General features: G+C 53.2%; 45 protein-coding genes (1 of these 45 only partly in view). 29 read left to right on the top strand and 16 right to left on the bottom strand.

Annotation, left to right across the window (positions count from 1 at the left end; translation table 11 throughout):
- Nucleotides 1-54: 54 nt before the first annotated feature.
- Complete coding sequence (locus tag NST84_RS03895; protein ID WP_342564331.1) at nucleotides 55-1,005, top strand: WYL domain-containing protein; 951 nt, start codon at nucleotides 55-57, stop codon at nucleotides 1,003-1,005.
- A 79-nt stretch (nucleotides 1,006-1,084) separates the two neighbouring features.
- Here the strand turns inward: NST84_RS03895 and katA are convergent, their stop codons facing one another.
- Nucleotides 1,085-2,554 (bottom strand): catalase KatA, encoded by a 1,470-nt coding sequence (gene katA / locus NST84_RS03900; protein ID WP_342564332.1) that lies wholly within the window; start codon nucleotides 2,552-2,554, stop codon nucleotides 1,085-1,087.
- A gap of 658 nt (nucleotides 2,555-3,212) precedes the next feature.
- Nucleotides 3,213-4,829: an alpha-glucan family phosphorylase gene (gene glgP / locus NST84_RS03905; protein ID WP_342564333.1), complete on the bottom strand. Its 1,617-nt coding sequence runs from the start codon at nucleotides 4,827-4,829 to the stop codon at nucleotides 3,213-3,215.
- A gap of 382 nt (nucleotides 4,830-5,211) precedes the next feature.
- Between glgP and rbsK the strand changes: the two genes are divergently transcribed.
- The 6 genes from rbsK to NST84_RS03935 all read left to right on the top strand — a co-directional run bounded on the left by rbsK (nucleotide 5,212) and on the right by NST84_RS03935 (nucleotide 10,510).
- Nucleotides 5,212-6,135, top strand: coding sequence for a ribokinase (gene rbsK / locus NST84_RS03910; RefSeq protein ID WP_342564334.1), 924 nt, complete (start codon nucleotides 5,212-5,214; stop codon nucleotides 6,133-6,135).
- A 41-nt stretch (nucleotides 6,136-6,176) separates the two neighbouring features.
- Nucleotides 6,177-6,941 (top strand): type I 3-dehydroquinate dehydratase, encoded by a 765-nt coding sequence (gene aroD / locus NST84_RS03915; protein WP_342564335.1) that lies wholly within the window; start codon nucleotides 6,177-6,179, stop codon nucleotides 6,939-6,941.
- A 196-nt stretch (nucleotides 6,942-7,137) separates the two neighbouring features.
- Entirely contained in the window at nucleotides 7,138-7,842 is a 705-nt protein-coding gene (locus NST84_RS03920; protein WP_342564336.1) for a response regulator transcription factor, read from the top strand.
- Entirely contained in the window at nucleotides 7,839-9,203 is a 1,365-nt protein-coding gene (locus tag NST84_RS03925; RefSeq protein WP_342564337.1) for a HAMP domain-containing sensor histidine kinase, read from the top strand. The genes NST84_RS03920 and NST84_RS03925 overlap by 4 nt, the downstream gene beginning before the upstream one ends.
- On the top strand, nucleotides 9,200-9,805 hold the full coding sequence (locus NST84_RS03930) for a PepSY domain-containing protein (RefSeq protein WP_342564338.1): 606 nt from the start codon (nucleotides 9,200-9,202) through the stop codon (nucleotides 9,803-9,805). The genes NST84_RS03925 and NST84_RS03930 overlap by 4 nt, the downstream gene beginning before the upstream one ends.
- Nucleotides 9,806-9,913: 108 nt before the next feature.
- Nucleotides 9,914-10,510: a PepSY domain-containing protein gene (locus NST84_RS03935; protein ID WP_342564339.1), complete on the top strand. Its 597-nt coding sequence runs from the start codon at nucleotides 9,914-9,916 to the stop codon at nucleotides 10,508-10,510.
- A 52-nt stretch (nucleotides 10,511-10,562) separates the two neighbouring features.
- On the opposite strand, the gene NST84_RS03940 is transcribed toward NST84_RS03935, so the two are convergent.
- Both NST84_RS03940 and NST84_RS03945 read right to left on the bottom strand, forming a co-directional pair.
- Nucleotides 10,563-11,327, bottom strand: a complete 765-nt coding sequence (locus NST84_RS03940; protein WP_342564340.1) for a MerR family transcriptional regulator — start codon at nucleotides 11,325-11,327, stop codon at nucleotides 10,563-10,565.
- A 191-nt stretch (nucleotides 11,328-11,518) separates the two neighbouring features.
- Nucleotides 11,519-12,271, bottom strand: coding sequence for a 3'-5' exonuclease (locus NST84_RS03945; RefSeq protein ID WP_342564341.1), 753 nt, complete (start codon nucleotides 12,269-12,271; stop codon nucleotides 11,519-11,521).
- Nucleotides 12,272-12,638: 367 nt separating this feature from the next.
- On the opposite strand from NST84_RS03945, the gene NST84_RS03950 reads away from it, so the two are divergent.
- Together NST84_RS03950 and NST84_RS03955 are read left to right on the top strand one after the other, a co-directional pair.
- A complete protein-coding gene (locus tag NST84_RS03950; protein ID WP_342564342.1) occupies nucleotides 12,639-13,058 on the top strand; it encodes a hypothetical protein in 420 nt (139 codons plus the stop codon).
- A 16-nt stretch (nucleotides 13,059-13,074) separates the two neighbouring features.
- Nucleotides 13,075-18,069, top strand: coding sequence for a DUF4132 domain-containing protein (locus NST84_RS03955; RefSeq protein WP_342564343.1), 4,995 nt, complete (start codon nucleotides 13,075-13,077; stop codon nucleotides 18,067-18,069).
- Between the two features lie 79 nt (nucleotides 18,070-18,148).
- On the opposite strand, the gene NST84_RS03960 is transcribed toward NST84_RS03955, so the two are convergent.
- From NST84_RS03960 to NST84_RS04005, 10 genes are all read right to left on the bottom strand, one after another.
- Nucleotides 18,149-18,496, bottom strand: coding sequence for a hypothetical protein (locus tag NST84_RS03960; protein WP_342564344.1), 348 nt, complete (start codon nucleotides 18,494-18,496; stop codon nucleotides 18,149-18,151).
- A gap of 25 nt (nucleotides 18,497-18,521) precedes the next feature.
- A complete protein-coding gene (locus tag NST84_RS03965) occupies nucleotides 18,522-19,379 on the bottom strand; it encodes an IS3 family transposase (protein WP_342566341.1) in 858 nt (285 codons plus the stop codon).
- Nucleotides 19,380-19,390: 11 nt separating this feature from the next.
- Nucleotides 19,391-19,687, bottom strand: a complete 297-nt coding sequence (locus NST84_RS03970) for a transposase (RefSeq protein ID WP_342564345.1) — start codon at nucleotides 19,685-19,687, stop codon at nucleotides 19,391-19,393.
- Between the two features lie 31 nt (nucleotides 19,688-19,718).
- Nucleotides 19,719-20,015 carry a hypothetical protein gene (locus NST84_RS03975; protein ID WP_342564346.1) on the bottom strand — a complete coding sequence of 99 codons (297 nt, stop codon included), beginning with the start codon at nucleotides 20,013-20,015 and terminating at the stop codon, nucleotides 19,719-19,721.
- Between the two features lie 27 nt (nucleotides 20,016-20,042).
- On the bottom strand, nucleotides 20,043-20,768 hold the full coding sequence (locus NST84_RS03980; RefSeq protein WP_342564347.1) for a fused MFS/spermidine synthase: 726 nt from the start codon (nucleotides 20,766-20,768) through the stop codon (nucleotides 20,043-20,045).
- Nucleotides 20,769-20,779: 11 nt separating this feature from the next.
- Nucleotides 20,780-22,279 carry a response regulator gene (locus NST84_RS03985; protein WP_342564348.1) on the bottom strand — a complete coding sequence of 500 codons (1,500 nt, stop codon included), beginning with the start codon at nucleotides 22,277-22,279 and terminating at the stop codon, nucleotides 20,780-20,782.
- Between the two features lie 81 nt (nucleotides 22,280-22,360).
- Nucleotides 22,361-24,184 (bottom strand): sensor histidine kinase, encoded by a 1,824-nt coding sequence (locus NST84_RS03990; RefSeq protein WP_342564349.1) that lies wholly within the window; start codon nucleotides 24,182-24,184, stop codon nucleotides 22,361-22,363.
- Between the two features lie 24 nt (nucleotides 24,185-24,208).
- Nucleotides 24,209-25,042, bottom strand: a complete 834-nt coding sequence (locus NST84_RS03995; RefSeq protein WP_068721885.1) for a carbohydrate ABC transporter permease — start codon at nucleotides 25,040-25,042, stop codon at nucleotides 24,209-24,211.
- A gap of 1 nt (nucleotide 25,043) precedes the next feature.
- Nucleotides 25,044-25,937 (bottom strand): sugar ABC transporter permease, encoded by an 894-nt coding sequence (locus NST84_RS04000; protein ID WP_342564350.1) that lies wholly within the window; start codon nucleotides 25,935-25,937, stop codon nucleotides 25,044-25,046.
- A 124-nt stretch (nucleotides 25,938-26,061) separates the two neighbouring features.
- A complete protein-coding gene (locus tag NST84_RS04005; RefSeq protein WP_342564351.1) occupies nucleotides 26,062-27,408 on the bottom strand; it encodes an extracellular solute-binding protein in 1,347 nt (448 codons plus the stop codon).
- Between the two features lie 440 nt (nucleotides 27,409-27,848).
- On the opposite strand from NST84_RS04005, the gene NST84_RS04010 reads away from it, so the two are divergent.
- A complete protein-coding gene (locus NST84_RS04010) occupies nucleotides 27,849-30,467 on the top strand; it encodes a glycoside hydrolase family 2 protein (protein ID WP_342564352.1) in 2,619 nt (872 codons plus the stop codon).
- A gap of 572 nt (nucleotides 30,468-31,039) precedes the next feature.
- Nucleotides 31,040-33,196 (top strand): alpha-galactosidase, encoded by a 2,157-nt coding sequence (locus tag NST84_RS04015; RefSeq protein WP_342564353.1) that lies wholly within the window; start codon nucleotides 31,040-31,042, stop codon nucleotides 33,194-33,196.
- A gap of 74 nt (nucleotides 33,197-33,270) precedes the next feature.
- Here the strand turns inward: NST84_RS04015 and NST84_RS04020 are convergent, their stop codons facing one another.
- Nucleotides 33,271-33,657: a hypothetical protein gene (locus NST84_RS04020; RefSeq protein ID WP_342564354.1), complete on the bottom strand. Its 387-nt coding sequence runs from the start codon at nucleotides 33,655-33,657 to the stop codon at nucleotides 33,271-33,273.
- Between the two features lie 368 nt (nucleotides 33,658-34,025).
- Here NST84_RS04020 and NST84_RS04025 point away from each other — a divergent pair, with 368 nt between their 5' ends.
- From NST84_RS04025 to NST84_RS04075, 11 genes are all read left to right on the top strand, one after another.
- On the top strand, nucleotides 34,026-34,370 hold the full coding sequence (locus NST84_RS04025) for a hypothetical protein (RefSeq protein WP_042172970.1): 345 nt from the start codon (nucleotides 34,026-34,028) through the stop codon (nucleotides 34,368-34,370).
- 183 nt (nucleotides 34,371-34,553) lie between these two features.
- A complete protein-coding gene (locus NST84_RS04030; protein WP_342564355.1) occupies nucleotides 34,554-35,639 on the top strand; it encodes an ABC transporter substrate-binding protein in 1,086 nt (361 codons plus the stop codon).
- Nucleotides 35,640-35,641: 2 nt separating this feature from the next.
- Nucleotides 35,642-36,604 (top strand): nucleoside hydrolase, encoded by a 963-nt coding sequence (locus tag NST84_RS04035; protein WP_342564356.1) that lies wholly within the window; start codon nucleotides 35,642-35,644, stop codon nucleotides 36,602-36,604.
- 25 nt (nucleotides 36,605-36,629) lie between these two features.
- Nucleotides 36,630-37,448 (top strand): ABC transporter permease, encoded by an 819-nt coding sequence (locus NST84_RS04040; protein WP_342564357.1) that lies wholly within the window; start codon nucleotides 36,630-36,632, stop codon nucleotides 37,446-37,448.
- Nucleotides 37,449-37,452: 4 nt separating this feature from the next.
- The gene (locus NST84_RS04045) at nucleotides 37,453-38,241 is read left to right on the top strand and encodes an ABC transporter permease (RefSeq protein ID WP_342564358.1); all 789 of its coding nucleotides are present in this window, start codon (nucleotides 37,453-37,455) and stop codon (nucleotides 38,239-38,241) included.
- Nucleotides 38,242-38,271: 30 nt separating this feature from the next.
- Nucleotides 38,272-39,336 carry an ABC transporter ATP-binding protein gene (locus NST84_RS04050; RefSeq protein WP_342564359.1) on the top strand — a complete coding sequence of 355 codons (1,065 nt, stop codon included), beginning with the start codon at nucleotides 38,272-38,274 and terminating at the stop codon, nucleotides 39,334-39,336.
- Nucleotides 39,337-39,358: 22 nt separating this feature from the next.
- The gene (locus tag NST84_RS04055) at nucleotides 39,359-41,080 is read left to right on the top strand and encodes an adenine deaminase C-terminal domain-containing protein (RefSeq protein ID WP_342564360.1); all 1,722 of its coding nucleotides are present in this window, start codon (nucleotides 39,359-39,361) and stop codon (nucleotides 41,078-41,080) included.
- 1,135 nt (nucleotides 41,081-42,215) lie between these two features.
- Nucleotides 42,216-42,710: a CYTH domain-containing protein gene (locus NST84_RS04060; protein WP_342564361.1), complete on the top strand. Its 495-nt coding sequence runs from the start codon at nucleotides 42,216-42,218 to the stop codon at nucleotides 42,708-42,710.
- Nucleotides 42,711-42,939: 229 nt separating this feature from the next.
- Entirely contained in the window at nucleotides 42,940-44,328 is a 1,389-nt protein-coding gene (thrC, locus tag NST84_RS04065; protein WP_342564362.1) for a threonine synthase, read from the top strand.
- Nucleotides 44,329-44,619: 291 nt separating this feature from the next.
- Nucleotides 44,620-45,606, top strand: a complete 987-nt coding sequence (locus NST84_RS04070; RefSeq protein ID WP_342564363.1) for a Gfo/Idh/MocA family oxidoreductase — start codon at nucleotides 44,620-44,622, stop codon at nucleotides 45,604-45,606.
- A gap of 24 nt (nucleotides 45,607-45,630) precedes the next feature.
- Nucleotides 45,631-46,506 carry a radical SAM/SPASM domain-containing protein gene (locus NST84_RS04075; protein WP_342564364.1) on the top strand — a complete coding sequence of 292 codons (876 nt, stop codon included), beginning with the start codon at nucleotides 45,631-45,633 and terminating at the stop codon, nucleotides 46,504-46,506.
- 112 nt (nucleotides 46,507-46,618) lie between these two features.
- Here NST84_RS04075 and NST84_RS04080 read toward each other — a convergent pair whose 3' ends face one another.
- On the bottom strand, nucleotides 46,619-47,623 hold the full coding sequence (locus NST84_RS04080) for a LacI family DNA-binding transcriptional regulator (RefSeq protein WP_342564365.1): 1,005 nt from the start codon (nucleotides 47,621-47,623) through the stop codon (nucleotides 46,619-46,621).
- A 449-nt stretch (nucleotides 47,624-48,072) separates the two neighbouring features.
- Here NST84_RS04080 and NST84_RS04085 point away from each other — a divergent pair, with 449 nt between their 5' ends.
- The 7 genes from NST84_RS04085 to NST84_RS04115 form a co-directional block, all read left to right on the top strand.
- The gene (locus NST84_RS04085; RefSeq protein ID WP_342564366.1) at nucleotides 48,073-49,434 is read left to right on the top strand and encodes an extracellular solute-binding protein; all 1,362 of its coding nucleotides are present in this window, start codon (nucleotides 48,073-48,075) and stop codon (nucleotides 49,432-49,434) included.
- 137 nt (nucleotides 49,435-49,571) lie between these two features.
- A complete protein-coding gene (locus NST84_RS04090; protein ID WP_342564367.1) occupies nucleotides 49,572-52,532 on the top strand; it encodes an extracellular solute-binding protein in 2,961 nt (986 codons plus the stop codon).
- 22 nt (nucleotides 52,533-52,554) lie between these two features.
- The gene (locus tag NST84_RS04095; RefSeq protein WP_342564368.1) at nucleotides 52,555-53,460 is read left to right on the top strand and encodes a sugar ABC transporter permease; all 906 of its coding nucleotides are present in this window, start codon (nucleotides 52,555-52,557) and stop codon (nucleotides 53,458-53,460) included.
- A 2-nt stretch (nucleotides 53,461-53,462) separates the two neighbouring features.
- Nucleotides 53,463-54,365, top strand: a complete 903-nt coding sequence (locus tag NST84_RS04100) for a carbohydrate ABC transporter permease (protein ID WP_342564369.1) — start codon at nucleotides 53,463-53,465, stop codon at nucleotides 54,363-54,365.
- A gap of 12 nt (nucleotides 54,366-54,377) precedes the next feature.
- Nucleotides 54,378-55,886, top strand: coding sequence for an NHL repeat-containing protein (locus NST84_RS04105; protein ID WP_342564370.1), 1,509 nt, complete (start codon nucleotides 54,378-54,380; stop codon nucleotides 55,884-55,886).
- Nucleotides 55,867-56,487, top strand: a complete 621-nt coding sequence (locus NST84_RS04110) for a YIP1 family protein (protein WP_342564371.1) — start codon at nucleotides 55,867-55,869, stop codon at nucleotides 56,485-56,487. The genes NST84_RS04105 and NST84_RS04110 overlap by 20 nt, the downstream gene beginning before the upstream one ends.
- Nucleotides 56,488-56,501: 14 nt before the next feature.
- Nucleotides 56,502-57,671, top strand: the 5' portion of a protein-coding gene (locus tag NST84_RS04115) for a DUF5696 domain-containing protein (RefSeq protein WP_342564372.1). It continues 1,410 nt past the right edge of the window; the window shows 1,170 of its 2,580 coding nt (coding positions 1-1,170); its start codon is at nucleotides 56,502-56,504; its stop codon lies off the right edge, out of view.

Raw genomic sequence — 57,671 nt, forward strand, 5'->3', positions numbered from 1 at the left:
TACTTACATCATTATCCTTTACATCATTATCCTCACTAATCAAGGAGCACAGCAATGACGGACAAAGTCATACGGATTTTCAAAATCATTAACGCCATTCAGTCTAACCCCGGGATCACAGCAGCAGACTTGGCATTCAGATGTGATGTGAACATCAGGACAATTTACAGGGATCTGGATGTGATCAGCCATTTTGCGCCGGTTGCGAATGAGGGGAGAGGGACCGGGTACAGGTTCCTGGGGAATTTTTTTCAATATCCGCTTGATTTCTCGGAACAGGAAGCACTGGCCTTTTCACTGCTGCCGTCGGTGCTGCATGAGGACAAAATCCCTCCGGGCTTTCACACCGCCTACGACAAAGTAATGGGGACGCATCTGAAGGAGAAGTCGAAACTAAATGGAGTGCTTGAGAACATTGCCGGTATTATTCAAATGGGCACGCCGGCGTACCGGAAAGAGAGCCCTAATTTTCTGCAGCCGATTATAGGAGCGATTCTGGAGCAGCAGAGCATCCGGGCGATTTATCATTCACAGGGGCGCAATGCTATAACGGAACGTGAGATCGATCCGTATTATCTGGTTCCGCGTGACCAGCGCTTTTATCTGATCGGGTACTGTCATCTCAAGCAGGATATCCGTACCTTCCGGATCAGCCGGTTTCAGCAGGTGGAGGCTACGGGGGGCGCTTTTACCAAAAACGGGTTCAACATCAAGCATTATCTTAAAAATACATGGTCCATCGACCGCGGCAGTAAAAATATCAGGTTTAAGGTACGCTTTTCCCCGGAAGTGGCACGATATATTAAGGAGGAGGAGCTGTTCGTGCATCCGCGGATGAGCGATGAGCCGGGCGGCAGCCTGCTGTTTGAAGTGACCGTCAATAACGCCAAGGAATTTATGAAATGGATTCTGCAGTACGGTCCGGATGCGGAAATTCTGGAGCCGGCGTCCGCCAGACTGGAGATGAAGCAGAAGCTGGAGCGGTGGATCAAAATGTATCAGTAGAAAAAAAGCACAACTGCCCGAATCAGATAGCATCAGGGAGTTGTGCCTTATAAGCTAATTTACATATTTGAGAAAATAATTATTCGGCCTGCGCAGCATCAGCTGGAGCAGGCAATCCGAGGCCGGCGGCAATACGCTGACCGAATTCAGGATCTGCTTTGTAGAAGTGCCCGATCTGGCGGATTTTGATCTCGTTGTATTCTACCGGTGTCATAGCACCAACGATGTTCTCCACAAGACGGGCGCGCTCCTCCTCACTCAGCAGACGGTACAGATCACCGGCTTGGGTGTAGTGATCATTATGATCGTAAGCAACACTGTCAGCCTGGCCGGAAACATGGAACGGAGCCGGCTTATCCTGTGGTGACTCTTTGGCTCCGCCAAAGCTGTTAGGCTCATAGTACACAGAACCGCCGCCATTGCGGGTAGCGTTCATTGCGCCGTCACGCTGGTTATTGTTCACTTCGGCAACCGGACGGTTAATTGGCAGCTGATTGTGGTTAGCTCCTACCCGGTAGCGGTGGGCGTCGGCGTAAGCGAACAGACGGCCCTGGAGCATTTTGTCGGGGGAAGCTTCAATGCCGGGTACGAACGAACCTGGAGAGAAGGTAGCCTGCTCAACCTCGGCAAAATAGTTCTCCGGGTTACGGTCCAGCACCATGCGGCCGACTTCGATCAGCGGGTAATCTTTTTGTGACCAGACCTTCGTTACATCGAACGGGTCGAACCGGTACGTATCGGCATCCTCTTCTGGCATTATCTGCACACAAAGTTTCCAGGCCGGGAAATCTCCTTTATCGATCGCATTAAACAAATCCTCTGTATGGTAATCCGGGTTCTCTCCGGCCAGCTGTGCCGCCAGTTTGACATCCAGATTTTTAACGCCCTGTTCTGTTTTAAAATGATATTTCACCCACACAGCTTTACCCTCAGCATTAACCCACTTGAAAGTATGGCTTCCGAACCCGTGCATATGACGGAGAGTTGCCGGTATGCCGCGGTCGGACATCAGGATCGTAACCTGGTGCAGCGATTCAGGCGATAAAGACCAGAAATCCCAAACCGCGTTCGGGTTCTTCAGGTGAGTCTGCGGATGGCGCTTCTGCGTATGAATGAAGTCCGGAAACTTAATGGCATCGCGGATGAAGAAGACCGGAGTGTTATTGCCGACCAGATCATAATTGCCTTCCTCTGTATAAAATTTAACGGCAAAACCGCGCGGATCACGCACAGTATCGGCAGAACCAAGCTCACCTGCTACAGTCGAGAAACGGATGAACATTGGGGTGCGCTTGCCTACCTCAGATAAAAAGGCTGCTTTGGTATATTGGGACAAATCCTGTGTAACCTCAAAATATCCATGAGCTCCAGCTCCCTTGGCATGAACAACCCGTTCAGGAACACGTTCTCTGTTAAAATGGGCCAGCTTCTCCAGCAGATGAACATCCTGCAGCAAAGTAGGTCCGCGTGAGCCTGCTGTCATTGAATTCTGGTTGTCGCCGACGGGTGCGCCCCAGCTTGTGGTTAGTTTATTATTGCTCTGACTCATGAATACAATCACCTCGGTATAGGATTTGATTTTAGATTTAGTATAAGTTCTATATTAACAAAAATTTTAGAGAAATCAATCTTTTTTTATAATAATTATAATTAACAATATGCGGAAAGAGCGTTGAATATGAGCTGAGCCAGGCTGCTGGTGAAAGACAGGGGCGGGGTGATGTTGGCTAAAGAAAAGGGTAAACGGGAGGAGTCGGCGAGAGGCGGATTGAGCGAATTGAAGTGAATTGAAGTGAATTGGAGTGAATTGAAGTGAATTGGAGTGAATTGAAGTGTATTGAAATGTGCTGAAGTGAATTAGTGAATTGTATGTATTGATTGTTCTGATTAAATGTTCTGATTAGATGAAGGGGAGGGGAATTATGGTATAACTGCACTCTGTACAACTAAAATGGCTGTTTTTCTTCGTGAAAACCATTTAACTGCAGTTCGTGCAGTTAAAATCCCGGAAATAGGCTGGTTTACGCATATCTGCTCATTATAGCTGCACAAAGTACACTTATATCGCTATTGATCGTTCCCAGACTGGTTTTAGTTGTATAAAGTGCAGTTATGTTGATCTGTCCTTCATAAAAAAAGCCCCCGTCCGCGGGAAGCAGACAGGAGCTTAATAATGTTACACCATAATGCAGGGAGAGCCTGACAGGCTACTCCCTAATATACATTCTGCTGTAATACTCATCCAGCATCCGTTTGGTGGCGAACTCGGTGCGGGTGGTCTCGATGCTCTTGCGCATCATTTCAACCCACTTTGCGTGGTCATCATAGAAGGTAGGCAGCACACGGTTCAGCAGTGTATCATACAGCGCGTCACTGTCATGCTTATCAAGCACGGCAAAGTCAGTAGTCTCGAAGCCTTCCCCAATCTGCCAGCCGTTCTCCCCGTCAATGCAGGCTTCCGGCCACCAGCCGTCGAGGATGGAGCAGTTCAGCACGCCGTTCATCGCAGCTTTCATACCGGAGGTGCCGCTCGCTTCCAGCGGACGGCGTGGGTTGTTCAGCCAGATGTCGGAGCCGCGGGTCAGCTGTGCGCCGATGGTCATATCGTAGTTTTCCAGGAAAACTACGCTCTTCGGATATTTTTTCATCATGGCGACGAGATTACTAACGATCATTTTGCCGTTGTCATCCAGCGGATGGGCTTTGCCGGAGAAGACGATCTGGATTTTGCCGTCCTTCAGGTAAGGCTCAATGATCTCCGGCTGGGAAAAAATCAGGTCACTGCGCTTGTATGGAGCCGCGCGGCGGGAGAAGCCAATTAGCAGATTGTCGGGATTCAACGCGATGCCGGAACGCTCCTCGATAAAGCCGATCAGCTCATTCTTGATCTCCTTATGTGTTGTCCACAGGTCGCCGTCTTCCTCAAAAGCACGCGTAATCCGCTCGTCCACCCAGGTTGGGGTATGAATCGCATTGGTAATGCCGATGATCTGCGATCTGCCGGCAACTTCCTTCCACATTTTATTGGCAGTATCGGCATGCAGCTGGGCCACGCCGTTGGAAATCCGGGACAGGCGCAGACCTGCTACAGTCATGTTGAACGGCTCGCCGCCGATCCGCTCCATCTGCGCACGGGTCAGGCCGTTAAAGGCACCCATGTACTCCAGACGGTCGAGCGGATGGGTTTCATTGCCTTCTTTTATCGGAGTATGGGTGGTAAATACCACTTCTTCGCGCGTAGCCTTCCAGGCCTCTTCAAAGGTGCTGCCGCCGGACATCTTTTCGCGGATCAGCTCAACGGCTGCCAGGGCCGCATGGCCTTCATTGAAATGGTAGACGTCGATTGGAATCTCCAGCGCACGCATTGCTTTTACCCCGCCGATTCCAAGCACGATCTCCTGGGCAATCCGTTCTTCACCGAACCAGCCGTACAGCTGGCCGGTAATCCAGGCATCACTATTCTCCGGAATGTCCGTATCGAGCAGGTAGAGGGGGTTATTGCCGAATTTATCTGTTTTCCATACTTTGCAGACCACATCGGTTTTTCTAACTTTTACAGTTACCTTAACGCCTGTATCTTCAAGGAAATCGTAAACATAGTTGTGGTATGAGTCATAAGGGTTGCCGTTGTTATCGATCTTTTGATCCGTATAGCCCTGCTTCCATTTCAGCCCGATGGGGATGATGGGGGCACCGATGTCCTTTGCACCTTTGATGTAATCTCCAGCAAGAATGCCTAAGCCGCCGGCGTACATTTTGAAGTCGGAATGCAGGCCATACTCCATGCTGAAATAAGCGACAGACGGTAATTTGTTCTGGTTCACTTGATAAGCCTCCTAAATACGAATTGGATTAAAATCAGGTGCTGCTGCAGGCTACATCTAAGGTGCAAACGTTTGCTCAAAAAGGCAAAAACTTCTCTGGAAGCGATTGCACACTTATTCTAGCACATTTACCTGTAAAAAGCACAACGAAGATTTCGTGAAGGATTCACGGGATAAACCATTAAAGTCATGAATGAAAATAGGCTCGGTAATGAGGAATGTGCATAAGCATGCAGAATAGTTTGATTAACATGGCTTAAGGCCATAAGATATAGAGAAGATCAATTTTGCATTGAGGGTGAAGCATTACGCTTAGAGGGCCAAGCTGTACCCGGAACTGGAACGTAAAGCAGTATAAAAAAATTAGTGGTGGTGTCAAAGCTTGAGTATAGTTGTGATTGGAAGCTTGAATATGGATATGGTTGTGCGGACAAAACGTGCGCCGGAGGCTGGAGAAACGTTGTTTGGACAGGATTTTGCCTTATCTCCCGGCGGAAAAGGGGCCAATCAGGCAGTAGCGGCAGCGCGGCTTGGGGCTGAGGTAGTGATGATCGGCAGCGTCGGGCAGGACGGGTTCGGCAATGAGCTGCTGGAGATTATGCGCGGGGAAGGCATTGATACGGAGCATCTTGCACAAAGTGCGAATCGGGGCACAGGAGTTGCTTCAATCGTCGTTGACGGTGAGGGCGAAAACCGGATTATCGTGGTGCCGGGCGCTAATCTTGAGCTTGGTGTGGAGGATATTCAAGCACTGGAGACCGTTATTGCCGGTGCGGATATAATTGTTATGCAGCTCGAGACAGATCTGGCGATGTGTGCAGAGGCAGCGCGGATCGCCGGCCGCCATCAGATCCCGGTGATTCTCAATCCGGCGCCTGCGCGTGAGCTGAGCAATGAAATGCTGAGTCATGTCACTTACCTCACTCCAAATGAGACTGAGGCGGGTGTTCTCTCCGGCGTTGAAGTAAGCAGCACAGAGTCGGCAGAGCAGGCGGCACGTATTTTGCTGCAAAAGGGTGTGCAAAACGTCGTCATTACCCTCGGCTCAAAAGGGGCGCTGATTGTAAATGAAACCGGCAGCATGCATGTTCCAGGGTTTCCGGTGAAGGCTGTGGATACGGTGGCTGCGGGGGATTCTTTTAACGGGGCGCTGGCTTATCAGCTGACTTCCGGGAAGACGACGGCGGAAGCCGTCCGGTTCGCCAATGCGGTTGGTGCGCTGGCAGTCGGCAGACAGGGGGCTATACCTTCTTTGCCGAAGCTGGCAGAGGTGGAGCAGTTCCTTAAGGAAGCCGCAGAAGCTTAATGAGATTAAGCAAATCCAGATACATAGGGGGTTGAAGATAGATGAGCGGCACAGTAACCGTAAAAAATGTAACATTAGGCGAAGGCATGCCCAAAATATGCGTACCTCTGGTCAGTACAACGCTGCTGGAGCTTGAGGCAGAGGCAGAGGCGCTGAAGGGGCTGGCGCCGGATGTGGTGGAGTGGCGCAGTGATTTTTTTGAAGGAGTCGAAGATATTGCTGCGGTTCAGGCTGCACTGGAAGTGATTCAGGGCATTCTGCCGGATATTCCGCTGATCTTTACATTCCGCAGTGCCAGAGAGGGCGGAGAAAAGGAGATCTCTGCGGAGTATTACGTACAGCTCAATAAGGCTGCCGCCGAGAGCGGGTGGGTTGATATTATTGATGTGGAGCTGTCGGGTGAGGAGCCGAAGGTCCGGGAATTGATCGCAGCGGCGCATGCCTGCGGCGTGTTCGTTATTGTGTCCAACCACGATTTCGCGGGAACGCCATCCGAAGAGGAAATTGTATCCCGGCTGCGCAGAGCGCAGGAGCTGGGCGGCGACCTGCCGAAGATCGCGGTTATGCCGGGCAGTCCGGGCGATGTGCTGACCCTGCTGGCGGCTACTAACAAAATGCAGGAGCTGTACGCAGACCGTCCGATTATTACGATGTCGATGGGCGGGGAGGGCGTGGTCAGCCGGCTGGCCGGGGAGATTTTTGGATCGGCGCTGACCTTCGGTGCGGCACATAAGCCGTCGGCCCCGGGGCAGGTGGCGGCTGCTGAGCTGCGCAAGGTGCTGGAGCTGCTGCATAAGAGCTTGTAGGCAGTATAAGTATAGGTACTTTCTAGAGAGGCGTTCCGGACAATGTCGGGGGCGCTTTTTATGTTGAAAAAGCTAATCTAAAGGGAATAGTGGCTGATTGAAGATTCGGTGGAATGCTATTTTGACCGGACGGTTTGAATCTGTACCTGCAGATATCCTACAATGTAGGCAGACATACATGAAAGGAAGGAACCCCGTGACGGAATCCATTCTGGTCGTTGAGGATGAGGAAAAAATCGCCCGCCTGCTGCAAATTGAGCTGGAGTGCGAAGGATATCGTGTAGCTATCGCCGGCAGCGGCCCGCGCGGGCTCGAATTGTATCAGGAAGAGCAGCCCCAGCTGCTGCTGCTGGATGTGATGCTGCCCGGCTTCAGCGGAATTGAGCTGCTGCGGCGTATCCGTGTGAGCGATGCCTATACTCCTGTTTTGCTGCTGACCGCCAAAAGCTCAGTCGAGGATAAGGTGTCCGGCCTTGACCTGGGCGCAAATGATTATATTACAAAGCCTTTTCAGATTGAGGAGGTGCTGGCGCGTGTACGCGCTGCACTGAGACTTGCGGACAGCCGCCGGACAGCTGAAGCAGATACAAAGACGGACGCCTGGCTGCGGGCAGAGGATCTGGAGCTGAACGAAACCACCCGGGAGGTGATTCGCGCAGGCCGGAGCATTGAGCTGACTCCCCGGGAGTTCGACCTGCTCGTCTACCTGCTGAAGAATAAGCGCCAGGTACTGAACAGGGAGCAGATGATGTCAGCCGTATGGGGCTATGATTATTACGGTGATACCAATGTGGTGGATGTCTATATCCGCTATGTCCGAAAAAAGATTACTCTGGAGAACGAGAACGAACTGATTCATACGGTACGGGGCATCGGTTACGTATTGAAGGATACCCCATGAAGCTGCGCACCAAAATCTACCTCTACTCGAGCGTGCTATTCGCCGTGCTTCTCGTAATCATCAACCTGTTCATCTACGCGGTGTTCAGCCGGCTGCTGACCGACAATGAACTGGATCAGGCAGCGGCCGAGACAGCTAAAATCGCCGCCGATATGCGCAGAACGGCCGGCGAGGTTCAGCCGGCCGAGCTTCTCCGGGCTTATGTCCCGGTTGAGGGGATGCTGCGGCTGGTGGCCGAGGGCGGGAGCGGCCCTGCTCCTGTAACCTCGGCGTCGGAGCAGGAGCTTAGCCGGCTGAAGCCGGAATATCATCAGGAGCGGCAGACCAGCCTGATCAAGTCAGCCGGGCATTCTTACGCTTTTGTAACCGTTCCGGTAATCTGGACCGACGGAACGGTAATGAGTGTGCAGATGACAAAAAGCCTGGAGAGCACGATGAGTACACTTAGGGTGCTGCGGATTGTACTTGCCGGAGCTACTGCTGTGGCCCTGATTCCGCTGCTCCTCTCCAGCCGGCTGCTGTCCGGGCTAATTATGCGCCCGATTGTCCAAATGACCGCCACGATGCGGGAGATAAAGGACAGCGGGAAATTCCGCCGGCTGACGCTGCAGGACGAGGCCAAGGATGAACTGGTGGAGATGGGGCATACCTTCAACGGGATGATTGACCTCCTGGAAAGCAATTATCTCAAGCAGGAAAAGTTTGTGTCCGATGCCTCACATGAGCTGCGTACGCCGCTTACCGTTATAGAGAGTTATGCAAGTCTGCTGAAGCGCAGGGGATTGGCTCACCCGGAGCTGTTTCATGAATCGGTTGAGGCCATTCACTCCGAAGCCATCCGGATGAAGGAGCTGACGGAGCAGCTGCTGCTGCTGGCGAAGCATCAGGAGCAGTGGGTACTCTCCATGAAGCCAATGGATCTGGGGGAGCTGGTGCAGGCATCGGCCAAAGCCTTTTACAATGCGTATGGCAGGGACGTGCTGGTCCGCTCACAGGGAACTGTCCAAGGGTACACGGATGAAGCCAAGCTGCGGCAGCTGCTGTTTATTTTCCTGGATAATGCCCGTAAATACAGCGATGAAGCCATTACAATCAGTCTTGAAGCTGCCGGCCGGGAGAGCACTATAGTGATTACGGACCGGGGGATCGGGATTCCGCCGGAGGAGCTGCCCAAAATATTTGACCGCTTTTACCGGGTGGATACGGCAAGAAGCCGTCAGGGCGGCGGGGCAGGCCTGGGTCTGTCGCTTGCTGCCGAGATAGCCGGGGCCATCGGTGCGGAGCTGTCCATGGACAGTGCTCCCGGCCGGGGAACCTCGGTTACTATCCGGATTGCCGCTGAGAGCAGGAGAAAACCATGAGCAGACAACAAATGAACAAACGCAGGCTGTACAGGACAAGCCTTATAGTGATTGCTGTACTGCTGCTGGCAGCTGCCTGCTGGCAGCTTTTCAGGGGCGATTCCGGGCAGCTGCTTGGCAGGGAGGCGGCAGAACAGAAACTGCTGCAGGAGTATCCCGGAACGATACAGAAGCTAAACCAGGAAGCGGGCGGCTATGTCGCCGAGCTGCAAACCGCGCAGGGACTGTATGAGCTGAAGCTGGACGGGATTACAGGTGAGATCATCTCCATAAAACAGCTGCAGGCTGTTTCTACACCAGAGCCGCAGCCTACTCCAGCGGTGTCAGCAGTTCCATCGGCAGGAGCTGCTTCAGCTTCTCCCGCTGCACCGTCGCCATCTCCGCCGCAGCGTGTAGTGTCCGAAGCGGAGGCTATAAGACTGGCGCTGCAGGAGGTGCCGGGGGTGGCAGATGATGTGGACACCGGCATCAACGAGTCTGGAGCCTTTTATCTGGTGGAGGTTAATACCCCTGACGACCGTGAGGCTGTAGTACAGGTTGATGCGATATCGGGAAATATCCGCTCTGTGACCTGGGAAGAGCCGGATGATGATAACGGATGATAAGAAATATTTCTCATCGAATTCTAATCTTGCTGCCGCGGTTCTCTCATGTTGAAGCCTTATATTAAATACATGAGCAGGACAGATTGAACTTAGGAGGCGGCAATGATGAAAAAACAGTTACTAAGCAGTGTAGCAGCGGCGGCGATTATTCTCGGAGGTGCCTACGGCATCAGCGAGTTCCGGAGCGGAACCGCGGACGCAGCAGCAACGGTGCAGCAGAGTCAGAGCAAGACGCTGATCGGTGTGGCCAAAGCCGAAGAGATTGCCCTGAAATCAGCACCGGGTCAGGTGGAGAGCATTGAGCTGGAGAAGAAGCTGAGCAGCACTTATTACGACATCGATATTCAACAGAAAAACCAGGAGGTCGATGTCCGGGTCGATGCTTATACCGGTAAGGTTGTGAGTGTGCGGAAAGAAGCCGACAACGATGATGACGACTATAGCTACACATCAGCCGGAGCAGCATCGGACGCCAAGCTGATTACCGCAGCCAAGGCAGCAGCAGCGGCAAATGCGGCAATAAAGGGTAAAGTAACCGATGTAGACCTTGACCGGGATGACGGAACGGCTGTCTATGAGGTGGAGATCAGAAACGGACGGATTTCAACTGAAGTCGGCGTTGATGCCTACACAGGCAAGGTGCTGTACACGGATGTGGATTCCGGTGACGATGATGACGATAACGATGGATATGATAATTAAATTAGCATAAGAGAGGCAGCCGGAAACCGGCTGCCTCTCTTATGCGTGTATCCTACTGCTTCGCCCCTGTATAGACATGGACTGCATCCCGCAGGAAGGCGGCCAGACCGGGACGGCGCTTGTCATAATAGGCGGTGAAGCGCTCATCATCCACATACATTTGCGCGACTCCGGCATGGGCTTCTTTGGTATAGGTATCCCAGTAGAAGCTGAGCCACTGACGGTGCAGATCGGCAGCTTTTTGCGCAAGCGTACTGGCAGAATCACCTTCCTCCATCGCCTGCTCAAGTGCGGCGAACATGTCGGCCTCCAGCTGCTGAAGGGCGGCATACTGCTCCTCCGTCAACTTATTGACCATACGGTTCGACTTCTCCACTGCCTTCTCGCCGTATTTCTCACGAATCTCCTGTCCGTATTTCTGCTCGTTATCCTCAATCAGCTTCTGCTTAAAGCCCGTGAATTTCTGTTCATTGCTCATTGTGATTCTCCCTTCGGACTCAGCCAGTGTGTGTTCGACGTTTGCGATCAGCTCATCCAGCTGTTTGCGGCGCTGAAGCAGCTTCTCATGGTGTTCGCGCAGCGCATGGGCGCTATCAAAGGATGGGGAGGTCACGATGTCGCGGATTGCTTCCAGTGTCAGACCGAGCTCGCGGTAAAAGAGAATCTGCTGCAGCAGATCAACCTCAGCCTGGCTGTAAATGCGGTATCCCGAGGAATTGATTCTCGCCGGCTTCAGAAGACCAAACTCATCGTAATAACGCAGCGTCCGCGTGCTGATTCCCGCCATCGCCCCCAGCTTCTGCACGGTATATTCCATGTAAGCCACCTCCATGATCGTTCTTTCGGATGCCTGTGCATTCCTGCTTACAAAACCAACTGTACACCTTGACGTAACGGCAATGTCAAACGCTATTTTTATTGTATCCTGCTGCATTAAAAAGAAACAAAAAAGCGGCAATCTCCCACAGGAAGCCCTATGGAAAATTGCCGAAGCCGGTGACAGCCTTATTATTTTTTGCCGAGCTGGGCTTCAAAATAAGCCTGCAGCTCCGCTGCCTTACGCGGATCAGCTAAAGCACCCTCGCTTTTGAAGTAATGCTCGGCTACCAGCTCCCAGGTAGGCACGATTTTTTGCGAGGTCATCGCTTTGATGGCGATTTTGACCGTTTTACGTTCTCTGGCATTGGAGAAGGTGTCCACGAAATGCTGGGACCGCGAAAAGTCCAGCTCCTCAAAGACTGCACAGAAAATCTCCGCCGTCATCCGCGCATCATCAAGCGCCCGGTGGGCTGAGCCGGAAGGCTCAAGTCCAAGGAGCGCCATCGCGCCTTCCACGCTGATATCGTTGGTGAGACCGCGGGCGCGCAGCAGCCCTTTCAGCAGATCGAAGTAAGTGGCTTCCATCCAGTAGGACTCGTCCATTTTGTGCATGCGCACGTCCTGGATGATACGCTTCATATCCTCGCCGCCCCAGGTCAGCAGCAGCACGCCGTCAGGGCTCTGGTCAAGCCAGCTCCGGAAGGCGGTAATGACTTTGGGAAAACGGGCGGCAACGTCGATATCCTCTTGCGGGATACCGGTTTTTTTCTTAATGAATGAATTGAGGGTAGAGAAATATATAGGTTTGATTAAGGCCGTGAACTCATCCTTAAACTGCAGCGAAGCGTCTAACCGGACGGCTCCGATTTCAATGACCTCCATAGGATGCTCGCTGGCAAATTTGCGGCCGTTGAATTCGATGTCCAGAATAATATAATCCACAGGTAATGCCTCCGTTTTCGTTGACTGGCGCTTATAAGGTGAAGAATGCGCCGACCTTTCTATTTTAACAAAAAATGCAGATAAAAGGGAGAATGCCGCAGAACTCCGCCGTGGAGCAGGAGCGGGCAGGCAAACCGGGTCATTTGGGTCATACCGGCCGGACAATTCCAACCGCAGCACTATGGCAAGCGGCCACAGATTAAGGTATTCTGCAGAGGATGGATAAACCGGAACAAGTGTTCCGGAAATGAACAGGACAGCCGTTTAGTTGCCTGAGCTTTTCTGGGTAGGACTGGTGTAATTTGGGTAATGAATTGAAATGCTCTGCTTAGCGGAGCTGCTGCTTACGAACAGGGGAGAGATGCGTATGCTGCTGTATGTCACAGTGAAAAGCGTGGGAAAACGTAAGCCGGTGCTGGGACGCCGTGAATGGGTCCTTGAGCAGACCCCGGGCAATCTGGAGGAGCTGATCACTGCCGTTGTGGCTTTACAGGTGAAGGAGCTTACTGATAAGCAGGGGCGCGGCGAGCTGATTCCTTTTTTGACGGGGAATGCCATTAACAACCAGAGAGTCAGCGGTAAAATCGGCTTCGGAACGGTTTATAACGACAATCTGCCTGACCTGGACAAAGCGGTGGAGGCTGCGCTGCTGGCGTTTGAGGACGGGCTGTATAAGGTATTTTTGCATGAGGAAGCATGTGAGCGGCTGCAGGAGCCGCTGGTGCTGAATGAGGGGGATGAGCTCGTATTCATCCGGTTCACCATGCTGGCGGGAAGTCTATGGTAAAAAAGGAGGCGGAATCATGGGAATGTTGAACGCGGAAGAGCGGGAGAAGCAGTGGTATGCCGAGCTGCAGGCGAAGGCGCAGAAAATGGATGCTGAAACATCCGGGCTGGCTTCGCTCATTATCAGGATAAGCAAAATACAGTACATAGGCGGGGAAGAAGAGGAGTGCCGGGAATGCTTGAATGTGCTTAAAAAGCTTGCCGGTGACGCACAGCAGTCATTATTTGAGCCGCTGGTTAGAGCGGTCCGGAAATTGTTCAGTCCATACACGGCTGATGTTATGCAATATATCGTAGAACACTGTACGGAGTATCCCTACAGCAAAGGTTATGCCCGCAGGCCGTTCCGGTCGGGTAATCCTGAGCTTCACGTAACCACAATTCTCAGCAAAATGGGCTCACTCATTCTGATGGACCGGGAAGGGCTGCCGCTCAGCTCATATATGCAGAATGTTGAGGTTCTGGGTGCAGATTATAGCCGGAAGCACCGGATTTCCCTAGTGCTGAGCGATGCCATCGCGTATGAGCTGGACCGCCCGGACGGCGATATGCTGGAGATCATCCGGGACATCGTCTACGGGGATAATCAGGGGGCTCTGCTGAGCTACGAGATTATCAAGGGCGTATTCATGAGTCACCGGCAGGAGGCAGCAGCCATGATGGGTGAGCTGCTGATTGCCGCCCGTCTGCAGGAAGGCCTGCGCCAGTCCCTGGTTGAACGGATGGATGAAGGGACACTGGCGAACAATCTGTACATGCTGCAGGTTATTATTGAGAATGATTTTATCCGCTACAGCTCTGTAGTACGGGCACTTGGCGTCTGGACGGGCATGGGGCTTGAGGCGCAGAACCAGCGGGTGGCCAAAGGCTTGATCGAAGATGCTTATCAGGCCTTGCAGGATGAAAAGCTGCGGGAGCAGTGGCTGTCAGAGGCTAACGCAAACCGTGTGTATATCAGTCTGTGGGCAACAGCGGTGCATGAGGAAGCAGGGCTGTACGAAAGAATTAAGGAACTGATGGCAACCGGCCAGATATACCAGAAGATTATCGCCCAGTACCTGCTGGCTAACAGCCAGGAGAAGGAGCTGCGGCTGCAGCTTGCCAGGGAAAACCTGCAGGAGCAGGACAATGAGCTGCAATTCTGGGTTCTGCTAAATTACTGCTACGGCTATAACCGGCTGTGGAGGCCGGAAAAGAATGAACCCAAAATCAGCCTTGACCGCAGTCCGCAGCTGGAGGACAAGGAGGAGCGCAGACGGGATTTTGCTCTGCTTAAGGCAATGCTCCTGAACCCGTCCCGCCGTGAAATAGCAGGGCCGTCCAAGGTACTGGAGTTCATCCAGGTGAACTACACCTCTGACCTTCCTGTCCGCAAAATGCTCTATCTGATTGCTTATGATATGGACAAGGATTGGATTAACGAAGTCATTGAGCTGAAGGATCAGCTAAGCAGTGATCTGCGCAGCGAGCTGCTATCCTGCTTCCTGGAGCATCCGTTAAGGGAAGCCCAGCGGGAGTTCCTGTTCGCTAGCCTCTCTGATAAGAGCATGAAGAACCGGGAGCTGGCGCTGAGCGAAGCAATGGAATTAACGCTCACTCCGCAGGAGCTGCTGCTGGCAGAGGGATTACTGAAGCTGAAGACCGGCTCACTGCGCCAGAGCGTAACACTGCTGCTGCTCAGCCAGCCGGATTCCTCGCTGCAGGAATCTGTTGCACGGCTGCTGCAGGAGAAGAACAGCCTGCAGCGGCTGGCCGGGCTGGAGATGGCTACCGTGCTGTTCGAGGATGAGCAGCGCAATGCCATTGTAGAGCAGGTGAAGCCGCTGATTGAGGCGATGGACAGCCCGTCGGCTAAGGAACGGGAGCTGCTGGCCAAGCTGGAACGCCGGAATGAATATACGGCAGCGAACGGGTTCAGCTTGTTTAATCCTGCTGAAACCGAAGAATGGCTGACTCAAGGGCCGCAGCCGGGTGATTTTACGTGGGATGAAGTATTCGGCAGCAGCCTTGAGGAGATAGAAGCTTTTCTGCAGGGGCTGGATCAGCTGATTCATGAGCATAGAGATACGGAATACGAGCATGAGGATTATTCGGACCGGAAGGAAACGCTGCTGCTCGGAACTGTACTGCAGCCGTTGAAATGGAACAGCCTGTGGGAGCAGGAAGAGAACGCATCGCAGCTGGAGCAGTATCCGCTGCATGAGGTCTGGTCTGCTTATTTAAAGGAACAGGGCTGGGATGCCATGCGTCTGCTGGAGCTCCACTTCTATCTGCAGCTGGAGGATCTGAACAAGACGCTGAATGATTATCACGGGTTTTACAGCAATAATATGGATTACAACGAGTTAAGGAAGCATAAGCTGCTGGACGGCTGGAGAGGTGAATTTGCCGCCTCCGTTTATCCGCTGCAGCGGATCAGTGAAGTGGACCGGCTGCTGAAGAAACTGAAATACGGCCAGCATGTGGACACGCTGATTCGTGCCTTTTTTGCCGACAGTGCCAAGAAAGAGGTCTTCAGGATCGTTGACCGGGCACTGAATGCGCTGCTGGCTGCGATGCCGGAGGAAAGAATGGCAAGCGAAGCTCCGCTGCTGAATGTCCTGGCCGAGCCCTGGCTGCTGATGATCAGGGGCAGAGTGGCGGATCAGGAGGATTTTAAGGAAATGTTCCGCACCCTGTATACATTCGACAAGATAACGCCGCCGGCGCAGAACTGGTGGAACGGCAAGTTGTCGCTTGATGATTATCTGCGGGCGTTTGAAGCAGACTGGATCGGCGAGAACGAGCTTTACAAGGAGCTGCTTACCGGCCAGAGTAATGTGCAGCATATGCAGAATCTGACGTCCACCCACCGGAATACGGCCTGGATCGAGGACAGTGTTAAAATTACGGCGCTCCGCAGCCGGCTGATTGACCGACTGATGGAGATTGAGCTGGCCCGCGGTGACCTGCCGACTGAAGTGACACCGCTCGTAATGGGATTGCAGCGCATAGAAGGCATGGAGTATTTTATCCGGATTCTGGATGGGCTCGACAAGGAAACCTTTGTCCGCGGTTATATTTACGGCTACGGGCGGAGTATCACCAAGAAGGAAACCTTCAGCCATTTACTGAAAAATTGCCATCCGCGTGAAGGTGAAGATACGGCGATGCTGGGCAAGATGCTGAAAGAGGGCGATATTTCGGAAAAAAGGCTGCTGGAAGCGGCGATGTATGCCCCGCAGTGGCTTGAGCTTGTGGCTGAGCATCTCGGCTGGGAGGGGCTGCGCAGTGCTGCCTGGTACTTCCATGCTCATATTAATGAAAGCTTCTCGGCTGAAAAGGAAACGGTGGTCGCCCATTATTCGCCAATTACGCCGCAGGACTTTAATGATGGGGCTTTTGACGGAAACTGGTTCCTGTCGGCTTATAACACACTTGGGGAAAGGCGCTTTGCGCTGCTCTACGATTGCGCCAAATATATCTCAGCCGGCTCCAATCACCGCCGGTCCCAGCTGTTCGCCGATGCCGCACTCGGCAAGCTGAAGCTCACGGATATGAAGACGTCGGTTACCGAAAAGCGGAATAAGGATCACCTGCTGAGCTATAGCCTGATTCCGCTCGGCGAAGACCGGGATCAGGATGTCCGGGAGCGGTATGAGCTGATTCAGCGCTTCCTGGCCGAGAGTAAAGCATTCGGTGCACAGCGCCGGGCCAGCGAAGGGCTGGCTGCCCGGATTGCCCTCGGCAATCTGGCCCGTACGGCAGGATATGCGGATGTGACCCGGCTGATGTGGGATATTGAAGCCCGCAAGCTGGATGAGCTGGGCGCCTATTTCGAGCGTCATATGCTGGATGAAGACACCTCCGTCCGGCTGGTCATCGACGATCAGGGGCAAAGCGAGCTGGAAGTCATAAGTAAAGGCAAGCAGCTGAAGTCCGTGCCAACCCGGTTCAAGAAGCATGAGTATATCGAAGCGCTGAGGGAAACGCGCAGCGAGCTGACCGGCCAGTACCGGCGTGCCCGGGTGGAGCTGGAGCGGTCGATGGAAGCCGGCAGCAGCTTCACACTGCAGGAGATCAGCTCGCTAAGCTGTAATCCGGTGCTGGCACCGCTGCTGCGGACACTGGTCCTGCGCAGCGGGACGGCGCTTGGCTACTTTAAGCCGGATGCGGGTACGCTTGCTGCTCCTTCAGGAGAAGAAGCGGTGATTGCTCCCGATGCGGAGCTGTATATTGCGCATCCGCTGGATCTTTATAACAGCGGGCAGTGGAGCGCGTACCAGAAGGATCTGTTCGACCGGCAGATCAGACAGCCGTTCAAACAGGTATTCCGTGAGCTGTACCTGCCGAACGCGGATGAGCTGGCCAGTGCGACAGTGTCTCAGCGTTATGCCGGCCATCAGGTGCAGCCGCGCAAGACTGTTGCGCTGCTCCGCGAACGCCAGTGGACAGTCAGCTACGAAGAAGGGCTGCAGAAGGTTTATTATGCCGCCAATCTAATCGTGCGGCTGTACGCTATGGCGGACTGGTTCTCACCGGCGGATACCGAAGCGCCGGCGCTGGAAAGTGTGGAATTCATCGACCGCAAGACGTATAAAAATGTCCCGCTGGACCAGGTGCCGCCGCTGATCTTCTCCGAAGTAATGCGCGATGTAGATCTGGTGGTCAGCGTTGCCCATGTTGGCGGAGTAGATCCGGAAGCCAGCCTGACCACAGTGGAAATGCGCCGCGTCATTGTCAATGAGTCGCTGCGTCTCCTGAAGATCGGGAATGTGCGTCTTGACGGGAATTACGCGCGGATTGACGGTAAGCTGGGCGAATATGCCGTTCATCTGGGCAGCGGCCAGGTCTACAAGCAGGCTAGCGGCGCGCTGCATATCATTCCGGTGCATTCCCAGCACCGCGGCCGGCTATTCCTGCCGTTCCTGGACGAGGACCCGCGGACCGCGGAAATTCTGTCCAAGGTAATGCTGCTGGCGGAAGACACGAAGATCAAGGATCCGTCGATTCTGTCGCAGCTGCGGGGATAGTGCGAGGTAAGGAGAGTTAGTTTAGGGATTGGTTTTAGAGCTTAGGATTAAGGTTATGAGGATAGGATTAAAGTTAGAGTTAGAAGATTGGATTTGGAATGACTCCCGGATGGCCGGGAGTCATTTTTCTGGTTTCGGCGTGGGTGAAGGTGCAACTGGAGGAAAGGGCGCGCGGCAGCAGGGTGAAGGAGTGGAAAGAGTAAAGTAAAGTGCCTCCGATTCCGCCGATGGCGGGCGGAATGGGCGAATCAAGGGCAAAAGTGCCTCTGATTCCGCCGAAAGTGGGCAGAATGGGCAAATCAAGGGCAAAAGTGCCTCTGATTCCGCCGAAAGTGGGCAGAATGGGCAAATTAAGGGCAAAAGTGCCTCTGATTCCGCCGAAAGTGGGCAAAATGGGCAAATCAAGGGCAAAATGGACCTCCGTCAAGAAAGTAGACGTAACTTTAAAAGAATTAAGCTGCCTTCTGCTTAAATTTCGCTGCAAATTGAACCGGCGAAAGATAGCCTAGTGCACCATGGATTCGTTTGCGGTTATAAAAAAACTCAATGTACTGGTAGATCGCGTCATAGGCTTGTTTCTTCGTTTTGAATCGGGTGCAGTACACAAACTCTTTCTTAAGTAAGCTGTGGAAAGATTCAATACAGGCATTGTCATAACAGTTACCTTTACGACTCATACTGGCTTTCATACGGTACTTCTTCAAACGCTCACGGTACTCCTTGGAGGCGTATTGTGAGCCACGATCGGAATGGTGGATTAGGCCTTTCTTCGGGCGTTTCGCCTTGTGAGCGTCGTCCAGGGCATCTAAGACGAGGTCGGTAGTCATTCGATCGCCAAGCCTCCAGCCTACGATTTCTCGGGTGCAAAGGTCGAGCACGCTGGCCAGGTACAGCCGTCCCTCACGGCAGGGGATGTAGGTAATGTCTGCAACCCAGGTCTTGTTGGGTTTTTTTGTCTTAAATTGCTGATTTAGCAGGTTCGGTGCAATGGGTAACTCGTGATTAGAATCGGTCGTATGCACACGAAACTTCTTGGCGACACAGGAGCGCAGGCCGAGTTCTCTCATGTATTTTCCAACGGTACGTTCGCTGACCTTTTGCCCTTCACGCTGCAGGAGGATAGTGATTTTAGGGCTGCCATAGCGACCATGGGTATCGTGAAAATGATAAGTAATCCGCTGGCATAGCAACGCTTTTCGGGCTGCTTGCGGACCTGGCTTGGCCGTTCTCCACTTGTAATAGCCGCTCCTTGACACCTGTAGTACGCTGCACATCCTCTCCACACAGAACCGGGAGCGATGATCTTCGATAAACTGGAATCTTAGTTCTTTGGATTGCTGAAGATGTGCACTGCTTTTTTTAGGATTTCCATCTCTTCTGCCATTCTAGCGATGGTTTGATCTTTTTCCTCCAGTTGCCGTTTGAACTCACTCGTTTGCTCTGGGCTGGAAACGGGTTCGTTCTGGAACTGCCGGTATTTCCCTAACCATTGATGTATGGTTTTTGCAGGGATATCCAGCTCCTGGGCTAACTCCGCCACCGTCTTGGTCTGCTCCTGGATATACTTTACCGTCTGTCGTTTAAATTCCTCGTTGTAGCTTTTTCGTGTTCCACTCATGTGGACACCTCCTCGTTAATTGTATTTTCTCTCATTCTCTTAACGAGTGTCCACTATTTATACTAACAGCAAAAGTGCCTCTGATTCTGCCGAAAGTGGGCAGAATGGGCAAATCAAGGGCAAAAGTGCCTCTGATTCCGCCGAAAGTGGGCAGAATGGGCAAATCAAGGGCAAAAGTGCCTCTGATTCTGCCGAAAGTGAGCAGAATGGGCAAATCAAAGGCAAAAGTGCCTCTGATTCCGCCGAAAGTGAGCGGGAGGAACAAATGAAAGGCAAACGTTCCGCTAGTCTGGGACTCCCCAACGAGGCCAGCCGGCAGATCTGGCACCTGAACGTTCCTCCTGCAGCCCGCCCCTCAGTCCCAAATCACATGCCCCTGGCCAAGGGTGACCGGGATGAAGCCGGCCAGGTGGCGGGCCTGATAGGTGATCGGGCGGCCGCTGCCCATCATGATGATGTTGCGGACATCCGCAGCGCCCTCTGCGGGCAGGGCGAAGGCTTCAACATAGGGGTAATGTTCGCTGAGCGTGGTGTGGATGGCGTTCATCAGGCGGTCGTTTTCGCTTTTGCCCATCAGGTTCATGAGGATGGAGCCGCCGGAATGGAGCTTGGAGCGGGTCAGCCGGAAAAACTCATGGGAGATCAGATGCTGCGGCGTACCGGAGGCGGTAAAGGCGTCCAGCAGAATGTAATCGTACTGGCCGTCCCGTTCCGACTCCAGCAGGCTGCGGCCGTCGCCGGTCATGACGTTGTCCTGCGTGTAGCCGAAATGGGACCGGCTGTAACGGACGACCTCCGCATTCACCTCGGCCACCTTGAAGTGTTTATCCGCAAAATAACCGGCGATCGTGCCTATCCCGTGCCCGATCAGGAAGACATCCTGAAATAGCGGCCGGTTATACTCCATCAAGTGAATCATCGCCCGCGGGTATTCAAACACAATCCGCTTCGGCTGCTCCAGATCAAGCGCTCCCTGGATAGCATCTCCGGAAAACTGGAGGACGCGGAAGCGTCCTTTTTCCCCATATAACTCTGTAGTTTCATACACCAGGATTTCATCATTGTTATTCTGTGGCTGCAAATCAAGGACTCCTATACGTGGGAAATTCGTTTGTATTCATTCGGCGTGACGCCGACGATTTTTTTGAACAGCTTGTTGAAGTAGGCAGGATCAGGATAGCCGACCTCGGTGCCGATTTCGTGTACCTTCAGATCCGGGCTGCTCTTCAGCAGCTGCTTGGCTGTCCGGATGCGGATTTCAATGACATAATCGGTCAGGGTCAGTCCCGTCTCCTGCTTGAACAGCTTGCTTAAATAGCTTGGCGTCAAAAAAACCATTCCGGCCAGCATATTCAGATCCGCATGCTGCTTATAGTGGGCAGATACCCAGCGCTTCACCGTTTCGACCGCCGTACCGGACATCTCCAGCCGGTGGGTGCGAATATCATCCAGCACAGCAATTAGAATGGAAGTGAACAGTTCTTCAATCTCGCCGAGGCTCATGCAGGACCGGATGCTCTCTTCCAGTCTCGGACGGTTCTCCTGCCAGTGGGCCGCCTCAAATTCCTTGAGCTCATTACGTACCGTTTCCTCCACCTGCTGCAGGCAGCGGATAATAAGCTCCGGATCGGCCTGTTGTGCCTCGAAGGTGCAGAACAGCCTGTGAATCCATTCCCGGACTCCGGGTATGTTGAGAATCTGCAGCTCATGAATGAGCTGCTCCCGAAGCGGAAGGAAGGGATCGGCAGCGGTTTCGTGACCGGCAGGCCTCAATTCCTCAATAGTAGCATAATGCAGCGGCTGCGGGTTATAGATTCCCGCATCGCAGGCTAGCTTGGCTTCGAGATAGGCGGTCCGCAGCTGTGCCGGATCGTCATAAGAGCGGCTGACCCCGAGGTGGAGCCGCTGCTGCGGGCAAGCCATCCCGACTTCACTGGCTGGCTCCCGCCGCTCGGCAAGGGTAAGCGGCTCCCGGGAATAGCGGACCCAGGCCAGCAGCCCTTTATAAACCTCAAGCAGATCAGAGATAATCCTCTGATCTTCCCGGAGGCGGTCTGCATAGGCTATGGCTCCTTCCAGACGTCCGCCTTTCACAACAGTGACTGTGAAACAGGGAAGGGGCAGGAGAATGCCGCTGATCAGCGCAGCCGAGGGCTCTGCGATCTGCAGCAGCGAGAGCAGCAGGCCGGAGCGCTGGCGTTCTTCCTTGTCCCGCTGCAGCTTCCGCTCCTGCTCAAGCGAATGGAGCACCTCAAAGAGCTGCTCCTTGTTAATCGGCTTCAACAGGTAGTCCACAGCAGAGCTGCGGATCGCCTCCCTGGCATAATTAAATTCGGTGAACCCGCTCATCAGCAGTGTCCGGATCTGCGGATACCCGGCCTTTAGCCGTTTGATCAGCTCCAGTCCGTCGATCTGCGGCATGCGGATATCGGTAATGACAACATCTACCTGCAGGGCGGGCAGCTCATCCAGCAGCTGCTTGCCGTCCGGATAGGTGCCAATGACACAAAAGGTGCTGCTCTCTTTGCTGATCATCCGGGCCAGGCCTTCGCGGATCAGTACCTCATCATCTACAATTACTATGCGCAGCAATGCCGGTTCCCCCTTTCCTGGATCTCTTTCTCCCACCGCAGCTTTCGCCTTCTTGCAGCACTCCAGTTCAGCCAAGCAGTCTTATTCTTCGTCCGGTGCATCTCCGAGATCGTCGATCCGCAGAATGACACGGGTGCCGCGGCCAGGCTCGCTGAACACCTGCAGCCCGCAGGAGCTGCCGTAGTGCAGCCGCAGCCGCTCATTGACATTGCGCAGCCCGATGCCAAACATTTCGCTGTCGGTGCTGTTCAGCAGGTTGCTGTTCAGCAGGCGCAGCGTGCTCCCGTCCATGCCGACACCGTCATCGGCAACACAAAATACGGTTTTGCCATCCTCACTCCACGCGGTGATGCTGAGGGTACCCGGGCCCTCTTTTGGCTCCAGACCGTGGAATACAGCGTTCTCGACAACCGGCTGGAATACCAGCTTAAGTACCGGCAGCGGGAGGAATTGTTCAGGCACATTAATATCCAGCCTGAATTTATCCGGGAAGCGGATCTGCAGCAGGTTGAGATAGTTGCGCACATGATCCAGCTCATGGCGGATTGTTACCATTTCCTCGCTGCGGACAATGCCGTAGCGCATCTGCAGCCCAAGCAGGTAGGTCAGCTCCGCTACACGCGGATCATCACTGCCCTCCGCCAGCATACGGATGGATTCCAGCGTATTGTAAATGAAATGCGGGTTGATTTGGTTCTGCAAAGCCCGCATATCGGCCTTCTGCTTGCGTTTTTCGGTCAGCGCCACTTCCTGGAGCAGGTCCTTGACCCGGATGATCATCCGGTTGAAGTGGCTGCCGATCATTCCAATCTCATCATTATATTTGGGGGAGAGCCACACATCCAGATTGCCGTGCTGCACCTGCTTCATCAGCCGGACCAGTGATTTGAGCGGCTTGGTCAGCGCATAGGACATAAAGGTGGCTACCACCAAAGCAATGGCGACAATCGCCAGTGTTGTCAAAATCAGCGTGTTGCGGGTTTTCTGCACCGGGGTAAGGATACGTTCCAGCGGGATTGTAACCATTGTCGTCCAGCCGGTTTTCTGCGATACGGTGTATACGGCCAGATAGTCCTGATCTTCCAGCCTGATCTGAAAATGTCCTTCAGGGCCCGTCGTCTGCTGCAGCAGCAGAGCCAGAGCGTTATCTTGTTTATCGGTATCCACGCCCTGCGAATCTTTAGCCTCACCGCCATAAACCAGCCCGCCATGCTCATCCGCTATGATCGTATTACCTTGGGTGACGGCGTTTACAGGATCGGCGATGCCTTTGAACAGCTTGATGTCGATGTCGAATACGATCATCCCGATCGGCTTCAGCATGCTGACGGAAGAGACTGTCCGCATCACGCTGAACACCTCGCGGTGCTGAGTGGCGTTCACCCGGATGGTGTGCCGGCCCTGCACAACGGGAGCTACCCCGGCCTCTTCCGTCAGATCCCGCCACTGCGTTATCCGTTCTGCCGGGAACAGCTCATTAATCCCGGGAGACCGGTCATAGAACACGTAACCGTATTTATCCACTAAGTATACGGCAGTCATCTCTTCTTTGGTATGGATCAAATAGCTCAGGAACATCGACATGCCGGTGTTCTTTTCCCAGTCGGCGTTCTGCTGCTCCAGATAGGATTGTACATCAGTGTTGTATAGCGGCAATGCGGTGTATCTTTTCAGGTCGGCGATATATCTGTCGATGGTATCCGAGGCATTGCCCGCCATCTGCCCGGCACTCTTCGTGGAGCTCTGCAGCACCGAATTGAAGGTAGAGCGCGAGGACAGGTAGCTGACATAGGTGATCGGCAGGGAGAGCACAAAGACGAATACGACAATCAGCTTGCGCTCCATGGGCAGGTTGGCCAGGAACAGCCAGAGTCTGCGCGGAATGCTCAGGATATAGGAAACCACTAAGTTGTTCCTTTCCGTACACCCCTATTTTACCGCGCCGCTGGTAACTCCTTCAAAAATATAACGCTGCAGGAAGAAGTACAGAATGACCGTCGGCAGCAAAATCAGCAAAATCGCCGCACAGATCAGATTCCATTCGCCCGAGTTGACCCCCTGGAACCGCATCAGGATCGTGGTCACCACGCCAAGGCTTTGTTTGGGCATATAAAGGTAAGGGATGTACATGTCATTGTAAATGCTGATCGTCTTCAGGATCACCAGCGTAGCGGTTGCCGGGGTAAGGAGCGGGAAGATGATCGAACGGTAGATTTTGAACAGGGAAGCCCCTTCCACCATGGCACTCTCGTCGAGATCAAACGGAATATTGCGGATAAACTGCAGATACAGAATGATCTGGATCACGTCAGCACCGATGTAGAGCACAATGGGAGCGCCGAGTGTGTTATAGAGCCCCAGGCTTTTGATAATACCGAAGGTGGCGACCTGGGTGGTGATGCTCGGAATGATGGTAGCGACCAGGTAAGCTCCGAATACAAGCGGTTTCAGTTTAAAATTGAAGCGGCCCAGCACGTATGCCACCATTGTGCCAAACAGAATGTTCAGGGTCAATGTAATTATGATGATCACCAGCACGTTGCCGAAGCCGCTGAGCAGACCTCCGCGCTGGAACACGGCGATAAAGTTGTCAAAGTTCAGGAAGCTTTTCGGGAGAGCCATAGAGCTGCTGGTGTTGAATTCATCCGTAGATTTGAAGGCATTGACGATAACCACGTAAGGCGGGAAAAGGACGACAAACACCCCGATCAGGAGCGAAACGTATTTGAGAAAATCAACAGTGCGGAATTTGCTGTGGGTCATGTTATTTGTCTCCTCCCCGGCTAAGTACTAACTGCTGCACCAGCAGCACAATGACAACAAAGAAGAGCAGGATAATGCTCATGGCCGAGGCCAGGCCATAGTTATTAAAAGCGAATGCCGTATCGACGACCTTCTGCACATAAGTCTCACTGGCGCCGGCCGGGCCGCCTTTGGTCAGCACGAACGGCAGATCGAATACTTCGAGCGCGCCGGTAACAGTCAGGAACAGGTTGAGCTGAATGACCGGCTTCATGTTAGGCAGGGTGATTCTCCATAATGTCTGGAAGGAGCCTGCACCGTCTATTTTGGCCGCTTCATAGATATCCTTTGGAATAGCCTGCAAAGAAGCGATATAGATTACCATGTTATAGCCCATGAACCGCCAGAAGCCGGTCGAAGCGAGCGAGTAGTTAACCAGCCCTTCGGTACCGAGCCAGCTGGTCTGGCCGAGTCCGGTAAGCCCGATGCTGTTCAGGAACAGGTTCAGGGAGCCGTTGGTGGTGTCAAAAACATAACCGAACATAAAAGCCACCGCGACACCGTTCATAATATAAGGCAGGAAGAGCATAATGCGGAAGGCGTTTTTGCCGCGCAGCTTACTGCTCAGTACGACAGCGAAGTAGATGGCGACGATGTTCTGGACAATCCCCATGACGAAGTAGGCAAAGTTATGTGTGAACACCTTGAAAATATCCGGATTGCCGAACACCTCGCGGTAATTGTCCAGGCCGACCCAAGGTTTCTCCGGGCTGTAGCCGTCCCAGTTGGTGAAGCTGTAATAGATGAGCTTAAGGGCAGGGTAGTAGGTGAACGTTGCCAGCAGCAGCAGCGGAATGGTCAGAAAGGAAATGATGATAATTAACTTTTGTTTGTTATAGGATAATGTGCCGAACATGTCTTCAACCTTCTTTCCGTAAAAGCGTTTCTTTGGCATGACGACAAAATGGATTATCCAGAGAAGGCATAATCCATTTTGCGCCGGAGTTTATGCGGAGCTAAGCTGCAGCGTGTCTACAGGATCAATAGCCGAGGTCTTTTTTGGCTTTGGCCCATGCTTTATTCCATTTGTCGAAGACAGTTTGCGGATCTTTAGCCAGGACGAATTCCTGAGCCATAGCCGGCAGGTCGAGCTGGGCTTTGTTGGTGATTTCAGTAACCTGTGCGTCATCCACAGTACCTTCCTGCAGGACTACACCGGTAGCCTGGAATTCTTTCAGCTGAGTCAGGTTGGATTCTTTGCCCTTGAGCGGAGAGATGAAGCCGGCAAAATCCTCATAACCGGATTCTTCAATCATCCATTTAACAAAAGCTTTAGCAGCGTCAACATTTTTGCTGTTTTTGGCTACTGCGTAGAAGAAGTCAGGGCTCAGGGGAGCCGTAATTGTGCCCGAGTTGTCATAAGGGAGCGGGAAAAAGCCTACATTGTCGGAAGTTGTGCCTGCGCCGATAACCTGGTTGATGACCCAGTTGCCCAGGTAGTACATGGCGAATTTGCCGGATGCAATGTCTTTCTTCGATTGTTCCCAGTTGGTGGAGTTGATGTCTTTTTCCAGATAGCCCTTCTCATTCAGCTCTCTAAGCAGGCTCAGCGATTTGCCGTAGCCGTTGTCCATGGTAAAAGGAGTATCGGAAGTCAGCTTCTCGTTCGGGAAATTAGGGTCGCCGTCGATAATCCGGGGAACGGAGTACACCCAGTCGTTCAGCGGCCATTTGTCTTTAAAGTTGGAAGCGAGCGGCACAACGCCGGCAGCCTTCAGCTTTTCACAGGCAGCGAGGAATTCGTCCCAGGTCTTAGGAATTTCAGTGATGCCGGCATCGGCAAAGGCTTTCTTGTTATAGACAATCCCGGTGGTGGAGTTACCGGTGGTGATGCCGTACAGCTGGCCTTCATAGGATTTGAAATCTTTAAAGGTAATCTGGTCGGTCAGACCGAGGTCGTCGAGTGAAGCAAAATATTTAGGCAGATCGGAGTTAGGAATGGTAGGGATGAACATTACGTCAGGAAGCTCGCCGCTGGCCATTCTGACTTTTGCCTGCTGGTTGTAGTCGGTCTGGGAGGCTTCGAATTCAACCTTGATATTCGGATACTTTTCATTAAAGCGCTTAACATATTCGTCATACTCTTTGCCGATCATGTCGGTTCTGTTGGTGAGGAAGGTGATTTTGCCGCTGATGTCCGCGCCGCTTGGGGCTGCCGGTTCAGTGGTTGCCGCTGTATCTCCGCCGGTGTTAGCAGGAGCAGCGGTTGCTGCAGGTTCGTCTGTGGCGGTGGCTGTGTTGTTATTGTTGTTTGAACCACAGCCAGTTAAGGATAGAGATAGAGCCATAATGATAACAAAAGATAACGAAAATAACTTATTTCTCATTGCGTTGTCCCCTTTTCGTTTATTGTTAGCGTTTACATTGATATTATAGCGCGATTCATCCGCTGGATAAATGTATTGAATTATTATTTATTGTCTTTATTTGTTTTCTTTCTGGGATTATAATTAGATTGTTGCTAACAATATAATAACAAAATACAATGGTTATCGGATGGTATTAGAAAAAGCAGGTATATAAAGGCTAACAAAACTTCAGTGTATGCTGGCAAAACTTTTGCCTATGCTTCCGAAGCGAGTTTTGTACGAAGCAGATCAGGAAGTATACGCTCACAAAACTTAAGCGTATGCTTCCGAAGCGAGTTTTGTACGAAGCAAAATCAATGGAGCATAGGCTCACAAAACTTAAGCGTATGCTTCCGAAGCGAGTTTTGTACGAAGCAAAATCAATGGAGCATAGGCTCACAAAACTTTTAGGAGGACTCATGACACACAAACAGCATGTTTTGGACAATTGGGAATTCAGGGCCGTTGGAGATGAGGCGTGGCTTCCGGCAGTGGTGCCGGGTACGGTGCATACGGATTTGCTGCGTAACGGGCTGATTGATCAGCCTTTTTATGGAACGAACGAGCACGGTCTGCAATGGATTGATAAGAAGGATTGGGAGTACAGAACCACGCTGCAGCTGGATGAGGATTGGCAGAGCCTGGCGGTTACGGAGCTGAATTTTGCCGGACTGGATACATATGCCGATGTTTATGTGAATAATGTGCATGCGCTTTCGGCGGATAATATGTTCCTGGCGTGGACGATGGATGTCAAGGATCTGCTGCGGACAGGTGCAAATGAGATTGTGGTGAGATTCCGTTCTGCCGTAAAAGAGGATCTGCCGAAGCTCGAACAGCTGGGCTATGACCTGCCTGCCCCGAACGACCAGTCCGAGCTGGGTGGTCTCGGGGAGAAACGGATCAGCGTTTTTGCGCGCAAAGCACCCTATCATTATGGATGGGACTGGGGCCCGCGTTTTCTGACCAGCGGGATCTGGCGTGAAGCCGTGCTTACCGGACGGAATGCTGCGGCAATTAAGGATTTGTACATCCGTCAGGATGTTATTAAGAAGGAAGAGGCGCGTCTGACGGCAATTGTGGAAGTGGATGCACCGGAGGCGTGGGAAGGGACGCTGCGGATTACTGCGGAGGGGCAGGAGTGGACTCGGGCAGTTACATTGGAGCCGGGTATGGGCACAGTGGAGCTGGAGCTGGTAATGGATCAGCCTCGCCTGTGGTGGTGTAACGGGCTGGGAGCGCCGGAGTTAACCCTGTTCCGGGCGGGGCTGCTGGAGAACGGGGCTGTGCTGGCTGAAGCTGAGGTGAAGACAGGTCTGCGGGAAATCAAGCTGATCCGCAAACCGGATGCAAAAGGCGCCTCATTCAAATTCGAGCTGAACGGTGTGCCGGTGTTTGCAAAGGGTGCCAACCATATACCGAATGACAGCTTTATTACAGAAGTAACGGAAGAACGCTACCGGCATGAGATCGCATCAGCGGCAGAGTCGAATATGAACATGCTGCGTGTATGGGGCGGCGGCTTTTATGAAGAGGAAGTATTTTACCGTCTGTGTGATGAGTACGGCTTGCTGGTGTGGCAGGACTTTATGTTTGCCTGCAGCATGTATCCGGGAGACGGGGCATTCCTGGCAAATGTGCAAAAGGAAGCAGAGTACAATGTGAAGCGGCTGCGCAATCATCCATCTATCGCGCTGTGGTGCGGTAACAATGAGATTGACTCCGCCTGGGCACAGTTTGAAGAAAACATGGGCTGGGGCTGGAAAGAGAAGCTGAGTGCTGAGATCCGGGAGACGCTGTGGGCTGCTTATGAGGAAATCTTCCACCGGATTCTGCCGGAAGCGGTAGCAGCGAATCATCCGGGGATTGATTACTGGCCGTCGTCTCCACTGCGTGAGCTTACCAATGATATCGATCAGCACGCTGTGCGCATCGCGGGAGACGGGGATATTCATTATTGGGGCGTATGGCACGGGATCGAGCCGTTCGAGAACTACAACGTTAAAGTCGGCCGCTTCATGAGTGAATACGGCTTCCAGTCCTTCCCCGAGCTGAAATCGGTGCTGACCTACGCGGAAGAGAAGGACATGGAGCTGGAATCGGAAGTGATGCTGGCTCACCAGAAAAACGGCCGCGGTAATCAAATTATCAAGGAATATATGGATATCTATCTGCCAGAGGCAAAGGACTTTAAGTCATTCCTGTACATGAGCCAGATTCTTCAGGCAGAGGCGATGCGGATGGCGATTGAGAGCCACCGCCGGAACAAGCCGTATTGCATGGGAACGCTGTACTGGCAGATGAACGACTGCTGGCCGGTAGCTTCCTGGGCGGGCATGGATTACTACGGCCGCTGGAAGGCGCTGCAGTATACCGCGCGCCGGAGCTTCAAGGATGTTCTCCTTTCTGTGGAGGTAACTGACGGGGAGAAGGTGCAGGTTTATGCGGTTTCCGATCTGCGGGAAGCGCTCAGCGGGGAGCTGGCGGTGCGGCTGCATGACTTCAGCGGAGCGGTGCTGAAGGAATGGAAGCAGCCTGTGCAGCTTGAAGCTGATTCGTCGGCGGTTGTGTTCTCGGTGCCGGTGGCGGAGCTGCTTGGGGGCTATGCTGCGGAACAAGTCGTGCTGGTAGCTGCTCTGGAGGCTGCGGATGGTTCGCTGCTTGAGCGTAAGGAGCATTACTTTGCAGCGGCTAAGGAGCTGAAGCTGGACCAGCCGGTTCTTACACTGGCTGAGGTGCCGGGCAGCGGCGGCTTAAGCTTCACCGTCAGCACTGACGTGCTGGCCAGAGGCGTATACCTGACAGCGGAGCAGGAAGGTATCTTCTCGGATAACTATTTTGACCTGCTTCCGGGCGAGGTGAAGACTGTGCAGTTCTCACAGCGGCGCGGGGCTGGAGCGGGAGTGGAAACCGGAAGAGCCGCCGGGGCGGCGAGTAGAGTGAAAGCACAGGATAAAGCAGGTGCTGGTGCACCGGACTTTGTTCCGGCTGCCCCGCAAGGACTCGAAATCCGCTCTATGGCGGATTATGTGAAGTAAGGCGAGCGGGCGGCTTATCCGTGATGATGCGCAAGGTTCAAACCTTCTTGCGCAGAGAAGTGAATAGAGGGGAAAATCCACTAAATGCGGCTGAAGGGTGCTGCCAAGGCTGAATTAGAGGGAAAAATCCCACTAAATGCGACTGAAGGGTGCCGCCAGGGCTGAATTAGAGGGAAAAATCCCACTAAATGCGGCTGAAGGGTGCTGCCAAGGCTGAATTAGAGGGAAAAATCCCACTAAATGCGGCTGAAGGGAGCTGCCAGAGCTGAATTAGAGGGAAAAATCCCACTAGATGCGGCTGAAGGGTGCTGCCAAGGCTGAATTAGATGGAAAAATCCCACTAAATGCGGCTGAAGGGTGCCGCCAGAGCTGAATTAGAGGGAAAAATCCCACTAAATGCGGCTGAAGGGTGCTGCCAGAGCTGAATTAAAGGGAAAAATCCCACTAAATGCGACTGAAGGGTGCTGCCAGGGCTGAATTAGAGGGAAAAATCCCACTAAATTCACCCGGCGTGGACAAACTGGCGGAGTGAGATAAAACATACCTAACTATTAGGGAGAAGGAGCCGGAAAATGGCCATTTGGGTACAGGAAGACAAAGGAATATTTCATTTGCAGAGCAAGGATATGAGCTATATTATCGGTCTTTATAACAACTATCCTGTGCACGTATATTGGGGCAAAAAGCTGCGTCATGACGGCAATCTGGACGGACTGCCGCATCTGGGCGTGGGTACTGCCCTTGACCGGCTTCCGCAGGAATACCCGCAGTACGGCACCGGAGATTACCGGGTGCCGGCTTACCAGGTCAAGCTGGAGGATGGCACGCGGATCACAGAGCTGCAGTACACCGGATACCGGGTGCTGGCAGGCAAGCCGCAGCTTGCCGGACTTCCATCCGTGTATGTAGAGTCGCCGGAAGAAGCGGATACACTGGAAATTACGCTGCGTGATGATTACACAGCGCTAAATGTAATCTTGCGGTACACGGTATACCGCGACACAGATGTCATTGCCCGCTCGGTAGAGCTGGTCAATGACGGGCAGGCTCCGCTGGACCTGCTCCGTGCGCTGAGCGCTTCCGTCGATTTCCCGGAAGACGGCCAGTTTGACCTGATCTATCTGTCCGGCGGCTGGTCGCGGGAAGGAAATCTCACCCGCAGACGGCTGGAGCAGGGCACGACGGCACTGCAGTCCCGCCGTGGTATGAGCAGCCATCAGCACAATCCGTTTGCTGCGCTGGCGAAGCCGGGAACCGACGAGCATCAGGGAGAAGTATATGGCTTCTCCCTGGTCTATAGCGGCGGCTTCGCCATTGAAGCCGAAGTGGACGCGTTCAGTCATACCCGGCTGGGTATCGGGCTGAACCCGTTTGATTTTTCCTGGCGGCTGGCACCGGGAGAGAGCTTCCAGACCCCGGAAGCAGTGATGGTTTACTCGGCTGAAGGCCTCGGCGGCATGTCACGGACTTATCACCGCCTGTACCGCACACGTCTGGTAAGGGGAACCTTCCGTGATAAAGAGCGTCCGATTCTCGTGAATAACTGGGAAGCAACCTACTTCAATTTTAATGCCGACAAGCTGGTGGATATTGCTGCCGAAGGTTCCAAGCTGGGCATCGAGCTGTTTGTGCTCGATGACGGCTGGTTCGGTAAACGCGATGCCGACAACTCCTCACTCGGCGATTGGACCGAGGATCTGCGCAAGCTGCCGGGTGGACTGGCAGATGTGGCAAAGCGGGTCAATGACTTGGGAATGCAATTCGGCCTGTGGGTCGAGCCGGAGATGATCTCGCCGGACAGCGATCTGTACCGCGCGCATCCGGACTGGTGTCTCCATGTGCCAGGACGCCGGCGGACTGAAGCACGCTGGCAGCTGGTGCTTGATCTGACGCGTGCGGAGGTACGGGATTACGTTTATAATGCGCTTAGCAAAATTTTCTCCAGCGTACCTATCGCCTATGTGAAATGGGACATGAACCGTAACCTGACGGAGATCGGCTCGGCTGAACTGCCGGCTGAGCGCCAGGCCGAAACGGCCCACCGCTATGTGCTTGGATTGTATGAGCTGATCGACCGCCTGACAGGTGATTTCCCGCATATTCTGTTCGAGAGCTGCTCCAGCGGCGGCGGCCGGTTTGACCCGGGTATGCTCTATTACATGCCACAGACCTGGACCAGTGATGATACGGATGCGGCTGAACGCCTGAAGATCCAGTACGGCACCAGTTTGGTCTATCCAATAAGTGCGATGGGGGCGCATGTCTCGGCAGTGCCGAACCACCAGGTCGGCCGGGTTACACCGCTGTCGTTCCGCGGGGATGTCGCAATGTCCGGTAACTTTGGCTACGAGCTTGACCTGACCAAGTTCACAGAAGAAGAAAAGGAACTAGTGAAGCAGCAGGTAGCGAATTATAAAGAAATCCGCAGCCTCGTACAGCAGGGCAACCTGTACCGCCTGCAGAGTCCGTTCGAGGGTAACGAAACGGCGTGGATGTTTGTTTCCGATGATCAACGGGAGGCGCTTGTATACTACTTCCGTGTAATGGCTGTGCCGTACCCGGCACGCCGGACGCTGAAGGTCCGCGGTTTGAATCCGGATCTTGACTACACAGTGCTGGATAGCGGTGAAGTCTTTGGCGGTGACCGGCTGATGCAGGCCGGACTGGCGCTGCCGGACATCCAGCGCGATTATGTGAGCGGCTGCTTCCATTTGAAGGCGCAGGATTAATGAGGTTGATTAAACAACATAATTAATTAAATGCATAGCTTTGAGTAAGCCAGGGAAACCTGGCTTTTTTAAATTTACTTGGGAAGAATAAAAGAATGAGAGGTAAAAATGCCTCTGATTCCAGCGCCGCCGGGCGAAACAGCGGAATCAAAGGCAAAAACGCCTCTGATTCCAGCGCCGCCGGGTGAAACAGCGGAATCAAGGGCGAAAATGCCTCTGATTCCTGCGCCGCCGGCCGAAACGGCGGAATCAAGGGCAAAAATGCCTCTGATTCCAGCGCCGCCGGGCGAAACGGCGGAATCAAGGGCAAAAATGCCCTTGATCCCTGCGCCGCCGGGCGAAACGGCGGAATCAAGGGCAAAAATGCCCTTGATCCCTGCGCCGCCGGCTGAAATGGCGGAATCAAGGGCAAAAATGCCCTTGATCCCTGCGCCGCCGGCCCGCCCTTGATTGCTGCGCACGCGGTCTCAGCACTTGCCTTCATATGCTTACGACCTCACACACGCACCAGCCGCCATAGATTCATGGCCTCAGATTCAGCACCTGCCGCCATATGCTCATAGCCTCACATTCAGTGCCCGCCGCCATATGCTCAGACCTTACACTCAGCCCCCCCAAACACGGAACCAAACGGTTAAAGGGCTGTTTTCACCAGGTATACCCCTGCTATTTCCTTATCATTCCCCGTTCACTTAACGTTCAACGTTCGGGTTTAGCGTGCTTTTCATGTCAGTTTTAGATTTTTTGTTGCCGAAAACACATTAACTATGTATAATAGCAATTAATCTCGATGTGATTGTACGATATTCTGGTTTTCAAAGGTGGTTCCATGGCAGAACTGGAGAACAGCGAGCAGAAGAAGAAGATGTGCCAGATCTACAATGAGATCTCCAAGGAATTGTTTGGTTTCGGGACGACCTTGCTCCGCGTATCTGTCGATCAGCGGGTCATTACCTTTCACGCCAAGCACCGCAGATCTCCACGGTCGACCGCCCTGGAAGGGGAGGCGCCGGAGCTTAAGCAGGAAGTGGACTTCCGGATGTCGCTGCTGTTTAAGAAAAGATTTAAAGAACGGCTTGAAGAAGAGATGGGCTTAACGATTGAGGTTCTGCTCAGAGATTACGATGCACCGACCCAGTGGGCTTTTACGAATATGATACTGGCCGGGGAATGACAGCTTCATCTTAATATCCGCGGATTTTTGCTTTTGATCTATCTTAAGCGAAGACCGTCCTTCTATAACGGGTAGCTCTTAACTTTGTTTACACAAAGGAAAGTGTTCTTGTTCCTACAAGAATGCTTTCTTTTTTTTATGGAAAAATAGATTACAACTATATTCTCAGGAGGTTTTTTACTAATGAAAAAGATCATGACTACCGGCCTTGCCCTGGCCCTGACTTCAATGCTGGCGGCTTGCGGTTCCAACAATGCGGCAACGAACAACACAGGTACTGACAATGCAGCAACAGGAAATACAGCGTCCGGAGAGCCGGCAGAACTGGTCATTTCCACTTGGGGCTTCTCGGAGGATTTCTTCAAGGAAGCGGTATATGCGCCTTTTGAGAAAGAGCATAATGTCAAAATTGTCGTGGAAATCGGCAACAACGCCGAGCGCCTGAACAAAATCCGTCAAGGCAGCTCTGATGTCGATGTGGTCTACCTGTCCGACTATTACGCGCAGCAGGCGATTAATGAAGGTTTGTTCGAAATGATCGACAGCAAAAACATTCCGAATATCCAGAATATCTATGATATTGCAAAAGCACCGCTTGGTGCAGAATACGGTCCCGCGTACACGATCGGACGTCTGGGCATTGCCTACAACCCTGCTCTGACTTCAGGTGAAGTAACCGCATGGAGCGATTTGTGGACCAAGTTTGATAAAAACCTGGCGATGCCAGCGATTACCGCTACAGCAGGCCCGATGATCGTTGATGCGGCATCTCTTGCAGCTGGCAACGCGGACTTCAACGAAGATACAGCGTTCACGAAGCTGAAAGAGCTGGACAGCAATGTTGTGAAATACTACGGTCAGACCTCGGAGTATGTAAACATGTTCGGCCAGGAGGAAATCGCCGGCGGCCCGATCATGGAAATGTACTTTAAGGATCTGCAGGCTGCTGTGCCGGATGCCAAATTCGTGGCACCATCTGAAGGCGCGTATGCCGTAATGAACACCGTTAACGTAGTTAAAGGCAGTGACAATAAAGAGCTGGCTGAAGAATTCATCAACTGGCAGCTGAGCGATGAAGTACAGGCGGCATCCGCCAAAGCAAAAGTGGATTCTCCGGTTAACATGAACGTCATGCTGACACCGGAAGAAGCGGTAGGCGTGACTTACGGTGCAGATGTTATCGGACAGCTGCGCAAGCTGGACATGTCGTTTGTGAACCAGCACATCACTGAGTGGACTGACCGTTTCAACCGTGAGATCGGCGGCTAAGGATGACAGCGCGTAAAAAAATCATTCTGGATGTAGATACAGGAGTGGACGATGCGCTGGCCATTATGCTGGCCGTCACAAGCGGAGAACTCGATATTCTCGGGATTACCACGGTCAGCGGCAATGTCTCGCTGAACCAGGCGACCCTGAATACCTGCAAAATTCTGGAGCTGCTCGGCGTGTCCGGGCAGATTCCGGTCTTCCGCGGGGCGGACCAGCCGTTGGTCCGGGATAGCGTGTTCGAGCACCGTGTACACGGCTCGGACGGAATCGGCGGGGCACTTGCCGATATGGCCGTAACGAAGCAGGCGGAAGCAGAGCGGGCGGAGGATTTCATCATCCGCCAGGTGCTGGCGCAGCCCGGTGAGGTCACGCTGATTATGACCGCGCCGCTGACCAACCTGGCGCGTGCGCTGCATAAATGCCCGGAGCTTACGCAGCATGCCGCCGAGGTCATTGTGATGGGCGGCGTGGTGCAGGGCTTCGGCAATATTACGCCCACGGCGGAATACAACATATATGTCGATCCGGAGGCGGCCAAGCTGGTGCTTGCGGCCGGGTTCCCCCGGCTGACGCTGGTCGGACTGGACGTAACCCGCAAGGCGCTGCTGAGCGCAGACGATATAGCGAGGCTGCAGAATCCGGTCATCCGCGATTATGTGGAGAAGAGTACGGCGGATTACCGCACGCGATATTGGGAACGGAATGGTGTGCAGGCCTGTGCGCTGCATGATCCGCTGGCGGTAGGTGTGGCACTGAACCGCTCGTTCGTTACTGTGCACGATTATTATGTGGATGTTGAGACAAGAAGTGACCTGTGCGACGGGCAGACCGTCTGCGATTTTCAGAACCGATTGGGCAAACCGGTGAATGCCGGTGTCTGCCTGGAGGTGGATGCGCCCGCTTTTCTGGAGTGCTTCATTAACAGCTTGAACAGCAATAGCTTTAACAGCCTGAACCAATAGCAGAAGAAGGACGGGAGTCATTAGAATGAACAAAAAAGCACTGTACCTGCTGCTGCCGGGCCTGTTATTCCTGGCGGCCTTCATGCTGGTCCCGATTACGCTGACCATTGCCTCCACGTTTGTGCAGGACGGGAAGCTGACGCTCGAAGGGTATCTGCATTTTTTCCGGGACGGGTACTTTAACCGCATCCTGCTGACTACGCTCCGGGTGAGTGTGGTGACGACGCTGGTCTGCATGCTGCTCGGCTATCCGGCGGCTTATTATATCTCCCGGGCAAGCGCCCGCAAAAAGAGCATTCTGCTGGCACTGTCGATTTTTCCGCTGCTGACGAGCCCTGTTGTACGGTCCTTTAGCTGGATGATTATCCTCGGCAAAAAAGGGCTGATCAACTCCTTCCTGGTCAACATCGGACTGATCGAGAAACCGCTCGATATCCTCTATACACCGACAGCGATGATGATCGGGCTTATACATCTGTTCCTGCCGCTGATCATTATCACCCTGCTCGGGGTTATGGAGAATCTGGATCACGAGCTGGTGCGGGCGGCGCGCAGTCTGGGGGCTTCCCCGTTTGCCGCGTTCCGCAAAATCACCTTCCCGCTGACGGTGCCGGGCCTGATTATCGGCGGCATTCTCGTCTTTGTCGGCAGCCTTACGGCGTATACAACGCCTGCGCTGCTCGGCGGTAAGGAACGGGTGGTATCTACCTTTCTGTACCAGAACGCCATGACGCTGAATGACTGGCAGGCGGCCTCGGTCATCGCGGTCATTATGATTGTCATTACATTTGTGGTGGTCGGGCTGATGAATGCCTGGGCCAACCGCTTGAATCCGAAGGGGTGAGAACATGAAGGAAGGTAACCGCGCGCTGTCCTTGTACACGCTGCTGGTCTTTATATTTTTGCTGGGTCCGCTCGTAATCATCTCGATTACTTCCTTTGAGCCGGGCACGGTCCTGAAATTCCCCCCTGAGGGCTTTTCGCTGAAATGGTACCGGAATATTTTTGAGGTCAGCGCCTTTATGGACACCTTCAAAACCTCCATTATCATCTCGCTGCTCGGCAATCTGCTGGCGCTGCTGCTGGGTGTGCCTGCGGCCTATGCGCTGAGTCGTTACCGGTTCTGCGGGCGGGATACGCTGAATGCGATTTTCCTGTCGCCGGTGCTGATTCCCGGGATCGTGCTGGGCTTCACGCTGCTGCGCTACCTGATTGTGGTATATGGCCTGCCGATTTACGCCGGGCTGCTGATTGGACATACCGTGATTATGCTGCCGTTTATTATCCGGGTTATTGCTTCAAGTCTGGAGAATTTCGATTTTGCGGTGGAGGAGGCGGCGCAGAGTCTTGGTGCTTCAAGAATCTATACCTTCTTCAAAATCGTACTGCCCAACATCCGTTCCGGGATTCTGGCGGCGATTCTGATCGCTTTTCTGGAGTCGTTCAACAACGTGGATATTTCCGTCTTCATGACCGGTCCGGGGATCAGTACCCTGCCGATTCAAATGCTGACCTATGTGCAAAATTACTTCGATCCTACAATTGCCGCGATCTCCGTCATTCTGATGGTGCTGACGGCGGCGCTGATGTTCGTCATCGAGCGGCTGATGGGATTCGCTTATTTTACCAAAAGATAGCCAATTAAAGGATAACGGAGGCATAACGCAATGTCACTTTTAAGTCTTGAGCAGGTATCGGTTGCTTATGACAACCGTCTGATACTGGAGGATTTCAATCTGTCGCTGGCAAAAGGGCAACTGCTTTCCCTGCTCGGCCCGAGCGGCTGCGGCAAAACAACGACCCTGCGCCTGATCGCCGGGTTTCTGAATGCGGAAGCGGGAGCTTTCATGTTCGGCGGTAAGGACTACACCAAGGTTCCGGTCGAAAAGCGTAATTTCGGCTTCGTGTTCCAGAGCTATGCGCTGTTCCCGCATCTGTCGGTCTTTGATAACGTGGCGTTCGGCCTGCGGCTGCGCAAGCTGAAGGAGGCGGAAGTGAAGAAGCGGGTAACCCGGATGCTGGAGATTGTCAGTCTGGGCGGCTTTGAGAAAAGACTTCCCGCAGCCCTGTCCGGCGGACAGCGCCAGCGGGTAGCGATTGCCCGGGCGCTCGTCATTGAGCCGGATCTGCTGCTGTTCGACGAACCGCTGAGTAACCTTGACGCTAACCTGCGGGTGAACATGCGTGTGGAAATCCGCCGCATCCAGCAGGAGCTGGGGATCACGACCGTCTATGTCTCGCATGACCAGGAGGAATGCTTCTCGATCTCCGATCAGGTGGCGGTCATGAACAATGGCAAAATCGAGCAGCTCGACAAGCCGTCAGCCATCTTCAAATATCCGGCGAGCGAGTTCGTGGCCCGGTTTATCGGGTTCGGGAACTTTATCGCTTTTGACGGACGGAATGATACGGGTTCAGATATTGAGCTTAGCAGAGGAGAGCTGAAGTTCCAGGCGGCCAAACGGCCGGAGGGACTCGGTAACACGGGATTGCTCGGGGCGATTCGTCCTGATGATCTGCAGCTGTTTGCAGCCAGCCCGGAGCCGGGCACGGCCAGTAACATTTTGCCGGGAACGGTGCAGATCAGTACTTATCTTGGACGCAGCTACCAGTATCAGGTGGAGACGGAGCTGGGTGTATTCACGGTGAATCAGGAGATGGAGCAGCCATTTGTGCAGGGACAGCAGGTTACGGTTTATTTTCCAAAAGAGAAGCTGGTGCTGGTGCAGTAGCGCTTCATAAGGAGCAGACATGATGATTACAGATCAACTTATACTGAACGCTAAAGTGTACAACAGTTACTATAAACGGTTCGAGACGGCGAATGTTGCGGTAAAAGACGGGCGTTTTCTCTATGTCGGCCAGCTTGGTGCGGAAACGTTCGAGGCTGCGGAGACAATTGATGCTAAGGGGCAGTATCTGGTGCCCGGGCTGATTGATATCCACCTGCATATTGAGAGCACGATGATTACACCGGAGACGTTCTCCTACGGTATTCTACAGCATGGCGTAACGACGATTGTTCCCGAGCCGCATGAGATGGCCAATGTGTTCGGCGTTGAAGGTGTGCATGAGATGATCCGGGCCAGCGAGGACTGCCTGGTGGATATGTTCTATGCGATTCCAAGCTCGGTGCCGGCAACGCCGCTGGAAACGACGGGCGGCTCGATTGAGATTGCCGATATCGATGAGCTGATGGAGACGGAGCAGATGATCTGCCTCGGCGAGGTCATGAATTTCGTCGATGTGATCCGTGATCCTGATTGTAAAAGCAACCAGATTCTCCAGCACGTCCGCAGCAAGTATCCCGGTCTGGTTATCGAGGGGCATACGCCGAAGCTGCTCGACCTTGATCTGCATCAGCTGATCTTTGCCGGGATTGATTCGGATCACACCCATCAGAGCATTGAGGGCCTGACCGCGCGGATTGCTGCCGGAATGTTCATCGAAATTCAGGAGAAGTCGATGACCCCGGAGGTGGTTGACTACCTGATCCAGCATCCGGTCAGCGAGCATTTCTGCTTCGTGACCGATGATGTGATGACCGACTCGCTGGCAGCGACCGGCCATCTGGATCATCTCGTCCGCAAGGCCATCGCCATGGGCATGGCGCCGGAGGCTGCTGTCTATGCGGCCACCTACACCCCGGCCCGGCGGATGAAGCTGGACGACCGCGGCGTGATCGCGCCGAACAAAACCGCCGACTACCTGCTGCTGTCTGACCTCAGCAGCTTCACGATTGAGGCGGTTTACAAGCGGGGCGCGCAGGTCTGGGACCGCAGCCGGCCGCAGGCACAGCCTGCGCCTGCGCCGCGCTTCCCGGCGCATTTTTACCGGAGCGTGCAGCTCGCGCCGCTTAGCGCCGGTGACTTTGCGGTGCGCCCGGAGCTGCCTGACGGCCGCTACGGCGCCCGCGTGATGACGGTCAACAACGTGTCCACGTTTACCGAAGAAAAGCATGTGGAGGCCGAAGTGAAGGACGGCCTGCTGCAATGGCAGGACACCGGCTGCGGCCTGATTGCCACCTTTGAGCGGTACGGCAAAACCGGCGGGCGCGCCTACGGCCTGATCGGCGGCGACACGATCAAGCGCGGTGCGATTGCCACGACGTATTCGCACGACAACCACAACCTGCTCGTCGTCGGCCACAACGCCGAGGACATGGCGCTTGCCGCCAATACGGTCATTGCCGAGCAGGGCGGCTTCTGCGTCGTCTGTGACGGCGTAGTGCTGGCCCTGCTGGCGCTGCCGGTCGGCGGCATCCTGACCGAGGCGCCGCTCGCCGAGACGGCGGAGCGCGTGCTGGGACTGCGCACAGCGATGGAGTCGCTGGGCTACAACCATTACAACCCGATCATGTCGATCAGCACGCATTCGCTGCCGGTAAGTCCGGCGCTGAAGATTACGGACTTCGGGCTGATTGATGTTGTCGCGGGCAAGGTAGTGCCGCTGCTGTTCCCGCTGGGTGAAGCGTGAGGGAGCCGCTGCTGGCTTTCCGCTGTGTGAAGTGTGAGGTGGCAGTTGCTGGCGTTCCGCTGGGTGAGGAGTGAGGAAGACGTGCTTCCGCTCCGCTGGGTGAAACGTGAGCATAAGGCGCTGCCGTTGATTAGGGCGAAGCGATAAAGGAGGGGCGTCCCAGATGGGATGCCCCTTTTTGCAATACAGTAACTATAGCACGATAGAGGCTCCATGCCCGTTGCCGGGTCTGTGCTGCTAAGTAGTAACTTGGCGTAATTTGTGTGAATGGTGGATTAGCAATGGTGAGTGTTGGTGGCTGGGCTGGCAGTGCTAATTTTAGATGCTGAGTTACTAATGCTGAGCAGCTGATGTTGAGTAGCTAATAGTGAGCTCCTGACGCTGAGTAGCTGAAGTTGAGGCGCTGATAGTGAGCTCTCGATGCTGAGTTGCTGATGCCTCGCCACTGATACTGAGCCGCTAATGCCGGCCTGCCAACGCTGATCCACCAATACGACGCATTCTGCCCGGCACATTCGCCGTCAAACTAAATAAGTGTACTTTCTGCAGCTATATGGAGGAGAAAACCTCTGTTTTCCGGAATAGCTGCACTTTGTACACTTAAAAAAACGAAAAAGTCCTATTTTCTCTAAAATGGCCCTGTTTAGTTGCACAGAGTGCAGTTATTCTGAGAATAGCGCCGAAAATCGCTATTTTTAGTTGTACAAAGTGCAGTTATCCTGAGTGTGTGGTGTAGGACAATGATCTACAGGGGAGCGCAGACCGGGCTAAGTGGAAATTCGGCACCTATTTATCGACTAACTACCCAATATGAGGATGCTAAATGGAAAAACGTCACTTAATTTCACTGTTTCCGCGTCAAAAGGGGAATACGGTCAAATATAGATGGCCTTTTTCCACCTAATGATCTCCAATGGAGAAAAAAGGCTGGATTAAGTGACAAAAATCCACCTTAGGTAGATTGAAATTAGAAATAAGTTAAGTGAAGGGCAGCGGAGAGGGAGTGGGTAACGGGAGAAGTGAGAGTGCCACCTCCCACGCAACTTTCTCCCCCACCGATTGACTAACGTATGGCCTGCCCCTATGATGATAAATAATATAAAATACCGTACAGCGCATGGAGGAGAGAGACAGCATGTCTATGGAGATTGAACGCAAGTTTCTGCTGCCGGAATATCCGGAGCAGCTGATTGAGGGCGGAGAGCTCAAAGTGATTACACGGCACAGTATTGACCAGACGTATCTGGCGATTGAGGACGGGCAGGAGCTGCGGGTGCGCAAGATTACCGATCTTGATTCAGGCGAGGTTACGTTTACGCATACGTTTAAGGACGGCAAGGGCATCAGCCGCAAGGAGATTGAATATAACATCTCGGAAGGCCTGTATAACCAGATGATGGAGGCCGTCAAGGCCATTCCCCTGGTCAAAACACGCACCACAGCCGTATGGAACGGCATCACCGTAGAGATTGACGTCTACACCCAGCTTCAGCTCACAGTAATTGAGGTGGAGTTCGACTCACTGGAGGAAGCGGAGAGCTTTAACGCCCCGGAATGGTTCGGAGAAGACGTAAGCGTAGAGAAAAAATACAGCAACAAAACCGTCTGGAAAGAGCTGCAGAAGAAGTAGGGGCGGCATCCGCATTTTTTCAAAATATCAGAAAGTATAAGTCAAGGGACTTATACAGGTCTGAAATTTCTCGCAGAAACGGGTGTCGCCTTCCCTGAAGGACGACGAAGCCGTTTCTACTTGCAAAAGTTAACACAGAAGTAACGGACTTTAACGCTTAAACGTGTTAATATATAGGGTAGTTCTATATAGGTTAAATAAAGAGGGGTCCCAGGAGGATGAGACAGGTATGGAGTATATAAGCACAAGAGGAAAAGTGGAAGCTAGAGGCTTTATTGATACAGTTCTGATGGGACTTGCGGATGACGGCGGACTGATGGTGCCGGACCAGATCCCGGTGATCTCTGCGGATAAGCTGGAGGAATGGCGCAAGCTCAGCTTCCAGGATCTGTTCCTGGAGATTTTCTCCTACTATACCAATGATGAAATTCCTTATAATGATCTCAAAGAAATGGTCTACACCAGCTATGGCAATTTCCGCGCGCCGGAAGTGACGCCTCTCCATAAAGTGAATGATTCCCTGTACGTGCTGGAGCTGTTCCACGGGCCGACGTTTGCGTTCAAGGATGTAGCGCTGCAGTTTATGGGTGAGCTGTATTCTTATATTGCGAAGGTGCGCGGTGAAATTATCCACATTCTCGGGGCAACCTCGGGGGATACCGGTGCAGCGGCGATTCAAGGCGTACGCGGCAAAGAAGGCATCAAAATCTGTATTTTGCATCCGCATAACAAAGTAAGCAAGGTGCAGGAGCTGCAGATGACCACCGTGAATGACAGCAATGTGCTGAATTTGTCTGTGGAAGGTAACTTCGATGACTGCCAGAAGGTGATTAAAGAGCTGTTCGCCGACCTGGATTTCAAAGGAAAATACCACCTGCGTGCAATTAACTCGATTAACTTTGTGCGCATTCTGGCCCAGACGGTTTATTACTTCTATGCTTACCTGCAGATTGAGAACAGCGGTGACAAGAAGATTAATATCAGTGTGCCTTCGGGCAACTTCGGTAATATTTTCTCCGGCTTCCTGGCTCAGAAGATGGGCCTGCCAATCAACAAGCTGATCATCGCCACCAACGAAAACAACATTCTCGAGCGTTTCGTCCTGACAGGCGAATACAAACCGGGCGGCTTTACGAGCACCTACAGCCCTTCAATGGATATTCAGGTGGCGAGCAACTTTGAGCGTTATCTGTATTACCTGCTGGATGAGGATGCCGTGAAGCTGTCGGAGTATATGGCAGGGCTTGCGGCAGACGGTAAAATTACGGTGGACGGCGAGCTGTTTGCACAGGTGCAGGCCGATTTTGCGGCGCTGGGCGTGAAGAATCAGCAGTGCCTCGACATTATCAGCAAATACCAGCAGGAGCACGATTATCTGCTTGATCCGCATACCGCCTGCGGAATTGCCGCTTATGAGGCGTTCAGCGGACCGGATGAGGCTACCGTTACGTTCGCTACGGCTCATCCGGCGAAGTTCGACGAGGCGATTGCCCTGACCGGCATTAAGCAGGAGTTCCCGTCACAGATTTCCGCATTGTTCGATATGCCGCAGCATATGACGGTTGTGGAGCATGACAAGGCGGAGATTGTGCGCGAGCTGCAGGATTTTTTCGGCTAAAAAGTTAACAGGTATACCCCAAGGTCCGTTCTTGAAAAAGAGCGGGCTTTTTTATTGTCCGGGGGTCCCGAGAGTCTGGTTGAATAGAGGTGGCAAATGATGGGTATTCTGCTGACAGCCGCTTTTTAGGGGACGAATGTCAGGCAAAATACTGATGTTCCACAGGTGCTTTTTTTCACATGAAAAATCTATCGGAAATTGTCGGAAATTAACCTTCAAAAAGTGGACATCCCTGACATGGAATGAGAAAATAGCAGTTATAGATTAAAAAGACAAAGGACGGGATCACTCATGACAATTCGTTTCGGGGTCATTGGCACCAACTGGATTACAGACCGTTTTATTCAGGCTGGACTGGAAAATGAGGATTTTATTCTGACTGCGGTTTATTCCCGTACAGAGGAAAAAGGCCAGGCTTTTGCCGCCAAATACGCGGGAGCTGCGATTTATACGAATCTGGAGGATATGGTGTCCAGCCCGGAAGTGGACGCTGTGTACATAGCCAGTCCTAACTCCATGCACGCCGAGCAGGCGATCATCTGCATGAATCACGGCAAGCATGTTCTCTGTGAGAAGCCGGCCGCTTCCAACAGCAAAGAGCTGAAGCTTATGATTGAAGCTGCCCGTACCAATGATGTGCTGCTGATGGAAGCAATGAAATCGACGATGATGCCTAACTTCACCGTAATTAAAGACAATCTTTATAAGCTTGGCACAGTGCGGCGTTATTTCGCCAGCTATTGTCAATACTCATCCAGATACGACGCGTACCTGCAGGGGACTGTGCTGAATGCGTTCAACCCGGAATATTCCAACGGCTCGCTGATGGATCTGGGCATTTACTGTCTGTATCCGATGGTGACGCTGTTCGGTAAGCCGGATGGGGTCAAGGCAACCGGCTACATGCTGTCCTCCGGGGTGGATGGCGAAGGGAGCATGGTCATGAGCTATCCTGATATGGATGCCATTGTTATGCACTCCAAAATTACCGATTCCTATCTGCCTGCTGAAATTCAGGGGGAGAACGGAACGATGGTCATCGATAAAATCAACCAGCCGTACCAGGTCAAAATCCATTACCGCGACGGGACGGTTGAGGAGCTTACAGTCCCTCAGGTGTTCGAGGCGATGTATTATGAGGCGCATGAATTTATTGAGCTGCTGAAAAACGGCCAGCGCGAGAGCAGCATCAACAGCCATGAAAGTTCGCTGGCGGTAGCGGAAGTTATGGAGGAAGCGAGACGGCAGATCGGCCTCCGCTATGCGGGTGATTTATAGTGAGATGGAAATGGGGAGCAGCACTTGAAGACATTTAAAAAGGTATACATCGAGATTACAAGCGTCTGCAACCTGGCCTGCAGCTTTTGCCCGCCGACGGAGCGGACGAAAAACTTCATGAAGCTGGACACCTTTAACAAAATTCTGGATGAGATCAAGCCGCACAGCAATCATATCTATCTTCATGTTAAGGGAGAGCCGCTGCTGCATCCGAAGATCGGCGAGCTGCTGGATGCTGCGCATGCCAAAGGCTTTAAGGTCAATATAACGACTAACGGAACGCTGATCCACAAAGCCGGCCCGAAGATTATCGGCAAGCCGGCGCTGCGGCAGATGAACTTCTCCCTGCACAGCTTCGACGGGCATGAGGGCTCCGAGAACCGCGAGGGCTATCTGCGGGAGATTATTTCGTTTGTCCGCGAAGCCTCGGCACAGGGCGTGATCATCTCCTTCCGGCTGTGGAATCTGACGGAGGACAATCAGACCAACGTGACGCGGATGCGCAACCGCGAGACGTTAGCGGTGCTGGAGGAGGCCTTCGATCTCGATTACCGGATTGAAGAAAAGGTGGTTCCCGGCAGCGGCGTCAAGATTGCGCCGCGCGTCTATCTGAACCAGGACCACGAGTTCAGATGGCCGGCCCTGCATGAGCCGGAGGATGACGGCAAAGGCTTTTGCCATGCGCTGCGCAGCCAGGCAGCGGTGCTGGTCGACGGCACGGTGGTGCCGTGCTGTCTGGATGGCGAGGGCGTCATCAACCTCGGCAACCTGCATGAACAGCCGTTCTCCGAGATTATCGAGGGCGAGCGGGCGAATAATCTGTTCTACGGCTTCTCCCGCAGGGAAGCGGTTGAGGAGCTGTGCCGCAAATGCGGGTACCGGCAGCGGTTCGGGACCTGATAAGAAGTCTGTCTACAACAAAACCTCTCTTTTAGTGAAATGGAGTGTAAACTTCCATTTTGCTAAAGAGAGGTTTTTTAGTTTTGATGCGTGCCGGAAACCGATTCAGAGGTCAGCCTTTGATGATCAAATCTGCCTGAATCAGGATTTTTTCGAAGCTGGTACCGGGATTGAGGATTCTCCACAGCATCTGGTCCACGGCCCGCATGCCAAGCAGACCCTTATCGACATCAACGGTTGCGAGCAGAGGCAGTGCAGGATATGTGTTATCAAAGCCGGTGAAGGCCAGATTGGCGGGAACAGGAATGCCCATGTATTCCAGCGTTTCAAGCGCGAACAGCGCGTACGTATCGTTGGCGCAGATGAAAATATCAGGCAGGCCATGCTCGGTAACTGCAGCGGCAAAGGTCTCCCTGAACTTGTCGATCTCAGGCCCGATCAGGGCAGGAATCTGGCTAAGTCCAATCCCTTTATCCTCCAGTGCCGCGCGGAAGACAAGGAAGCGTTCGTAGAAGCTTTCAGCATCGCGGATGTTGCCGATGAACTGGAAATTTGTATATCCCTTCCCGATGGCCAGGCTCATCAGTTCCTTCATGACAGTCATGTTATCGGTAAAGATGGAATCACTCCTGAACCCGGGGGCAGCGTGATCCACCATCATCACCGGAATCCCGAGGCTCCTGATCTCCAGCAGAATGGGGGTAGAAATCGAGCCGACCGTAATCACACCCATTATGGCTTCGGGATGCAGAAGGGAGAACAGGGAGTCTCCTCGGGGTTCGGTTAAGGTCACTACATTGATGCCCCGCTGGTCCAGCCGGGAGGAGATGCCGTTAAACACAGGACCCCAGTATAAGGATTCCGGATTCTGGTAGCGGACGTTGGGAAACAGAATCACAATGGTCCCGGACCATTTACGCGAATCCAGATCCACTGGCCCGCCCGGAGCTTTTGCCGGCAGAGAGTCCTTGAAATAACCAAGCTGGCCGGCGGCTTTGAGGATCGTGTCCCGGGTCTGGGTGCTGACTCCCGGTTTGTTCGATAAGGCCCGTGAGACCGCAAATTTGGATAGTCCCGTGAAATCCGCTATAGATTGAATCGTTACTTTGCGTCGCATAAAATCATCCTACTCTAGTGAGATTGGTCAACATATCAAAAGGGGCCGTATTACAATTCTACATGAAGAAGGGCGGACTCACACATCTTTTTTGAATGAAAAGTAAAAATAAAAAACTTTAAATAAGAGACTGTTCATAAATATTGTGCAATATATTGTTTTGTATTTTGTTATTTTTGTTATTTATTAAGTGATAAAACGTTGAAAAAACGTTCATTAAATTAGGTTTTGATACATAAATTAGAAAATAAAAGCGTGTTAATACTAAAAAACGTCAAAATAGGATTGACCGTTTGCCTAACGGGTGGTAATATTTGTTATGCAAAATAAAAACAAAAATAATAACAAATGAAAAGGTGGTATGCCGAAAAGAACGGGTTTTCTGCAAAGTTGTTATTTTTTTATACACGTCTGTAAGCGCTTTAATTAAATTACGGGAGGTTATACGAATGAAAAGAGTGAAGGGGTATTCCGTGTTATTGCTGTGCCTGGTCTTTCTGCTTACAGCCTGCAGCGGCGGGAATAATGCAGCGAACAGTCCGAAAAATAACCCGACTGCGGAGCCGGCCGCAACAGAGGCGGTTGCAGAAGCCACGGCAAAGCCAACAGCAGCACCTGTGGATATGGGCGGACGCGTTATTAAGGTAGCTGCCTGGTGGGACCTCAAGCCGGCGGGGAACTCCGCTTCCGAGAAGGAACGGCTGGCCAAGATTGCCGAAGTGGAAAAGAAATACAACTGCAAATTTGAATTCGTGAATGTGCCGTTTGAAGAGTTTATGCCGAAGTTTACAGCTACTGCGCTTACAGGAGAACCCTTTGCCGACATCGTGATTATGGAGTACAACTCGGCATGGCCGGCCATTCTCAAGGGACAGCTGATGAAGGTCAGCGAGTTCACAACGGCGGAATCCAATATTAACAACGAAGCGACACTGCTGGTCAAAGCCCCGCAGATCGCCAATGAATATTACGCTTTTGCGGAGCCGGGAACCGGCGGCGCAGGCCTGCATTACAACCGCGACCTATTCAAGAAGCTGGGCCTGCCTGATCTGCAGGAGGTATATGCTAGCGGACAATGGAACTGGGATAAGTTCATTGAAATCGCCAAGCAGGCCACCAAGGATACCGATAATGACGGCAAGATCGACACCTACGGTTTCTCGGGCTGGGCTATCGACATCCTCCGCAATTTCTCCGCAGCCAACGGAGGCAAAATTGTTGACGAAGCTACAGGCACCCAAGGCCTGACTGATCCTAAGGTCATTGAAACCGCTGAATTTATTAACCGTCTCTACAATGTGGAAAATGTCATGAAGATCAAGGGCACTGACAAAATCGGCTATGACGAGTTTAACACCTTCAAAGACGGCGATGTGGCCATGTTCCCTGCTCCGGTGTGGAATCTGGGCGATCTGACCTTTGATTTCGGTGTTGTGCCGTTCCCTAACGGCCCGTCGGGATCACCGGAGGTGACGTATGCGGATAACGGAAAAAATGCCTTCTTTATTCCTAAAGGTGTAAAAGATCCGTCGGCTGTGTACCAGGCGTTCGAGGAGACGTATGACATTACCCAAACCGGCGATTTCCCGAGCCAGGAATGGCTGGAAAGCATCTATGCCCATGAAGAGGATGTAGCCATGCTGCATGATCATATCAACAACACAGGCCAGATTCTGCTGGAAACGGCTTATCCCGAGTTCCCGACCAGCGGCTACATGAGAGATATTATCGTAGATAACCAGTCGGTTACAGCGACTGCCGAGAAGTATAAACCGGAAGCAGAAGCTTCCATTGCCAAGCTGGGCAAGTAACAGGAGCGGCCCGGGCCGCTTTTGCGGCGGGGGAGCCTGCGGGCTCCTCCTGCTGCATACAGGTAAGATTTCACCACAGTAAGTTGAGCCTTCCCGTACAAGGGGAACTGCTGCTTCTGCTGTAAGGAGGACTTCTGGTGACCGGTAAAACTAGCCGTTTTCAACTGGCCAAGAATATAACGCTTGCCGCTTTAGCCTTGTTGCTTATGCTTCCGGCAGGCTTGAACGTACAGGCAAATGCAAGTGATCAGGCAGTACCGGCAACAAAGAATGCGCAGGCGGCAGCTGCTGCCGGGGAGATTCCGGACGGTGCAGCCCTTGCAGAAGGAACAGCAGCCTTTAACCAGGATAAGTACGCAGCTTATCTCGAGGGGTATAAGGATGCCGCCAGACCGGAGCATGAGATCATTATTGAGGCAGCGGATTACAGCCTGGCCGAGGACAGCGGAATCAGCAGGCTGTCTGATTACGAGGGGATGGCCGGAGAGTCCTTACTCACCAGTGAGTCGGGCAAAGTGGAGTGGACGGTCAGCGTCGCTGAAGCCGGTCTCTACAATCTGTCCATGCTGTATTATCCGGTAGCAGGCAAAAGCTCGGCAATCGAGCGTGCGCTGTACATCGATGGAGAGCTGCCTTTCCGCGAAGCTGCCTTTCTGCAGTTTGACCGCATCTGGGTGAATCAGCTGGACCAGCTGGAAACGGATAATCAGGGCAATGACCTGAGACCCAGACAGCTTGAGCAGCCGCGCTGGAGCGAGAAGCCGTTTCAGGATTCTGACGGGTATGAGAATGAGCCCTTTTTATTTTATTTTTCCAAAGGCACACATACGCTGGGACTGGAATCTTCCAGAGAGCCGGTTATCATCAGGCAGCTGAAGCTGTACAAGCAGCCTGAGCCGCTGTCCTATGAGGAGCTGAAAAAGCAGCTGGATGCCGCCGGTGCCCAGCCTGCGGATAATCAGCTGCTGGTTATTGAGGGAGAAGCGGCAGCAGCCAAATCATCTCCGACGCTATACCCGCTCAGCGAGCGTTCCAGCTCTGCTGTTCATCCCTACAGCTCTTCCAAAATAAAAATAAACACCATTGGCGGATTTAACTGGCGGATACCCGGCCAGTGGATTGAATGGGAAATCGATGTTCCTGAGACCGGGCTATATAAGATGGCCTTTAAGACACAGCAAAATTTCGTAAGGGGAATTTACTCCACCCGCCGGCTGACCATTGATGGCGTGGTACCCTTTGCGGAAATGGCCATGGTCCCTTTCCGCTATAAAAGCGGCTACCGGCTGGATGTTATGGGCGGAGATGAACCCTATCTGTACAATCTTGAAAAAGGAAAGCATGTGGTACGGCTTGAGGCCAGTCTGGGCGAGTTCGCTCCGCTGATCCGCGAGGTGGAGGAGAGCCTGTACAACCTCAATTCGATGTACCGCAAGATTCTGATGATTACCGGTACAAAGCCGGATGAATACCGCGATTACCAGCTGGATAAGAAGGTGCCGGATATGCTGGAGGTATTCGGGTCCGAGCATGACCGGCTGAGAAGCGTCGCCAAACAGCTGGCCCGGCTGTCGGGACAGTCCAGCGACCAGGAAGCGCTGCTTAAGACGATGGCGCAGCAGCTCAGCGAGCTGATCGAGGATCCGGATACCATCCCGAGAAGACTTACCGCCTACAAGACGAATACCGGCGGCCTCGGCACATGGGTTCAGCAGGCCAGAGAGCAGCCGCTGGAGATTGACGCGCTGTATGTGGCTTCGCCGGATAGGAAGCTTCCGAAGAAAGGGATGGGCTTTGGCTCGAAAATCAAACACGAGACAGCTACCTTCCTGGCCTCCTTCTTCACGGATTACAACCAGATCGGGAATGTATCCGATGAGGATGACCAGAAGTCTGTCACCGTATGGATCGGCAGCGGACGCGATCAGGCGAATACGATGAAGGCGATGATCGATGAGACCTTTACCTCAGAAACCGGCATCAATGTGAATCTGAAGCTGGTGAATATGTCCACACTGCTGCCGGCGACACTGGCCGGACAAGGTCCCGATGTTGCGATGCAGATCGGCACAGATCTTCCTGTTAACTTTGCCATGCGTAATGCGGCAACAGATCTCACGCAGTTCGCAGACTACAGCGAAGTGGAGAGCCGCTTCCGCGACAGTGCGATGGTGCCGTTCCGGTATGACGGCGGAGCTTATGCCCTGCCGGAGACCCAGACATTCAATATGCTGTTCTACCGTAAGGACATTCTGGAGGAGCTTCATCTTGAGGTGCCCCAGACGTGGGAGGATGTATCCACGCTGCTGGCTGTGCTCAGCAAGAACCATATGCAGTTCGGTCTTCCTGTTGTAATCCAGTCTGCTATTCAAGGGCAGAATATTCCGCCCAACTCGATGTATGCGGCACTGCTGTTCCAGAACGGCGGACAATTCTACCGTAACGGCGGGGAGGAGTCGGATCTCGATTCCCGGACCGGTATTGAAACGTTCAAGCAGTGGACGGAGTTCTACACCGATTACAAGCTTGAAAAGGAGTATGACTTCGCCAACCGGTTCCGGACCGGGGAAATGCCTTTTGGCATAGCGGATTATACCGTCTACAACCAGCTGTCTGTATTCGCTCCGGAGATCCGGGGCATGTGGGGCTTTGTGCCGATCCCCGGAACCTTGAAGGAGGACGGCACTATCGACCGTACGGTCTCGAGCGGCGGAAGCGGCGTCATTATGATGGAGAAGGCGGAAGATAAGGACTCGGCCTGGGAGTTCATGAAATGGTGGACCAGCGAGGAGACGCAAACTGTGTTTGGACGCGAAATGGAAGGCCTGATGGGGGCTGCCGCGCGTTATCCGACCGCCAACATCAAGGCGCTGGACAGTCTGCCCTGGCCGGTTGACGACTACGATAATCTGAAGGCCCAATTTGAGTGGGCTGAGGGTGTGCCTGAGGTGCCTGGGGGATATTTTACAGGCCGGCATTTATTCAATGCCTTCTACAAGACGGTAGTCGGCAATGTGGAAGCCCGGGAATCCATCATGGACTACGTTCAATATATCCAGGATGAGATCAGCACCAAGCGCAGAGAGTTTGGCCTATAGCAGCAAGGGGGAGGAGCAAGCCGTGCAGAATTGGTGGAGCCTGAAATGGCATGAGATAAGAGCCAATAAGCATTCGTACTTTTTAATGGCACCGTATATGATCCTGTTCGCCGTATTTACGGTGTTGCCTGTCCTGGTGTCGATTGTGCTCAGCTTCACATATTTCAACATGTTAGAATTTCCGAAGTTTATCGGCTGGCAGAACTATACCCGCCTGTTCCTGGAGGATGATGTTTTCCTGATTGCCCTCAAAAATACGCTGCTGTTCGCAGTGATTACAGGGCCCATCAGCTACATTGCCTGTTTTGTATTCGCGTGGATCATCAACGAGCTGTCACCCAAGCTTAGGGCGGTAATGACACTTGTCTTCTATGCGCCTTCCATTTCAGGCAACGTCTACTTCATCTGGCTGATGATCTTCTCCGGTGACCGGTACGGCATTATGAACGGCCTGCTGCTGCGCTTCGGCTTCATTCTGGAGCCGATCCTGTGGCTGAAGACGGAAGGCTATATTATGCCGATTATCATCCTGGTGCAGCTGTGGCTCAGTCTGGGAACCGGCTTCCTGGCGTTCATCGCCGGCCTGCAGACGGTAGACGGTACTTTATATGAAGCCGGAGCTGTCGACGGAATCAAAAACCGCTGGCAGGAGCTATGGTACATCACACTGCCGTCGATGCGGCCGCAGTTAATGTTCGGCGCCGTAATCCAGATTACGACCGCTTTTGCCGTAGCCGATGTCTCGATTGCCCTGGCCGGGTTCCCGAGTGTGAACTATGCGGCGGAGACGATCGTCACGCATCTGATTGATTTTGGCACCACAAGATTTGAAATGGGATACGCGTCAGCAATTGCTACTGTGCTGTTCCTGATCATGGTCGCCTCGAACCTTATTGTACAAAAGCTCCTTAGAAAGGTGGGTGAATAATCATGAATATCCCCTTTCAGGTTAATGCCAGAAGGCGGATCGGACACGCGGTCCGGATGCCCAAAAAACGGGTGAACCGTTCAGCCTGGGGCACGTTTTCCTTATTCGCCCTGCTGACACTCTTCGGGGCCTTTATGATTCTGCCGCTTGTTTATGCCATTAATAATGCATTCAAGCCGCTGGATGAAATTTTTATTTTCCCGCCGACCCTGTTTGTCCGCCATCCCACGCTGAATAATTTTGTTGATCTGTTTAACCTGCTCGGCAATTCGTGGGTGCCGTTCTCAAGGTATATTTTCAACACGGTGTTCATTACGGGTGCAGGCATTATCGGACACGTCATATTCGCCTCTGCGGCGGCATATCCGCTGGCCAAGCATCATTTTCCCGGCAAAAAAGTGCTGTTCACCATCGTCGTCCTGTCGCTGATGTTCACGCCGGCTGTAACGGCTATGCCTAACTACATGATTATGTCCTGGCTGGGGCTGATCGACACGTACTGGGCCGTCATTATACCGGCATTCGCCTATTCTCTGGGCCTGTATCTGATGAAACAGTTTATGGAGCAGATTCCGGATGTGCTGCTGGAGGCCGCCAAAATCGACGGTGCCAGCGAATACCGCATCTTCTGGACAATCGTTATGCCTAACGTTAAGCCGGCCTGGCTGACCCTGATTATTCTGCTGTTTCAGATCCTGTGGGGCAGCGACGGCAACGGCTTCATCTACAGCGAACAGCTGAAATCGCTTCATTTCGCGGCTGGCCAGGTGGTAGCTGGAGGTATTGCCCGATCCGGTGCGGCGGCGGCGGTAGCGCTGATCCTGATGAGCGTGCCGATTACGCTGTTTGTTTTTTCACAGAGCCGGATTATCGAGACAATGGCTACTTCAGGAATGAAGGACTAGGGGGGAAGGCAGTTGATTGCAAAAAAGTGGCTGCTTGCGGGGACAGTGGCATCCCTGCTGCTGAGTTGTGCGGCTCCCGCGCCGGTGCATGCCGAGGCCGTGCCATATGAGAGCTATAACTACAATTACTGGGAGGAAGCCGTGCCTGCTCCGGCAGCGTACATTCCCGACCGCACCCTTACAGGCAAGGATCTTGGAGTGGGGGATTTCCTTGACCCCGCCGACATGGTCGTTGCGGACAGCGGGCTGATCTATATCGTGGACACCGGGAATGCCCGGATTATCTGCCTGGACAGCAGCTGGAGGGTCGATAAGGTCATCACCGGCTTTGACAACGCCGGGAAGGAAGAGACCTTTAAGAATCCGTCGGGCCTTTATGTGAATGACGAGGGCAATCTGTTCGTGGCCGATACGGACAACGGGCGCATCGTCGTGCTGTCCCCGGACGGGGAGCTGCTGCGGATGATTGAGCAGCCCGAATCGGATATTCTGCCGGCGGACTTCAAGTTTATCCCCGTTAAGGTAACGGTGGACCAGGCGGAACGGGTCTATGTCATTGCCAAGGGTATTTTCGAGGGCATTATGCAGTTTGACGAGAACGGCGTGTTCATTGGCTACGTCGGCACGAACAAGGTCAAGCGCGACTACACCGAATACATCTGGCGGATGTTCTCCACCAAGGCGCAGAAGGCGCAGATGGCACTGTTCGTCCCTACGGAATTCTCCAATATTGATGTGGATGACAAAGGCTTCCTGTATGCAACGAATATTGATCCGGGCTCCAAAGAGCCGGTCAAGCGGCTTAACCCTTCCGGCGAGGATGTACTGAAACGGTTCGGCTACTTCGATGTTCTCGGGGATATCCGCTACCGCATGTCGGTGGGACCGTCCAAGTTCACGGATATCAAGGTGCTGCCGGACGGCAGGTACAGTGCGCTTGATGCCAATCAGGGTAAGGTGTTCACTTATAACGATGAAGGCGACCTTCTGTATGTATACGGCGGCAAGGGCAACCAGACCGGGACGTTCAAAATACCGGCAGCCATCGAGTACGCCGCCGGCAGCCAGCTCGTGCTGGACCGGGGGAAGGGCAATATCGTGGTTTTCAAGCCGACCCGGTTCGGCAGTATTGTGAATGAGGCGGTCGGCTATCATTACAACGGCGAGGATGCACAGGCGGTTCCTGTCTGGAAGGAAGTCCTGAAGCTGAATGCCAACTATGATATCGCGTATATCGGCATAGGCAAGTCGCTGCTGATGGAGAAGAACAACAAGGAGGCAATGAAATATTTCAAGCTCGGGTTGGACCGGGACGGTTATTCCGTAGCCTTCAAACGGTACCGCAGAGAAGTGATGCAGGAGCATTTCGGAACCTTCCTGACCTCGGTAATGCTGCTGGCTGCCGTATGGATTGCCTACCGGATCTTCGGTTTCTGGAGAAGAAAGCGGCAATCCCGGGCTTCCAGGCAGGCTCCGCACAACCTTAAGGAGGGGAACGCCCATGAGGCAGGATTTCATTAAATTCCCGCTGCACCTCATTGTGCATCCGTTTGACAGCTTTTGGGATATGAAATATGAGGGCAAAGGAAAGCTGCGGGTAACACTGACCATTCTGCTGCTTGTGGTGATTTCCATGATCCTGAAGGATCAGTTCGCAGGCTTCCTGGTCAATTATAATGACCCGCGCCATTTAAACAGCATTGTACAGCTGTTTACCGTAGTTTTTCCGTTTTTCCTGTGGTGCCTGTCCAACTGGGCCATTACAACGCTGATGGACGGCGAGGGGAAATTCAAAGAGATCATGATGGCTACAGGCTATGCGCTTGTTCCCATTGTCATTATTTATACTCCGATGGTGGTGGCCAGCCGGTTCATGGCGGAGGAAGAAACGGCCTTCTACTATCTGATGATGTCAGTGGCATCCATCTGGTTCATCGGGCTGCTGTTCGTCGGCATTATGACCGTGCACCAGTACACCGTGCTCAAAACGGTTGTCACGATGCTGCTTACGGTAGTCGTTATGGGCATCGTTGTATTCCTGGGAACACTTGTCCTGAGCATGCTTCAGCAGATTACCGAGTTTTTTATCAACATCTACCGTGAATTGATTTTCCGTACATGAAGGAGGCCGCATCTGTGAAAAACCGAAAATTACCGGCTGCGGTGCTCGCCTGTGCCGCAGTCCTCTGTATCATCGCCGCAGCTATTCTGTACTTCAGCTCCCGCGGAGCGGAAGCTGTTGAGGCCTCCGCCTACATGGAGGTGACGGCTGAGCTTGAAGCGGGAAGCGAGCTGGCTGCACTGCCCGATTCCTCCGGCGGTGTGCCCGGTATGCTGCTGGCAGCGGATGATGCAGAGCTGTCCCTGTACTATAACGCTGAAACGGCCGAGATAGCGGTGAAGGATAAGCGGACAGGTCAGATCTGGTACAGCAATCCGGCAGGCCGCAATGAGGATACGCTGGCCTCTGGCTTTGAGAAGGAGCTGCTGTCCTCGCAGCTGACCGTACTGTTCCGCGACGCTGTAGGGACACTGGAATCGTACACCAACTTTGCCCAGAGCATCAGCAGCAAGCAGTTTACGGCCGAGAGCCTGAAGAACGGGCTGCGGATTACTTATACCATCGGGGATACGTCGGCAGGCATTGATGCGCTACCCCAATATATCAGTCAGGCCCGGCTGGAGGAGGCAGTGCTCTCCAAGCTGGATGCAGCGACCGCAAAATATGTTGCAACCCGCTACTATCCGAAGGACGGCAGCCCTGAAATCATGGAGCGGATCGATGCCCAGGTTTCCAAGCCGCTGGTACTCAAGAAAATGACCGCTGCCTTTGCGCTGGCGGGCTATTCTGCCGAGGATCTGGCGCAGGATAATGCGGAGAACGGAATCGGCGGGGGAGCGGGAACGTCCAAGCCCAATTTCATTATTCCGCTGGAATACCGGCTTGAGGAAGGCTCGCTGGTCGTGAAGGTTCCTGTGAGCCAGGTCAAGGAGAGCGGGCAATATCAGATCCGCAGTCTGGAGCTGCTTAATATGTTCGGCGCTGCGGACCAGCTGACGGACGGTTATATGCTGGTTCCTGACGGCTCCGGCAGCCTGATCCGTCTGAACAACGGCAAAGTGAAGGAAGAGCAGTATGTGCAGCGCGTGTACGGGCCGGACCCCAATGACAACAGCTACCGGCGCGGCCAGGTCAGCCAGAATGCCCGGATGCCGGTATTCGGCATGAAAGCCGGGGATGGCGCATGGTTTGCTGTCATTGAGAAGGGTGATGCGATCGCCAGTATCGCCGCCGATATCAGCGGC

This window comes from Paenibacillus sp. FSL R7-0345 (assembly GCF_038595055.1).
Taxonomy (GTDB): Bacteria; Bacillota; Bacilli; order Paenibacillales; family Paenibacillaceae; genus Paenibacillus_AQ.

Bases quoted from the DNA above. Each gene is read 5' to 3' on its own strand.
- NST84_RS03895 (WP_342564331.1), top strand. From the start codon at position 55: ATGACGGACAAAGTCATACGGATTTTCAAAATCATTAACGCCATTCAG.
- katA (WP_342564332.1), bottom strand. From the start codon at position 2,554: ATGAGTCAGAGCAATAATAAACTAACCACAAGCTGGGGCGCACCCGTC.
- aroD (WP_342564335.1), top strand. From the start codon at position 6,177: ATGAGCGGCACAGTAACCGTAAAAAATGTAACATTAGGCGAAGGCATG.
- NST84_RS03925 (WP_342564337.1), top strand. From the start codon at position 7,839: ATGAAGCTGCGCACCAAAATCTACCTCTACTCGAGCGTGCTATTCGCC.
- NST84_RS03930 (WP_342564338.1), top strand. From the start codon at position 9,200: ATGAGCAGACAACAAATGAACAAACGCAGGCTGTACAGGACAAGCCTT.
- NST84_RS03935 (WP_342564339.1), top strand. From the start codon at position 9,914: ATGAAAAAACAGTTACTAAGCAGTGTAGCAGCGGCGGCGATTATTCTC.
- NST84_RS03940 (WP_342564340.1), bottom strand. From the start codon at position 11,327: ATGGAATATACCGTGCAGAAGCTGGGGGCGATGGCGGGAATCAGCACG.
- NST84_RS03950 (WP_342564342.1), top strand. From the start codon at position 12,639: ATGCTGCTGTATGTCACAGTGAAAAGCGTGGGAAAACGTAAGCCGGTG.
- NST84_RS03955 (WP_342564343.1), top strand. From the start codon at position 13,075: ATGGGAATGTTGAACGCGGAAGAGCGGGAGAAGCAGTGGTATGCCGAG.
- NST84_RS03970 (WP_342564345.1), bottom strand. From the start codon at position 19,687: ATGAGTGGAACACGAAAAAGCTACAACGAGGAATTTAAACGACAGACG.
- NST84_RS03995 (WP_068721885.1), bottom strand. From the start codon at position 25,042: ATGACCCACAGCAAATTCCGCACTGTTGATTTTCTCAAATACGTTTCG.
- NST84_RS04000 (WP_342564350.1), bottom strand. From the start codon at position 25,937: ATGTTCGGCACATTATCCTATAACAAACAAAAGTTAATTATCATCATT.
- NST84_RS04005 (WP_342564351.1), bottom strand. From the start codon at position 27,408: ATGAGAAATAAGTTATTTTCGTTATCTTTTGTTATCATTATGGCTCTA.
- NST84_RS04010 (WP_342564352.1), top strand. From the start codon at position 27,849: ATGACACACAAACAGCATGTTTTGGACAATTGGGAATTCAGGGCCGTT.
- NST84_RS04015 (WP_342564353.1), top strand. From the start codon at position 31,040: ATGGCCATTTGGGTACAGGAAGACAAAGGAATATTTCATTTGCAGAGC.
- NST84_RS04025 (WP_042172970.1), top strand. From the start codon at position 34,026: ATGGCAGAACTGGAGAACAGCGAGCAGAAGAAGAAGATGTGCCAGATC.
- NST84_RS04030 (WP_342564355.1), top strand. From the start codon at position 34,554: ATGAAAAAGATCATGACTACCGGCCTTGCCCTGGCCCTGACTTCAATG.
- NST84_RS04035 (WP_342564356.1), top strand. From the start codon at position 35,642: ATGACAGCGCGTAAAAAAATCATTCTGGATGTAGATACAGGAGTGGAC.
- NST84_RS04040 (WP_342564357.1), top strand. From the start codon at position 36,630: ATGAACAAAAAAGCACTGTACCTGCTGCTGCCGGGCCTGTTATTCCTG.
- NST84_RS04045 (WP_342564358.1), top strand. From the start codon at position 37,453: ATGAAGGAAGGTAACCGCGCGCTGTCCTTGTACACGCTGCTGGTCTTT.
- NST84_RS04050 (WP_342564359.1), top strand. From the start codon at position 38,272: ATGTCACTTTTAAGTCTTGAGCAGGTATCGGTTGCTTATGACAACCGT.
- NST84_RS04055 (WP_342564360.1), top strand. From the start codon at position 39,359: ATGATTACAGATCAACTTATACTGAACGCTAAAGTGTACAACAGTTAC.
- NST84_RS04060 (WP_342564361.1), top strand. From the start codon at position 42,216: ATGTCTATGGAGATTGAACGCAAGTTTCTGCTGCCGGAATATCCGGAG.
- thrC (WP_342564362.1), top strand. From the start codon at position 42,940: ATGGAGTATATAAGCACAAGAGGAAAAGTGGAAGCTAGAGGCTTTATT.
- NST84_RS04070 (WP_342564363.1), top strand. From the start codon at position 44,620: ATGACAATTCGTTTCGGGGTCATTGGCACCAACTGGATTACAGACCGT.
- NST84_RS04080 (WP_342564365.1), bottom strand. From the start codon at position 47,623: ATGCGACGCAAAGTAACGATTCAATCTATAGCGGATTTCACGGGACTA.
- NST84_RS04085 (WP_342564366.1), top strand. From the start codon at position 48,073: ATGAAAAGAGTGAAGGGGTATTCCGTGTTATTGCTGTGCCTGGTCTTT.
- NST84_RS04100 (WP_342564369.1), top strand. From the start codon at position 53,463: ATGAATATCCCCTTTCAGGTTAATGCCAGAAGGCGGATCGGACACGCG.
- NST84_RS04110 (WP_342564371.1), top strand. From the start codon at position 55,867: ATGAGGCAGGATTTCATTAAATTCCCGCTGCACCTCATTGTGCATCCG.